Annotated in this window: 56 protein-coding genes and 1 pseudogene (1 of these 57 cut by a window edge); 29 read left to right on the top strand and 28 right to left on the bottom strand. The window is 63.8% G+C overall.

Annotated elements, in window-relative coordinates; genetic code table 11:
• The 3 genes in view from AB4Z51_RS26650 to AB4Z51_RS26640 are tightly spaced (at most 5 nt apart) and all read right to left on the bottom strand, a layout consistent with a single transcriptional unit that may run on beyond the window.
• On the bottom strand, positions 1-193 hold the 5' portion of the coding sequence (locus AB4Z51_RS26650; protein WP_224580600.1) for a DUF6510 family protein. It extends 74 nt beyond the left edge of the window; only the first 193 of its 267 coding nucleotides appear in the window; its start codon is at positions 191-193; the stop codon falls past the left edge of the window.
• A 5-nt stretch (positions 194-198) separates the two neighbouring features.
• Positions 199-960: a ferredoxin reductase gene (locus AB4Z51_RS26645; RefSeq protein WP_441498321.1), complete on the bottom strand. Its 762-nt coding sequence runs from the start codon at positions 958-960 to the stop codon at positions 199-201.
• Positions 947-1,564, bottom strand: coding sequence for a sulfite oxidase-like oxidoreductase (locus AB4Z51_RS26640; protein ID WP_441498320.1), 618 nt, complete (start codon positions 1,562-1,564; stop codon positions 947-949). Before AB4Z51_RS26640 ends, AB4Z51_RS26645 begins: the two co-directional genes overlap by 14 nt.
• 222 nt (positions 1,565-1,786) lie before the next feature.
• Here AB4Z51_RS26640 and AB4Z51_RS26635 point away from each other — a divergent pair, with 222 nt between their 5' ends.
• From AB4Z51_RS26635 to AB4Z51_RS26575, 13 genes are all read left to right on the top strand, one after another.
• Positions 1,787-3,325, top strand: coding sequence for an amidase (locus AB4Z51_RS26635; protein WP_441498319.1), 1,539 nt, complete (start codon positions 1,787-1,789; stop codon positions 3,323-3,325).
• Positions 3,326-3,571: 246 nt separating this feature from the next.
• The gene (locus tag AB4Z51_RS26630) at positions 3,572-4,180 is read left to right on the top strand and encodes a cytochrome P460 family protein (RefSeq protein WP_208088991.1); all 609 of its coding nucleotides are present in this window, start codon (positions 3,572-3,574) and stop codon (positions 4,178-4,180) included.
• A 24-nt stretch (positions 4,181-4,204) separates the two neighbouring features.
• Positions 4,205-4,786 (top strand): cytochrome P460 family protein, encoded by a 582-nt coding sequence (locus AB4Z51_RS26625; protein WP_441498318.1) that lies wholly within the window; start codon positions 4,205-4,207, stop codon positions 4,784-4,786.
• Between the two features lie 95 nt (positions 4,787-4,881).
• Positions 4,882-6,123: a beta-propeller fold lactonase family protein gene (locus AB4Z51_RS26620; protein ID WP_441498317.1), complete on the top strand. Its 1,242-nt coding sequence runs from the start codon at positions 4,882-4,884 to the stop codon at positions 6,121-6,123.
• Positions 6,124-6,234: 111 nt separating this feature from the next.
• The gene (locus tag AB4Z51_RS26615) at positions 6,235-7,146 is read left to right on the top strand and encodes an urease accessory protein UreD (RefSeq protein ID WP_441498316.1); all 912 of its coding nucleotides are present in this window, start codon (positions 6,235-6,237) and stop codon (positions 7,144-7,146) included.
• A 26-nt stretch (positions 7,147-7,172) separates the two neighbouring features.
• Positions 7,173-7,475, top strand: coding sequence for an urease subunit gamma (locus tag AB4Z51_RS26610; protein WP_028148889.1), 303 nt, complete (start codon positions 7,173-7,175; stop codon positions 7,473-7,475).
• Positions 7,476-7,514: 39 nt separating this feature from the next.
• Entirely contained in the window at positions 7,515-8,060 is a 546-nt protein-coding gene (locus tag AB4Z51_RS26605; protein ID WP_354244714.1) for a HupE/UreJ family protein, read from the top strand.
• A complete protein-coding gene (locus tag AB4Z51_RS26600; RefSeq protein ID WP_354244711.1) occupies positions 8,057-8,395 on the top strand; it encodes an urease subunit beta in 339 nt (112 codons plus the stop codon). Before AB4Z51_RS26605 ends, AB4Z51_RS26600 begins: the two co-directional genes overlap by 4 nt.
• 12 nt (positions 8,396-8,407) lie before the next feature.
• On the top strand, positions 8,408-10,111 hold the full coding sequence (ureC, locus tag AB4Z51_RS26595; protein ID WP_441498315.1) for an urease subunit alpha: 1,704 nt from the start codon (positions 8,408-8,410) through the stop codon (positions 10,109-10,111).
• Positions 10,112-10,248: 137 nt separating this feature from the next.
• Positions 10,249-10,833 (top strand): urease accessory protein UreF, encoded by a 585-nt coding sequence (locus AB4Z51_RS26590; RefSeq protein ID WP_441498314.1) that lies wholly within the window; start codon positions 10,249-10,251, stop codon positions 10,831-10,833.
• The gene (ureG, locus tag AB4Z51_RS26585; protein WP_208088984.1) at positions 10,830-11,519 is read left to right on the top strand and encodes an urease accessory protein UreG; all 690 of its coding nucleotides are present in this window, start codon (positions 10,830-10,832) and stop codon (positions 11,517-11,519) included. Before AB4Z51_RS26590 ends, ureG begins: the two co-directional genes overlap by 4 nt.
• Complete coding sequence (locus AB4Z51_RS26580; protein WP_441498313.1) at positions 11,516-11,827, top strand: chorismate mutase; 312 nt, start codon at positions 11,516-11,518, stop codon at positions 11,825-11,827. The genes ureG and AB4Z51_RS26580 overlap by 4 nt, the downstream gene beginning before the upstream one ends.
• A 75-nt stretch (positions 11,828-11,902) precedes the next feature.
• Entirely contained in the window at positions 11,903-12,340 is a 438-nt protein-coding gene (locus AB4Z51_RS26575; protein WP_441498312.1) for a VirK family protein, read from the top strand.
• Between the two features lie 10 nt (positions 12,341-12,350).
• Here the strand turns inward: AB4Z51_RS26575 and AB4Z51_RS26570 are convergent, their stop codons facing one another.
• From AB4Z51_RS26570 to AB4Z51_RS26550, 5 genes are all read right to left on the bottom strand, one after another.
• Positions 12,351-12,704: a hypothetical protein gene (locus tag AB4Z51_RS26570; protein ID WP_441498311.1), complete on the bottom strand. Its 354-nt coding sequence runs from the start codon at positions 12,702-12,704 to the stop codon at positions 12,351-12,353.
• Between the two features lie 188 nt (positions 12,705-12,892).
• Positions 12,893-13,672: a copper chaperone gene (locus AB4Z51_RS26565; RefSeq protein WP_441498310.1), complete on the bottom strand. Its 780-nt coding sequence runs from the start codon at positions 13,670-13,672 to the stop codon at positions 12,893-12,895.
• Between the two features lie 9 nt (positions 13,673-13,681).
• Positions 13,682-15,214 carry a tyrosinase family protein gene (locus AB4Z51_RS26560; protein WP_231143850.1) on the bottom strand — a complete coding sequence of 511 codons (1,533 nt, stop codon included), beginning with the start codon at positions 15,212-15,214 and terminating at the stop codon, positions 13,682-13,684.
• 354 nt (positions 15,215-15,568) lie between these two features.
• Positions 15,569-16,606: a thermonuclease family protein gene (locus tag AB4Z51_RS26555; protein ID WP_441498309.1), complete on the bottom strand. Its 1,038-nt coding sequence runs from the start codon at positions 16,604-16,606 to the stop codon at positions 15,569-15,571.
• 240 nt (positions 16,607-16,846) lie between these two features.
• The gene (locus AB4Z51_RS26550; protein ID WP_028148879.1) at positions 16,847-17,341 is read right to left on the bottom strand and encodes a hypothetical protein; all 495 of its coding nucleotides are present in this window, start codon (positions 17,339-17,341) and stop codon (positions 16,847-16,849) included.
• Positions 17,342-17,625: 284 nt separating this feature from the next.
• On the opposite strand from AB4Z51_RS26550, the gene AB4Z51_RS26545 reads away from it, so the two are divergent.
• From AB4Z51_RS26545 to AB4Z51_RS26535, 3 genes are all read left to right on the top strand, one after another.
• Positions 17,626-20,682, top strand: coding sequence for an ATP-binding protein (locus AB4Z51_RS26545; protein WP_441498331.1), 3,057 nt, complete (start codon positions 17,626-17,628; stop codon positions 20,680-20,682).
• Between the two features lie 347 nt (positions 20,683-21,029).
• Positions 21,030-22,250, top strand: a complete 1,221-nt coding sequence (locus AB4Z51_RS26540) for an OpgC domain-containing protein (RefSeq protein ID WP_441498308.1) — start codon at positions 21,030-21,032, stop codon at positions 22,248-22,250.
• Positions 22,251-22,291: 41 nt separating this feature from the next.
• Positions 22,292-22,780: a DUF2059 domain-containing protein gene (locus tag AB4Z51_RS26535; RefSeq protein ID WP_441498307.1), complete on the top strand. Its 489-nt coding sequence runs from the start codon at positions 22,292-22,294 to the stop codon at positions 22,778-22,780.
• 10 nt (positions 22,781-22,790) lie between these two features.
• Here AB4Z51_RS26535 and AB4Z51_RS26530 read toward each other — a convergent pair whose 3' ends face one another.
• The 6 genes from AB4Z51_RS26530 to AB4Z51_RS26505 all read right to left on the bottom strand — a co-directional run bounded on the left by AB4Z51_RS26530 (position 22,791) and on the right by AB4Z51_RS26505 (position 31,787).
• Entirely contained in the window at positions 22,791-24,287 is a 1,497-nt protein-coding gene (locus tag AB4Z51_RS26530) for a sugar ABC transporter ATP-binding protein (RefSeq protein WP_441498306.1), read from the bottom strand.
• Positions 24,284-25,381 carry a hypothetical protein gene (locus tag AB4Z51_RS26525; protein WP_441498330.1) on the bottom strand — a complete coding sequence of 366 codons (1,098 nt, stop codon included), beginning with the start codon at positions 25,379-25,381 and terminating at the stop codon, positions 24,284-24,286. The genes AB4Z51_RS26530 and AB4Z51_RS26525 overlap by 4 nt, the downstream gene beginning before the upstream one ends.
• Entirely contained in the window at positions 25,378-27,495 is a 2,118-nt protein-coding gene (locus AB4Z51_RS26520) for an ABC transporter permease subunit (RefSeq protein ID WP_441498305.1), read from the bottom strand. The genes AB4Z51_RS26525 and AB4Z51_RS26520 overlap by 4 nt, the downstream gene beginning before the upstream one ends.
• 83 nt (positions 27,496-27,578) lie before the next feature.
• On the bottom strand, positions 27,579-28,595 hold the full coding sequence (locus tag AB4Z51_RS26515) for a sugar ABC transporter substrate-binding protein (protein WP_441498304.1): 1,017 nt from the start codon (positions 28,593-28,595) through the stop codon (positions 27,579-27,581).
• Between the two features lie 41 nt (positions 28,596-28,636).
• A complete protein-coding gene (locus tag AB4Z51_RS26510) occupies positions 28,637-29,608 on the bottom strand; it encodes an ABC transporter permease (protein ID WP_441498303.1) in 972 nt (323 codons plus the stop codon).
• A gap of 40 nt (positions 29,609-29,648) precedes the next feature.
• Complete coding sequence (locus AB4Z51_RS26505) at positions 29,649-31,787, bottom strand: AMP-binding protein (RefSeq protein WP_441498302.1); 2,139 nt, start codon at positions 31,785-31,787, stop codon at positions 29,649-29,651.
• Between the two features lie 24 nt (positions 31,788-31,811).
• On the opposite strand from AB4Z51_RS26505, the gene AB4Z51_RS26500 reads away from it, so the two are divergent.
• Positions 31,812-32,756, top strand: a complete 945-nt coding sequence (locus AB4Z51_RS26500; protein ID WP_441498301.1) for a helix-turn-helix domain-containing protein — start codon at positions 31,812-31,814, stop codon at positions 32,754-32,756.
• Positions 32,757-32,801: 45 nt separating this feature from the next.
• Here the strand turns inward: AB4Z51_RS26500 and AB4Z51_RS26495 are convergent, their stop codons facing one another.
• Positions 32,802-34,007 (bottom strand): ABC transporter substrate-binding protein, encoded by a 1,206-nt coding sequence (locus AB4Z51_RS26495; RefSeq protein WP_441498300.1) that lies wholly within the window; start codon positions 34,005-34,007, stop codon positions 32,802-32,804.
• 165 nt (positions 34,008-34,172) lie between these two features.
• On the opposite strand from AB4Z51_RS26495, the gene AB4Z51_RS26490 reads away from it, so the two are divergent.
• The 3 genes from AB4Z51_RS26490 to AB4Z51_RS26480 all read left to right on the top strand — a co-directional run bounded on the left by AB4Z51_RS26490 (position 34,173) and on the right by AB4Z51_RS26480 (position 37,646).
• Positions 34,173-34,940, top strand: a complete 768-nt coding sequence (locus AB4Z51_RS26490) for a FadR/GntR family transcriptional regulator (RefSeq protein WP_085403530.1) — start codon at positions 34,173-34,175, stop codon at positions 34,938-34,940.
• Positions 34,941-35,008: 68 nt separating this feature from the next.
• Positions 35,009-36,622, top strand: a complete 1,614-nt coding sequence (locus AB4Z51_RS26485) for an acyl-CoA synthetase (RefSeq protein WP_441498299.1) — start codon at positions 35,009-35,011, stop codon at positions 36,620-36,622.
• A gap of 16 nt (positions 36,623-36,638) precedes the next feature.
• On the top strand, positions 36,639-37,646 hold the full coding sequence (locus AB4Z51_RS26480) for a zinc-dependent alcohol dehydrogenase family protein (protein ID WP_441498298.1): 1,008 nt from the start codon (positions 36,639-36,641) through the stop codon (positions 37,644-37,646).
• Here the strand turns inward: AB4Z51_RS26480 and AB4Z51_RS26475 are convergent.
• On the bottom strand, positions 37,643-39,034 hold the full coding sequence (locus AB4Z51_RS26475) for an AraC family transcriptional regulator (protein WP_441498297.1): 1,392 nt from the start codon (positions 39,032-39,034) through the stop codon (positions 37,643-37,645). The genes AB4Z51_RS26480 and AB4Z51_RS26475 overlap by 4 nt on opposite strands.
• A 155-nt stretch (positions 39,035-39,189) precedes the next feature.
• On the opposite strand from AB4Z51_RS26475, the gene AB4Z51_RS26470 reads away from it, so the two are divergent.
• From AB4Z51_RS26470 to AB4Z51_RS26460, 3 genes are all read left to right on the top strand, one after another.
• A complete protein-coding gene (locus AB4Z51_RS26470) occupies positions 39,190-39,993 on the top strand; it encodes an MBL fold metallo-hydrolase (RefSeq protein WP_441498296.1) in 804 nt (267 codons plus the stop codon).
• Positions 39,994-40,149: 156 nt separating this feature from the next.
• Positions 40,150-41,169, top strand: a complete 1,020-nt coding sequence (locus AB4Z51_RS26465) for an alpha/beta fold hydrolase (protein ID WP_441498295.1) — start codon at positions 40,150-40,152, stop codon at positions 41,167-41,169.
• Between the two features lie 15 nt (positions 41,170-41,184).
• The gene (locus tag AB4Z51_RS26460) at positions 41,185-42,132 is read left to right on the top strand and encodes a fatty acid desaturase (protein ID WP_441498329.1); all 948 of its coding nucleotides are present in this window, start codon (positions 41,185-41,187) and stop codon (positions 42,130-42,132) included.
• A gap of 56 nt (positions 42,133-42,188) precedes the next feature.
• Here the strand turns inward: AB4Z51_RS26460 and AB4Z51_RS26455 are convergent, their stop codons facing one another.
• Both AB4Z51_RS26455 and AB4Z51_RS26450 read right to left on the bottom strand, forming a co-directional pair.
• Positions 42,189-42,422 (bottom strand): hypothetical protein, encoded by a 234-nt coding sequence (locus AB4Z51_RS26455; RefSeq protein WP_014498305.1) that lies wholly within the window; start codon positions 42,420-42,422, stop codon positions 42,189-42,191.
• Between the two features lie 138 nt (positions 42,423-42,560).
• Positions 42,561-43,544, bottom strand: a complete 984-nt coding sequence (locus tag AB4Z51_RS26450; RefSeq protein WP_441498294.1) for a helix-turn-helix transcriptional regulator — start codon at positions 43,542-43,544, stop codon at positions 42,561-42,563.
• Positions 43,545-43,628: 84 nt separating this feature from the next.
• Here AB4Z51_RS26450 and AB4Z51_RS26445 point away from each other — a divergent pair, with 84 nt between their 5' ends.
• A complete protein-coding gene (locus AB4Z51_RS26445) occupies positions 43,629-44,273 on the top strand; it encodes a glutathione S-transferase family protein (RefSeq protein ID WP_441498293.1) in 645 nt (214 codons plus the stop codon).
• 17 nt (positions 44,274-44,290) lie between these two features.
• Positions 44,291-44,725: a DUF6157 family protein gene (locus AB4Z51_RS26440; RefSeq protein ID WP_441498292.1), complete on the top strand. Its 435-nt coding sequence runs from the start codon at positions 44,291-44,293 to the stop codon at positions 44,723-44,725.
• Here the strand turns inward: AB4Z51_RS26440 and AB4Z51_RS26435 are convergent, their stop codons facing one another.
• From AB4Z51_RS26435 to AB4Z51_RS26420, 4 genes are all read right to left on the bottom strand, one after another.
• Positions 44,726-45,511, bottom strand: coding sequence for an enoyl-CoA hydratase/isomerase family protein (locus tag AB4Z51_RS26435; protein ID WP_441498291.1), 786 nt, complete (start codon positions 45,509-45,511; stop codon positions 44,726-44,728). It abuts the gene before it with no gap.
• A gap of 12 nt (positions 45,512-45,523) precedes the next feature.
• Positions 45,524-46,633, bottom strand: a complete 1,110-nt coding sequence (locus tag AB4Z51_RS26430) for a cyclic nucleotide-gated ion channel (protein ID WP_208088965.1) — start codon at positions 46,631-46,633, stop codon at positions 45,524-45,526.
• A gap of 158 nt (positions 46,634-46,791) precedes the next feature.
• Entirely contained in the window at positions 46,792-47,010 is a 219-nt protein-coding gene (locus AB4Z51_RS26425) for a hypothetical protein (protein ID WP_071916752.1), read from the bottom strand.
• Positions 47,011-47,134: 124 nt separating this feature from the next.
• Positions 47,135-48,580: a TAXI family TRAP transporter solute-binding subunit gene (locus AB4Z51_RS26420; protein ID WP_441498290.1), complete on the bottom strand. Its 1,446-nt coding sequence runs from the start codon at positions 48,578-48,580 to the stop codon at positions 47,135-47,137.
• Between the two features lie 402 nt (positions 48,581-48,982).
• Here AB4Z51_RS26420 and AB4Z51_RS26415 point away from each other — a divergent pair, with 402 nt between their 5' ends.
• Positions 48,983-49,330, top strand: coding sequence for a DUF3307 domain-containing protein (locus AB4Z51_RS26415; RefSeq protein WP_259261208.1), 348 nt, complete (start codon positions 48,983-48,985; stop codon positions 49,328-49,330).
• Between the two features lie 293 nt (positions 49,331-49,623).
• Positions 49,624-50,037, top strand: a complete 414-nt coding sequence (locus AB4Z51_RS26410) for a hypothetical protein (protein WP_441498289.1) — start codon at positions 49,624-49,626, stop codon at positions 50,035-50,037.
• Here AB4Z51_RS26410 and AB4Z51_RS26405 read toward each other — a convergent pair.
• Both AB4Z51_RS26405 and AB4Z51_RS26400 read right to left on the bottom strand, forming a co-directional pair.
• The gene (locus AB4Z51_RS26405) at positions 50,034-50,357 is read right to left on the bottom strand and encodes a YkgJ family cysteine cluster protein (RefSeq protein ID WP_441498288.1); all 324 of its coding nucleotides are present in this window, start codon (positions 50,355-50,357) and stop codon (positions 50,034-50,036) included. The two genes, AB4Z51_RS26410 and AB4Z51_RS26405, sit on opposite strands and share 4 nt — an antisense overlap.
• Before the next feature lie 5 nt (positions 50,358-50,362).
• Entirely contained in the window at positions 50,363-51,061 is a 699-nt protein-coding gene (locus AB4Z51_RS26400) for a helix-turn-helix transcriptional regulator (protein WP_135214676.1), read from the bottom strand.
• A gap of 113 nt (positions 51,062-51,174) precedes the next feature.
• Here AB4Z51_RS26400 and AB4Z51_RS26395 point away from each other — a divergent pair, with 113 nt between their 5' ends.
• Positions 51,175-51,447 carry a hypothetical protein gene (locus AB4Z51_RS26395; RefSeq protein WP_354175980.1) on the top strand — a complete coding sequence of 91 codons (273 nt, stop codon included), beginning with the start codon at positions 51,175-51,177 and terminating at the stop codon, positions 51,445-51,447.
• 68 nt (positions 51,448-51,515) lie between these two features.
• Positions 51,516-52,244: a glutathione S-transferase family protein gene (locus tag AB4Z51_RS26390; protein ID WP_028157342.1), complete on the top strand. Its 729-nt coding sequence runs from the start codon at positions 51,516-51,518 to the stop codon at positions 52,242-52,244.
• A gap of 314 nt (positions 52,245-52,558) precedes the next feature.
• On the opposite strand, the gene AB4Z51_RS26385 is transcribed toward AB4Z51_RS26390, so the two are convergent.
• The 4 genes and pseudogenes from AB4Z51_RS26385 to AB4Z51_RS26370 all read right to left on the bottom strand — a co-directional run.
• Positions 52,559-53,710: an ABC transporter substrate-binding protein gene (locus AB4Z51_RS26385; protein ID WP_208088962.1), complete on the bottom strand. Its 1,152-nt coding sequence runs from the start codon at positions 53,708-53,710 to the stop codon at positions 52,559-52,561.
• Positions 53,711-53,800: 90 nt separating this feature from the next.
• Positions 53,801-54,220: an acyl-CoA thioesterase gene (locus AB4Z51_RS26380; protein ID WP_212245691.1), complete on the bottom strand. Its 420-nt coding sequence runs from the start codon at positions 54,218-54,220 to the stop codon at positions 53,801-53,803.
• 25 nt (positions 54,221-54,245) lie between these two features.
• The gene (locus AB4Z51_RS26375) at positions 54,246-55,007 is read right to left on the bottom strand and encodes a 3-hydroxyacyl-CoA dehydrogenase (protein WP_038933541.1); all 762 of its coding nucleotides are present in this window, start codon (positions 55,005-55,007) and stop codon (positions 54,246-54,248) included.
• A 25-nt stretch (positions 55,008-55,032) separates the two neighbouring features.
• A pseudogene (locus AB4Z51_RS26370) lies at positions 55,033-55,312 on the bottom strand (feruloyl-CoA synthase); the annotation flags it as partial.

Raw genomic sequence — 55,312 nt, 5'->3', positions numbered from 1 at the left:
CGCTTCCGCAATCGGCGCACTTGACGAGCGCTTCCACGGGCCCGCCGTCGACGGCGAGAGCGCCAAGGCAGGACACGGTGTTGCATGCCGCACACCGGATCTTCGTCAGGGTGATGTCAAAGGCAAAGGCTTCTTGAAGCAAGTGTGTGCCGGGGTCACCGCCAAGAATGAGGTCGGCGATGTTGTCTGCCATGGCGATCATGCTCCTGTTGGCCCGAAACGTTCGGTTCTTATGGCGAGAGGGTCGAAGCCGAGCTTCACGAGCATGCTCGCGATGCCTTCGACAAACCCCGTGGGACCGCAAATGAAGAACGTGGGATTCTGCTCGCGCGTAAAGCTGTTCGCTGCGAGCAGCGCCTCGTTGACCCGTCCCCGATGTCCGTTCCAGTCGCTCGGATGCTCGCGGGTGAGCGCATAGACCAGGCGCAGGTCGCGATCGCCGTCAGTCATCGTATCGAGTTCATCCCGGTACACGACGTCGGCAAGGCTGCGTGCCGAATAGATCAACGATGCCGCTATGGGTGCGAGCGACCTCCTGCGGTGGCGCAACATGGCCATCAGCGGCGTAATCCCGGTGCCGCCCGCGACCAGGCAAATCGGTCCACCGCGCGCTTGGCTCCAGATGAAATGCCGCCCAATGGGTCCCCGAAATTCGAGAGCGTCACCAACCCGCAATTCGTCGAGGAGATAGGGGGACACCTCGCCGTCCTCGACCCGCTCCACGGTGAGAGTGAGCAGTTTCTCTTCGRGAGGCGATGCGATCGAGTAGCTTCGTTCGGCCTGATAGCCGTCATCGGCGGTGAGACGGATGTCGACGTGCTGGCCGGGCCAGTGCCCGGACCAGTTGGCCGGCTGCAGGATGATGCTCTTCACCCGGCTTGTTTCAGCCACGATGGCCTGCACGCGACCGGTCTGCCACGCGATCCTGGGCTGCTGCAGAGGCGCATCAATCGCCGTCATAACGTTGCTCCCGCCAGGGATCGCCATAGTTGTGATAACCACGCGATTCCCAGAACCCGGGCTCGTCCTTGGGCATGAAGCGAAGCCTTCGCAGCCATTTTGCGCTCTTCCAGAAGTAAAGATGCGGCACCAGAAGTCGCGCGGGGCCACCGTGCGCCGGGGCAAGCGGCAGACCCTCATAGCGGGTCGCGATCATCGCCTTTCCCGCGACCAGGTCGGCCACCGGAAGGTTCGTGGTGTATCCGCCGTCGCAATGCGCCATGACATAGGGGTCCGGCGGCTCGCTCAGCCCGACCACCCTAAGAAGATCGTCGAAGCTGACGCCCTGCCAGACCGTGCTGAGCTTGGTCCATTTGGTGACGCAGTGAATGTCGACCGTGATCGTGGTCTGGGGCAGTGCCTCGAATTCGTCCCAGGTCCATTTCCCCAGCAACGACCCGCCGAGTTGAAGCGCAATCTTCCAGTCGGCGACACGGATATCCGGCGTGGGGCCGGCGGACAGCACCGGGAAGTCGGTCGTCAGATACTGACCCGGTGGCAGCCGGGCGGCTTCGGGTGTCTGTCGCTTGGATTTGAAGCCGCGAGAAACGGGAGGTCGGTCCATGGRAGCGTGCCCTTGTGCGGTGACCCGCAGGATGTCCCAACGCGCGTCGGCGTAACCTGCAGCCCACGTCAGCGCACATGAACCCTGAGCGATGCCTTGTCGATGGCCGTCGCGGCGAATGCATCAAGATTGCGAAAGACGAAGCAATCACGGCTGCGCAGGCAAGAACTGTTTCAATGTCAAATGCGGCTCCGTCCTGAAGTGGTTCAGAAGGAGGAGACGATGTCGAGCGTGAGCCAGCCCTTGCATTCCGACGAACTCGCTTACCTCACCGCGCACGAACTGGCGGCTCGCATCCGGCGGCGTGAGTTGTCGCCGGTTGACGTGGTCGATGCGTTCATCCGGCGCATCGAAGCGCGCAACCCGAGCCTGAACGCGCTGGTCTATCTCGATTTCGACGGCGCCCGCACGAGAGCGAAAGAGGCCGAGCGCGCATTGGTCGCCGGCGAGTCGTGGGGGCCGCTGCACGGCATCCCGTCGGCGCTCAAGGATCTGTTCGACTTCAAGCCGGGCTGGCCTGCGAGCCTGGGCGGCATCCGCGCGCTCAAGCATCACGTCGTGAACGGTTACTGCGTGTTCTGCGAACGCATGGAGAAGCGCGGCGGCGCCGTGTTCCTCGGCAAGACCAACAGCCCCCTCATGGGATTCCGAGGCACCTGCGACAACTACCTGTTTGGTCCCACGCGCAACCCGTTCAATCTTGCCAAGAACACGGGCGGCTCATCCGGAGGAAGCGCTGCGGCGGTCGCCGATGGACTGCTACCCATTGCAGAAGGTACGGACGCCGGCGGCTCGATACGAATCCCCGCCGCCTGGTGTGGGGTCTATGGCTACAAGGCGTCATTCGGACGCGTGCCGTTCCTCGTGCGTCCCAACGCGTTCGGCGTGGCCGACTCTCCGTTCCTGTTCGAAGGGCCCATCACGCGGACGGTCGAAGATGCCGCCATCGCGTTGAACGTACTCGCCGGCCCTGATCCGCGCGATCCCTTCAGCCTGATCGAGCCGCCCGTCGACTTCACCGCGGCGACCCGTCGTTCGATCCGTGGCCTCAAGATTGCCTATAGTCCGGATCTGGACGTCTTTCCGGTCGACGGAAAAGTCGCGGCGACGGTCCGCCGCGCGGTACAGGCGTTCGAGGAAGCCGGTGCTCACGTCGAGGAGGTGAAGCTCGGCATCGTTCGCTCGCAACGGGAACTGAGCGACGTCTGGTCGCGTCTCTACATGCTTCTGAACCTGCAGGCGATCGAGAACATGAAGCGCGACGGCATCGATCTGTTCGGCAATCATCGCGACGACTTTCCGCCTGAATACATGGATTGGGTCGAGAAGACCAATCGCATGTCGGGGCTCGATTTCTTCCGCGACCAGGCCGTCCGGTCGGAGGTTTACGATGCCTTCCAGAACGTCCTTGAAAGATTCGATCTGTTGGTCACGCCGACCGTCGCGTGCCCGCCGGTCGACAACGCCAGCGACGGCAACACGGCTGGACCGAAGTCGATCAATGGTGTCGAGATAGATCCTCTGATCGGATGGGCCCTGACCTACTTCGTCAACTTCACCGGTCATCCGGCAGCCTCGATTCCGGCGGGTCTGTCGGATGGACTTCCGGTCGGGATGCAAATCATAGGTCGGCGAAACGCCGACTTCGACGTGCTGGCCGCGAGCGCGGCTTTCGAGCGGCTTCGTCCCTGGCAGGACAACTACCGGATCTGCCGCGAGCGCCCCCTGAGAACAGCCCCGCTTTCAGACCTCACCCGCTGACCTTGCACCCTCTCGGTCGCTTCCATGGCCGTCCTGCCGCGATCGCGGCGCCGATTGGGGCCGCGCGTCTTGCTTCCGCAGCGTCAACCTCTTCACCGATCGCAGGTTCGGCACGGAATGCATCAAGATGGCCAAAGCGGAAGCAATCCCCAGCGCGCAGGATCTTCCGCGACTGGCTAAGTCATCTCTCGACAGGTCAATCGTGCCGGCGCCTCGCGCGTTCGGCCGCAGTCGCGGGAGAAGACAATGCGCGTGAGAGTCCAGGCAGCAGCGGCGGTCATCGTAGGCAGTGCGGTCGCAACGATCCTGTTCTTCGGATCGCTCAAGGATAGCAATGCCCAGAGCAATACGCGCTACCTGCCGGAATACACCGCGGACGGGCAGTTGCTCCTGCCGAAGAATTTCCACGAGTGGGTCTATGTCGGCTCGCCGCTGACGCCAAATGCCCTCAACGGCGGACAGGCGAACTTCCCGGAATTCCACAACGTCTATATCGAGCCGGGCTCGTACGCGATCTACAAGAAGACCGGCGAATTCCCCGAAGGGACGATCCTGTTCAAGGAGCTGCAGCTGACGTTGCCGCAGGAGAACGCCGACGGCTCGCGAACGGAAGCGTCGGGACGTGGTTACTTCCCAGGCAAGTGGAACGGCGCCGACGTGACCGTCAAGGACTCGAAGCGCTTCGCCGACACCAACGGGTGGGGCTATTTCAACTTCAATCATCACGAACCGAAGGCGCCGACGGCCAAGGTGAAGTCGAAGGACGAGTGCGCCTACTGCCATATCGCCAACGCCAAGAAGGATGAGGTCTGGACCCAGTTCTATCCGCTGCTGGACAACAAGGACGCGCGGTGACCGCGTAATCGGCGGAAGATCGGCATGAAAATCCTCAAAGCCGCTTGTGTCGCCGTCGTCGTGATCCTTGGGATCGCGGCCGCGGTCAGGCAGTCACAGCTGCGGGCGAACGCGGCGGATGGCGTTTCGACCGGCGCGAGCGTCGCCGACCGCGACGGGCATCTGCACGTGCCCGATGACTATCGTACGACCTATCAAGTCCTCGGAAGCTGGGCGATTGCGGCAGACGACAATCACGGCTCGAAGGAGCTTCACGTCGTGTACGCCTCGCCTGGAGTGATCGACGCCTATCGGAAGGACAAGCGCTTCCCGGACGGTGCGGTGCTGGTCAAGGAAGTGTTCAAGGCGGCAACCTCGGAAATGACGACCGGCACCGTCAGTCGCGCCGATGCTTTGAAGGGATGGTTCGTCATGGTGAAGGACACCGCGAACCGTCACCCGGAGAGCGCGCTATGGGGCGACGGCTGGGGATGGTCCTGGTTCGACGCGGGCGATCGCTCAAAAACGACGACGACGAATTACAGGGCCCAATGCCAGGCGTGCCATGTGCCCGTGCGGGCGTCCGACTGGGTTTACATCGATGGATACCCTCCGTTGAAGCCATAGCGATGGTGCAGGTCACCGAAAGTCATTCGATTTACCAAAGCCAATCATCAAAGGAGCGAGAGATGGCTAAAGAAGCGACGGCGAGYGAGATGGGAATGTCGAAGGGGCAGACTGGCCATCTCTATATCCAGACCAATGAGATCGACAACGCCATTATTCACTACACGCGGCAGGCGGACGGCAAGCTGGCCGAGGTCGCGCGTATCAAGACGGGCGGCGCCGGCTCCGGTGAATTCAAGCCGATCAGCGGCCAGGACAGCGCGCCCAACTCTTACGAGGGTGCGGGAAGCGTCATCATTACATCCGATCGGCGCTTTCTGTTTGCGACCAATGGCGGAGACAATTCCGTTTCGAGCTTCCGCCTGGAGAGCGACGGTCGTCTCACGCTGCTCGACGTGAAGTCGACCGGCAACCCGGTCGAGGGCAGGAGCGGCACGGCCAAATCGCTGGCTTTCGCTCCGTCGACGCGCACCCTCTTCGTGCTGCACGCGTTCGGACCGGATCATCTTCGGCTGATGTCGGTCGATGCCGAAGGCATGCTCAAGACGCGGCCCGAGCGATACACGGTGAATACGTACAGCAAGCGGAACCGTGTCTCCACCATGGTCGTGGTCTCGCCCAACGAGGAGCTTGTGCTTGTCGGCACCACTTTCGATGAGCCGATCGCGCTCACCGGCTTGTATCCCGACGGCTCGCCGATTCTCTGGGTCCAGCGCGCCGGCGGCGCGTTGCACTCCATCGCGTCGAATGCACCTGATCCGGACGGCCTCGCCGTGTTCGCCCTGCAAAAGGACGGCTCGCTCGGCACGGCCAGGTTCTACGATGCGAAGGGCGGTTCTCCGTTCTACATCGCGTTCCTGAATCAGCGTCCGAATACGTTCGTGATCGGCTATGCCGTCGGTGACGGATGCTCCATCTGCACCATCGAGAAGAACGGCTCGATCAAGATCGGCCCGCTCGTCAAGATCGACACCAGCGCGGGCCTGCCGTCCGAGCTGTGCTGGCTGGCCGTAGCTCCCGATGATCGCACGATTTACGCAACGAACTTCGGCTACAGCAACATCAGCAGCTACCGCATCAACGGTAGCGGCCTGGAGATTGCGTGCGATCCGGCGTGTCCGAAGGTCCCCGGCGACGGCACCGCGAGGGGATTGAACGGAACCGTGACGAGCGGTCCCAGCGATAGCTGGATCTCGCCGGACGGCGCCTATCTCTACCAGATCTACGGCAATGCCTCGAAGCTGGTCAGCTACAGCACCCAGCCGGACGGTTCGCTGAAGGAGATCGGCAGCGTCAAGATCCCGTACAACGGCTCCCAGGGTCTTGCGGGTTTCTGATCCCGGTTTCGCGACATGAAGTCCGGGCGTGGTCGGCATTGCCGTTCCACGCCCGGCCTCTCCCTCGCCGATATGCGAGACACACACGGTCAATCATGAGCCCCGAGACGGATGTTTGAAGCAATTCATGAGCGCTCTCGCGGGACATCCGCGGCTCATCCCGGCCATCCGGGCGAAGGGCAGAGCGCCACGGAAAAATTCGATCTGCAGCGCGCTGTCGGGGAAGCTCGCGTGGTGTTCTCCGGCGCCGCAAACGGCACGGAGATCATCGACGTCTATCAGAAGTTTCCGATGGCCGTTGCCTTCCCGAATGTCGACGATCGTCGGCGCAAGGAGGCGGTCCTCATCAATACCTCGGGCGGTGTCGCAGGCGGCGACGAGATCAGGATCGAGGTGGTCGCTCAAGGCAATGCGTCGGTCGCGGTGACCACGCAGGCCGCGGAGAAGGTCTATCGGGCGCTGGATCGGCCTGCCCGAATCCGGACGCGGTTAACGGCGGAGGGAAATGCCCGGCTTGCGTGGCTTCCGCAAGAGACGATCGTCTTTAACCAAGCACGCATCGCGCGGCAGACCGAGATCGATGTGTGTTCGGGCACCGAATTGATTGCCCTCGAATGGCTCGTTCTTGGCCGCATCGAGAGCGGCGAGGAGGTTCTTGCCGGACATATCCTGGACAGTTGGCGCGTCAGGGTCGACGGCCGTCTGGTGTGGGCGGATGGCTTCCTCGCCTCCGACCAGGCGCTCCTGCAGCTTCGGAAGACGGCGCTGCTCTCGAACTGGAAGGCGATCGCGACAATGATCTATTTCGGTCCGGGTCTCGAGGCCCGGCTCGAGAGATTGCGCGAGATCGGTGCGTCGCTGGAATGCGCGTGCGGCGTCACGATCGTGGGCGCGATCATCGTGGTCCGGGTCGCCGCGATTGCAAGCGTGGATCTCAGGCGAGGTCTGCGCCGCTTCCTCGATCAACTCGACCATGAGCTCGGATCCGGTCCCTTCGGAGTGCCGAAGATGTGGTCCTGTTAGCAGCGCGGCCAAGTGGGAGGAGCATCTTGAATCTGACGCCACGGGAACGAGACAAGCTGATGATAGCCCTCGCCGCGATCGTTGCGCGCGGCCGGCTCGCGCGAGGCGTCAAGCTGAATTATCCCGAAAGCATCGCATTGATTTCGGATGCCATCATGGAAGGCGCCCGCGACGGACGATCGGTCGCGGATCTGATGTCCGAAGGTGGCCGGCTGCTGCGCCGCGACCAGGTCATGGAGGGCATCCCGGAAATGATCCGCGAGATCCAGGTGGAGGCGACGTTTCCGGACGGGACCAAGCTTGTCCCGGTGCACAACCCGATCCGATAGGAGCTGATGATGCGTATCATCCCGATTTGCGTCGCCGCGTTGAGCCTGCTTGCGGCGCCGGCCTTCGCTCATCCCATTCCGGGCGCGGGCAGCTCGTTCGACGCCGGTCTCGTCCATCCGTTCAGCGGCGCGGATCATCTGATTGCGATCACCTTGGTGGGAACGTGGAGCGCGCTCGTGGGCGGATCCGCGAGAGCGGTGTGGCCGCTGACCTTTCTGATCGCGATGCTGGGCGGCTTCGTCGCGGCAAGCGCGGGACTTCAGATGGGCTTTGTGGAGGCGGCGATCAGCCTCTCGGTGGTGGCACTGGGAGCGTTCGTTGCGTTCGAATTCAGGATGCCCGTCATGCTGGGCGCGGCGGCCGTCGGCCTGTTCGCGTTCTTCCATGGTCACGCCCACGGAACTGAAGCCGCCTCGATGCTTGTTCCCTACCTGATCGGCTTCACGACGGCGACCGCCGCTCTTCTCCTGACCGGCATGGTCATCGGGTTCTCGGGAGGAAACGCGGCCAGACGAAGTTTGCTTCGCGCGGCGGGCGTATGCGCCGGCCTTGTCGGGCTGCTGCTGCTTGGAGGCGTGGCATGATTCCCGGTGAGGTCATTCCGGCCGACGGCGACATCGTCCTGAACGGGGACAGGACCGGACCATCGATTGCCGTAGCCAACACCGGCGATCGGCCGGTCCAGGTGGGCAGCCATTATCACTTCGCCGAAGTGAACGCCGCACTCGCGTTCGATCGATCCCTTGCCCGTGGGTGCCGCCTCGATATCCCGGCCGGGACGGCCGTGCGGTTCGAGCCGGGCCAGTCGCGCGAGGTCTCATTGATCCCGTTTGCCGGAGCGCGACGCATCTACGGCTTCAGCGGCGGCGTGATGGGACCTCTGGAATCAGGCACCGATGCGTCCGGCTCCAACGAATAAGGTGAGGAAGACATGTCCCACACGATGAGCCGCGCGGCCTATGCGCAGATGTTCGGCCCCACGGTCGGCGACAGGGTGCGCCTGGCGGACACCGATCTGTTCATCGAGCCCGAGAGGGACCTCACGATCTATGGCGAGGAGGTCAAGTTCGGCGGCGGCAAGGTTATCCGCGACGGCATGGGACAATCGCAGCTCACGCGTGCGCAGGGGGCGGTCGATACGGTCATTACCAACGCGCTGATCCTCGATCACTGGGGAATCGTCAAGGCCGACATCGCGATCAGGGACGGGCTCATTGCCGCCATCGGCAAGGCGGGCAACCCCGACATCCAGCCGGGCATCTCGATCATCATTGGGCCGGGGACGGAAATCATCGCGGGTGAGGGCAAGATCATCACCGCCGGCGGAATGGATACGCACATTCACTTCATCTGCCCGCAGCAGATCGACGAGGCGCTCTTCTCGGGCGTCACGACCATGATGGGTGGTGGGACCGGACCCGCCGCAGGGACGACGGCGACGACCTGTACGCCGGGGCCATGGCACATCCATCGGATGCTCGAGGCGCTGGATGGGTTCCCGATGAACTTCGGCATTTTCGGCAAGGGCAATGCGAGCCTACCTGCGGGCCTGGTCGAGCAGATCGAAGCCGGCGCGTGCGGCCTGAAGCTGCACGAGGACTGGGGCGCAACGCCCGCATCGATCGACTGCTGCCTCTCTGTCGCGGACGACATGGACGTGCAGGTCATGATCCACACCGATTCCCTGAACGAAGGCGGGTTCGTCGAGCGCACGATCGCCGCGTTCAAGGGCAGGACCATCCATGCGGCCCATACGGAAGGGGCCGGCGGCGGGCATGCGCCTGATATCATCAAGGTCTGCGGCGAGAGCAACGTCATTCCAGCCTCGACAAATCCCACGCGCCCCTACACCGCGAACACGCTCGACGAAGCACTCGACATGCTGATGGTGACCCACCATCTGGACCGCCGCATTCCGGAGGATGTCGCCTTCGCGGAAAGCCGCATACGAAAGGAGACGATCGCCGCAGAGGACATCCTGCACGATCTCGGCGCGTTCTCGATCGTGTCGTCGGATAGCCAGGCGATGGGGCGGGTCGGCGAGGTGATCACCCGGACGTGGCAGACCGCCGACAAGATGAAGAAGCAGTTCGGGCGGTTACCGGAGGAGACCGGGCAGAACGACAATTTCAGGGCGCGGCGCTACGTCGCGAAATACACGATCAATCCGGCCATCGTGCAGGGAATGTCACGCCATGTCGGTTCGGTCGAGGTCGGGAAGCTCGCGGACATCGTGGTCTGGGATCCGGCGTTCTTCGGGATCAAGCCCGACATGGTCTTGAAATCAGGAATGATCGTCGCCGCGATCATGGGCGACCCCAATGCATCGATACCGACGCCTCAGCCGGAATATTACCGGCCGATGTTCGGGGCCTTTGGTCGTTCTCCCGGCAGAAATTCCGTGACCTTCGTCAGTCAGGCCTCGCTCGAAACGACGAGACAATTGGGCCTGGCAAAGCAACTCCTGCCGGTCTCGAACACGCGATCGATCGGCAAGCATTCCATGATCCTCAACGACGCGCTGCCTCGCATGGAGGTCGATGCCGAAACCTACGAGGTGCGGGCCGACGGACGGCTGCTCACGTGTCCGCCGGTGAATGTGGTCCCGATGGCGCAGCGCTATTTCATGTACTGACGCGTTGCCGGCATGGTGGTGCGATGACAGACCAGAGTTATGGACAGCAGGCGCTGGCGTTTCTGAGGCTGCAGAGCTGGCTCTCGCCGTCGTTCCCGAACGGGGCCTACAGCTACTCGCACGGACTGGAGTGGGCCGTGGAGGCCGGCTATGTCTCCGATCGGCGCAGCCTGGTCGATTGGCTCGAGGCCGACCTTTGCTACGGCTCCGGCCGAAACGAAGCCATCTTCTTCAGCGAAGCCTACCGATGCGTGGCCGAGGGCGCCGAGGACCAACTCCCGGATCTGGCCGAACTCGCAGCCGCTTCCCGCGGCACATCCGAATTCGTGCTCGAATCCGCACAGCAATCGTCTGCGTGCCTTACGACCCTTCGCAGCGTCTGGCCGGATCGAATTCTGGACATGTTCTCCGACCCGAAATGCCCGCCGGTGCTGGCTGTCCTGCTCGGAGCGCGAGCCGCGCGCGAACGGATTGCCGTCGACATCGCGCTGCCGGCATTCCTGCACAGCTACATCGCCAATCTGGTGAGCGCGGGGGTGCGATTGGTGCCTCTCGGACAGACCGATGGTCAGCTCGCCATCGCGGCGCTCGAGCTGCCGATCCTGTCGCGCAGTGAAATCGCAAGCCGCGAGACGGTCGACGATCTCGGTTCGGCAGGCGTGATGGTTGAGCTCGCGTCCATCGCACACGAGCTCCAATATACGAGGTTGTTTCGGTCATGAAGACGATTGAACGCGAGAGCAGGTCTCTCCGCACACCCGGCATTGCGGCGACCAACGGGCCGCTGCGCGTCGGCATCGGCGGCCCTGTCGGTTCCGGAAAGACGGCGCTGGTCGAGGCGCTGTGCAAGCACCTGCGCGACTTCTACGAGATTTACGTCATCACCAACGACATCTACACCAAGGAGGATCAGCTCATTCTGACGCGTGCGCAGGCATTGGCGGCGGAGCGCATCATGGGGGTGGAGACGGGTGGCTGTCCGCATACGGCCATACGGGAGGACGCCTCGATGAACCTGGCGGCGATCCACGACATGAACCTGAAGTTTCCGGATGCGGAGCTTTGCTTCGTCGAGTCGGGCGGCGACAATCTCGCCGCCACCTTCAGCCCGGAGCTTGCGGACCTGACCGTCTACGTGATCGACGTCGCCGCAGGAGAGAAGATCCCGCGCAAGGGAGGGCCGGGGATCATGCGATCCGATCTGCTGGTCATCAACAAGATCGACCTGGCTCCCATGGTGGGCGCGAACCTGGAGATCATGGAAGCGGATGCGCGGCGGATGCGAGGCGCGCGACCGTTCATCTTCTCCAATCTGAAGAGCGGCCAAGGTGTCGATGAGATTGCGGGCTTCATTCTGCAGAAGGGCGGGTTGTCCGCCGCGGCGCTGTCTGGAGGTGCCGATCGATGACGGATGATGACCAGGAGTTTGCCGGCGATCTCGCCAGGCTGCGCCGCAGCATCGACAATCTGGATGCGGCGATGGTGCACCTGCTCGCGGAACGCTTTCGCTGTACTGATGCGATCGGAGAGCTCAAGGCCAGACATGGACTGGAATCCCGGGATCCCAGACGTGAAGCGGTGCAATTGAAGCGGCTTCGCATCCTCGCCGCACAGAGCGGGCTCGATCCGGATTTTACCCGGAAGCTGCATGCCCTGGTCGTTCGAGAGGTCATCATCAATCATGAAGCGGTGAAGTTCGAGTCGGGAGCCGGCTAGGGCGACCAATGTCATCGCACGCCTGCTCCGGCGAAACGAGGTCCAGCCGAGAGCCGCCATCCCTGGGAGCCACATTTGTCGAATGATCTGCGCAACTGCGCCGCCGCTCTGGCGATCGTAGCGAGCTTCTGGACGCACCCCGCGATCGCGGACGAACCCGGAAACGCCGACTATGCGGCGCTGAACAAGGCGATCGTCGGTGGCAAGGAATTTCGCATGCTCGTCGACCTTTCAGCCTGTCAAGTTTACGGCACGGGCGCGGCGGGACCTCCGGTCAAGGCGAGCATGCGGTTTGACGAATACATGATCCAGCCTGACGGGACGATCGCTTTCGCGACGACCCATTTCACGGTGAGACCGGACAAGGCGGTCAGGGAATTCCTGTCGTTCAGGGTGCACCCAAACGGCAGGATCGAGGCGCGCACGATGGTCCTGGACGCCGTCAATGACGCCGTTCTCAAGGATACGGCATTCGATTGCGAGATTGGAAAAGGCGCGACATTCCACTGGTGATGCGCGGTCGTTACGCGGACTGGTCGACCAGGCTGCCGGGCTGCTGGCCCTTCTTCTCCAGCTCCTTTTCGATGGCGTCCCGGATCTTCTGCTCCACCGCCGCTTTCTGGTCCGGGGTCATGTTGGCGAGGTCGGCCTCGCTGAGATTCATGCTCTTCAGAATGGCAGCCCGCATACGGTCGAAGGGATTCATCTTCGCGTATTTCAGGAATTCCTGCACGACGCTGCTGTCGCCCGATGCGCCATCTTCGCTTGCTTGCGAGGGCCCACCATTGTCGGTCACCGACGGCTTCGATGCACCGGCCGATGAGCCGGCTTTTGCAGGCTGGTAGCCGAAGATTGATGCTCCTGCCGTGACTTGCATGTTCGGCCCCTCGAGACGATCGCGAAGGGCAAGCAACGTGCGTGCCAGATGCTTTCGTTCGATTTCCCGATGTTTCCGGGCTCGCGCTCATCGGCAACTTGAAAAAATTGCCGGTGCGGCGGTGTCGCCGGCAAAGTTTGCCCGGTCGCCTGCGGGAATTGCGTCGTCGCGCCTGCCGTCGGCACCGATCAGGTTGCCTTCATTCCGGCGCTCTCCGAGCGTCGCCAAAGGCCGAGCCTGAACCATAGCAGCCTGGCAGCGGTCGATGGCCATCGCACCTCCCAGGCCGGGCGCCGCGGTTTGTCCAGGCGCTCGGCAATCAGGAATGCACTGGTCGCGGCCATCGCCGGCAAATGCGCGCCTTGCATCGCCAACGGAACGAGCATCAGCGCCCAGCAGGCTCCGCAACACCAGATGCCCTGGGTGACGCCATATCCGAGAGCAGCCAGGTCGGCCCTGATTCCATAAGCCGCCAGCGGCGGCTGGTCGTGGCAGTGGTTCAGGCAGATCTGTTTCCCCGGGGAGAATTGCCAGACCAGGACGAGCGATCCCGCCAATGCGATCGTGACGATCGATGATGATTGCATCAGTTGCAGCGCCAGCACGGCCAGCACGATGGGAATGCCACAGGCAGCCCAGATGGCGCAATATCCGATCATGAAGAGCGCCATCGATCGCATGCGTCGGCGCGGCAGGCTTCGCGCACGCACGTGCCCAAGAGCGCCCGCGAGCATCGGCATCATCATCGCCGCGACCATCAGCATCCATTCGCCGGCGAGTCTTGCCGGCGAATAGAACGTCATGGCAAGGGCGAGCTTATCGAGCGACAGTGCCGGCCACACATCGCTGTTGCAGAAGGCGACGAGCCTGCGTTGATCTGACAACGCCACGACCGCCGCCCACGCGGCGGCAGCCGCGACGGTGAGCGGAATACGGATTTGCAGACGCTCGTAGGCCGCGGGCGTCATGAGCTGCCGTCAATCGCCCTGTCGGACAATGCTGATGCGGCCGACACTCACGTCGGCCGACTGCTGCACCGGCGCGACGGCCTGGAGGCGAACGCCGACCTTTGCGGGATCGGCATTGCCCGAACCGGCGAACTCCGAATAGGGCTTGGTAATGTTCAGCGCGTACGACAAGCCGTCTCCCGCGTGCCCGGTATCGCTCTCCGTCGCCTTGGTGATGCCGAACAGCCCGATGCTCCCGACCTGCCGCTCGAAGGACGGCGCGCCGTCCTTCCCCGCAAACTGCAGATAGACCTGCAGCACGGTGGCGTCGGAATATCCGCGCACATTCTCCAGATTGAGAAAGACCTGCTCCGCGCGCGCCCCGGGCGCGGGGCCCGCAGCCAGCCTGGCGGCAACTTTCGTATGCGTACGCGCATCGAGTTGCACGGAGGTCTCGGCACCTTTCCCTGCGACGGGAAGCGATTGTGCATTGGCGCCAAGCACCTCAACTGTTGCTCCAGTCGATCTCGCCATCGCGACCGCTCCGGATGATGTCGCTGTCCTGCCGGCGACGGCCGCCAATGGCGCGCCTGCCGGCGAGAAATCGCTGTAAGTATAGCCCACCCCGGCAAAGTCCGACATCTGTTCCGGCGTGTACTCCCACGGCGAGCCGTCGGGGAGAGGAACGACAAATTTGTGCTGGCCGAGGCTGGCAGGTCCCTTCTTCCAACTGGCTTCTTCCGGATCCGTGTTTTGGGAATCGCTCTGCCTCCAGCTTTGCCACAGCCGATCGATATTCGCGTGGTGCAGCCAGAAGATGGGATCCAGACCGGCCGTCACCGGTGACGACATCAGTCCCGGCAATGGCCTTGTGCTCGCCTCCGGGAACATCTTCTCGCCGCCGACAAGGCCGTGAACCTGGTCGTGCGGTTGACTTTCGATGTCGCCATGCTTGGTGCCGCCGTGCTCGAAGCCGGTGTCGATGCCACCGAAGCCGCGGTCGCCGCCACTTGCCACACCGGTGAACTCGTGAACGTCCATCGCGTCCAGGTTCACGGCGTCGAGCGGGACGAAGACTTTGCCGGGCTGCGAGGGATCGCCGGGTCCCCACCGCTGTTCAATAAAGAGGGGATTGTTACCTGTGCCGTCCGGCCAGTCCGGGCTGCCGAATGCCGGCGGCAAGCCATCCTGACCGGGTTTGAAGTAGTTCCAGTAGGGCAGGGTCCAGTCAGGCGGCCCGCCGAGCGTCACGACGGTCGAACGAATGAGCTTCTCAAACCCGATCAGATAGCCGCGGTGCCACGGCAGAAAATACCAGCTGCCGTGCTGACATTGCTGCCAGAACTCGTCGAAGTCGGCCTGGGCAGGAACCTGCTCGGCAGGCGCCTTGTAGCCGTAGAACTCCCACAGGCCCTGATGATAGCCGTGCATGCCGGCCCAGAAGCGCCAGCTGGTTCGATCGTTGAGCGGCTTCGGCCTCAATGCGCCAACCGCGCGCGCGTACCAGAGAATCGGATCCGCCCAGTCGCCGCCAAGCTCCCACACGTTCTGTCGAACCAGCATGCCGCTCTCCTTGTCGCTTGACTGCGGCGCCGGCCCGCCGAGAGAACGGGCAGGCGGCTCCGCCGGATTGATCTTGCTCTCATCCACCGGCTCGCTCTGAGAGCCGGCATCTTGGGTCACTCGGACTTCTGCCGAGGACGCTCCGCAATGGCCGCGGTCAGGAAAATAGACGAAAAATCTATGGTTGTGTAGTAGCGAATTCTAACCGTTAGCGCGAGCGGTCTTTGATCAGCCAGGCTCGGCCGCCGGAAATGCCTGCAACGACAGGAGAATAGCGGCGCATGAACGTGCGAGCTCACGGCCGGCAGCAATCTGCGACAAAACGCCGTTGATCCCGGTCGGCCGCGCGCGTCCTCAGAACGTTGTGATCGGCTTGCCGTCCGCCCCCACGAGACTCGACGGCGCCTCGCCGAACACCAGCCCGTCCGGCTGAAACTTGATCGTCTTGCCGCCCTCGACGAAGTCGGCGAAATTGCGCGGCGTGGCCGAGTGCACGCCGTTGGTCAGGAAGTCGTCGATCTCGTAGCAGGTGTCGGGCTTGCCGCCGGAGCCTTCGCCCAGAAACTTCTGGAAGGTCTGGCTCGTCACCTTGGCCTTCTTGCGCGCCGACCAGTTGGTGTAGCGGCGATAGAGCTTCGGCAGGATCACGGGGCCCTTGTCGGTCGCGAGCACGTCGGTCTCGTTCTTCCTGGGTTCGCGCAGGTCGAAGTCGAAGGCGAGAATCGTCTTGGCGAGATGCTTCCAGACCGGCAGCTTCTGCGCGCGTGCGGGCTTCGCAAGCGCGAGGAAGGCCTTGATCTCGTCGTCGTTCATCGAAGAATAGAAGGTCGGATAGGCAAAGCCCTGCTCCACTAGCCAGTGGTTGATGTCGATTTTCTTGCCGGCGACCGTCACCTCGATGTCGCCGACCAGCCGGCCATAGGTGTCGAACACCTCGTTCGGCGCATCGACATGGGTGAACACGCGGCAGGCGAGCGTCGGCCCGCCGGCGCTGCTGAGGAAGTCATGCAGCGCCTTGCTCGTCGTCGCGCCAAGAAACTGCCGGTAGGGGTGTGTGACCTCGTGATAGGCCTGCCGCTTGGCGTCGCTCAGGCCCTTCTTCTCGGCGGCCGAGAGCGGCGAGGGCTGATAATGCAGCTCCGGCGCGTCGATGCCCTGAAGGCGAATGGTGAGCTTGCCGTTCTTGATCGGCGCCGTCGCGGTCCGGCCCTTGACCTTGGCGCCCTCGAAGACGTGGGTCGGCTGGAACGGCACCGAGTCGTTCTTGCGGAAGCGGATCGCGTCAGGGACGACATTCACCACGACCTTGGTGGTGTCGGCGTCCGACCGGCCCTCCGGCCAGAACTGGCTGACATCGATGGTGCCTACGACCTCCAGCAGTCCAACGGGCATCGGGCGCTCCTGTCAAACGAACGCGGCGGTCGCCTCATCGAGGCGAGTCGCGCGCGCACTGGCAGGTAGCGGATCATCTTCGTGCGACAGGCCCGTGACGGGGCGCGGCCGCGAGACAGTGCAACGCGGCCTTCGAGCGGAGCGGGCGGGGCATGATTGGTCCGTCGTGCAACGCATGCTGTGGCGACGACGGACCATGCTAGATTGGTGCGGAAGCCTCCGCGCTGCTCCCGCTCGGAATCAGGGTCGATACGGACAGACCATCGTCAGGTGGAGCAGCGTCGGCGCCTGGTCCTCGCCGTTGTCGTATTCCCACTCCAGCCGGATTTCGTGCCGGTCGGCATAGGCGTCGCTCGCCGCGTGGGTGATGATGTTCGTCTTCATCGGGATCGGCGGCTCGGAATTGAAGCACTTCCGCACGCAGGCATCGAGCAGCGCGCATCGCGTCAGCGGGATCACGCCGGGCTCGTCCTTGGACAGCGGGACCGTATTCAACTGCGTGGTGAGGTCGACGCGAGCCCGTCCCTTCTCCTTGTGCCAGTACGCCGCGCTCCCGTCCGGCCATTTGTCCGCCGGCGTCAGGATCAGATGGTACTGGCCGTACTCCAGGGTCGGCACGTGGATGTCCGGCGACGCCTTGAGGATGTCCACGCTCCTCTGCATGTTCTCCAGAGGGAAATAATTGTCGTTCATCAAATCTTTGAATGAAGCCCCGGTGTAAGTTCTCGACCCCATCGTCTTTTCCCTCAATATGTCCTTGGCTTTGTGAAAATACATACAGCTCCGCGACGCCGGTTAGTTTTGCCAACCCGGCTTCGCCGAATATATGCCCCATCTTTGCTGGGATTTGCATAGGCTACCACTCAGGACTGTGTTTCGTCCAGATCGCCAACCGCACCGTGCTCCGCTAACGGCGATGGGCAAGTCCGATTGCTAAGCGGTTCTTGATAGGTATTCTTACCACGAGTTGCTCGCGGGCGCTGGACGACAGCGACGCCGCGATCCTTGAAGGCGCAGGAATGCATTGCTTCGCGTGCCAGTCGGCGATTGATTCGGACGATAGCTGGTGCTCCAAGTGTGGGGCGGCGGTACGTCGGCGTGCTGATCCCGACAGCGAGCGGCGGTTTGTGACAATTCTCCGAGCCGACGTCATCGACTCCACAGGGCTTGTTGCCGAATTGGAGCCGGAGGAGGCCGTCTCACGCCTGGAGCCAGCGCTGGCGGCCATGAGGGGCGCGGTACGCCAGTTTGGCGGCATCGTCAGCAAGGAGTTGGGGGACGGCTTGGCCGCTGTCTTTGGTGCCCCGATCGCCGACGACAACCATGCTCCGCTGGCCTGCCATGCGGCCATCGAGCTTGTCCGGCGGGTCGGCAGTCTTGGCGATCCCGGACTTCAGGTTCGGGTCGGCCTCCATTCGGGGCACGTCGTCGCCTATATGGTCGCCAGCGAGTTTTCCAAGGTCTACGAGATCGGAGGAGCCGCTCAGCATCTTGCCGCGAGGCTGGAGGCCGCGGCCGAGGCCAATCGGATCTACGTGTCGGAGGCCTGCCAGAAACTCGCGGATGGACATGTCCGATTCGAAGCCTTGGGTCGCAAGGTGCTGCGCGGTTTCAACGAGCCGCTGCCGGTCTACCGTGTCGTCGGAGCGAGCGACCTTTCAAGCTGGCGGGTGCGACGAGCGCGGAGCGTTTCGCGGTTTGTCGATCGCACGACTGAGCGGGCCCTTTTGGCACGTGCCGCGGAGAGGTCCAGTGCAAGCCGGCAGACGGTCCTGCTGATCGGCGATGCAGGCATCGGAAAATCGCGGCTCGCGCATGAGTTCGCCCAGGAGCTCAAGGCCGATGGCTGGCGGCTGATTGACGCCGAGTGTAGTCCGAACCTTCAGGGCGTGCCGTTCAGCGCGCTCAAGCGCACCATACTTTCGATCTTCGAAGTTGCCGCCAGAGATTCGGATAGTCTGGTCGACATCCGAAAGGAGTTGCCGGCAATCCATCAGCTCGCGATCGATTCCATATTGGATATTCCGGTCGCGGATCATCGCTGGAGTGAGCTGGAGCCTTACGCGCGCGCGCGTGCCATTTCCGATGCAAGTTGCGCCATCGTGCAAAGCCTGGCCTTTCAACAGCGTACGGTTCTTCTCATCGAGGACCTGCACTGGATCGACCGAGCCAGCGATGCGGTTGTTGCTGCAATCGCGTCGTTACAGAGTCCCAACCTGATAGTTTTTCTCACGAGCAGGCCGAACGGCATGCCCGAGTGGATCGCACGCTGCCATGCGGAAGTGATTGCAATGCGCCCCCTGGATGACGATTCGGGATTGGCCATGTTGGCCGATATGCTCGGACCGTCGGCGATGAACACCGATTTGAAGAACCGGATCATCTCTCATACTGCCAACGTTCCTCTATTTCTCGAGGAAGTCTGCCGTGGACTGAAAGATAGTGGCACGCTTCGCGGTCAGTGGGGTGACCTTGCGCTCGTTCGACCTATTGACGAGCTCGGCATCCCTACCAGCATTCAGGGGGTGATTGCGGCGCGGCTCGATCGTGTCTCAAGGCAGGAGCGCTCGGTTCTCCAAATAGCGGCGGCGCTGGGGCCGCGCTCAAGCGTGATGATGCTGCGGAACGTCGCCGCGCTGCCCGAAGACATTCTCCAGGATTGCCTCGGAGCGCTCGACCGAGCCGAGATCCTCGTGAGGATCGATAGTGAACTTGAGGACTCGATCGAGTTCCAGCACGAGATGGTCCGCCAAGTGACCTACGAGTCGATGGTCGAAAAGGTGCGCGAGAACATACATGGGCGAATACTTGCGGCCTTCGAAAGCGACGAGACATGGAGCGACGGTCCTGACACGCTTTGCTATCACGCGATGCGCGCGAAGGATTGGCTGAAAGCGTTCGGGTACGGGAGAGGTGCCGCGCAGAAATGTCTTGTGCGCTCGGCGTATGCCGATGCGGTCGACTATTTCGGGATCGCGATGAGTTCGCTCGACAAGATGCCGATGACTCTCTCGCGGGAGGCAGATGCAATTGACCTCCGGATGGAGGCGCGAATGGCATTCATCTGGTCCGGTCAGGTTGCCGAGTGGATCGATCTCGGAAAAGAGGCCGAACGCCGGGCTAGTGGAATTGACGACATCGGAAGAAAGGTCGCCGCCATGACCGTCATGGCGGGTGGACAGAATTTCTACGGAACGCCAACTGAAGCGGTTGCGCTCGGCCAGGAGGTCGTTGGCCTCGCCGAGAAGTCAGGCAACCCGGGTTGGCGCAACCTTGCACAATACAATCTGGGACAGGCCTATTTTCTCGCCGGTCGATATCGCGAAGCGGAGCAGATGTTGGCGCAAGGCCGCGCTAATCTCATGGGACCCGAAGCGAGCGCGCCGTTTGCCACTCCCCCAAAATACACACTGCTCCTCTGCTGCATGATGAAGAGCTTCACCCACACCGTCATGGGCGAACTCGACGCCGCCGAGCAGTTCCAGCAACAAGCTTCGGCGATCGCGGAAGAGACCAACCGCCCCTACGACCGCGTCGCCGCCGCCTATAGCGGCGGCTGGCTGATGCTCGGCCGCAACGAGCCGGCCGCGGCCGCTGCCATTCTCGAAGACGGGTTCGTGCTGGCGCAGAAGCACGGCATCCGGCTGTTCGTGCCGGTGCTCGCCTGTCATCTCGGCATCGCCTATCTGGAGCAGGGGCTGTTCGACCGGGCGCGCGGCATGCTGGCCGAGGCGCGCGAGGAGGCGAAGGCGGTCGGCTATACCTCGGCGGTGCTGCGCAGCTCGATCTATCTTGCGCTCGCAACCTTCCGCCTCGGCGACGTCCAGGCCGCGCAGAACATGCTGCGCGAGGCGCGCAACACCGCTCGCCAGCAGGGGTTTTCCGGCCTCGAGGCCGAGGCCCTGCTCGGCGAGGCCGTGGTGACGCCGCCGACGGATGCGGCGAACAAGGCCGCGATCATCGTCGCCTTGCGCGCGGCCATCGCGATCGCCTCCGAGAGCGGCGCGCTGCCGCTCCAGCACAAGGCCGAGGCGATGCTGACCGAGATGCTTGCCCGGGGCGGCGAGCTGACCTGACCCTGCTCCCTCCCTGGCGTGCGATCGTACCGCCGGGCTGATTTTTTGCCCGACGGGCCGTTTGAGTTTCGCAGGCAAAGCAAGGACTTAAGAGACCGTCTCTACTGTGCATGGGGTTGTTTTCGACATCTTGCAGGGACGACCACCACCTCCCGCCGGCGCCGTTCAAGGTCTCATGACTTGCCGGACGCGGTCTGTGCGCCCCGATGACGAAGCCCCTTGCACGGACGCCAAGGTCGGCTACCGTCGGCACTAGCCGCAGGGCCAGGTGACTTTTGATCTACATTTTTTAGCATTCGATCTTTCGGCGCCGCGACGGCGCGACGCCCACCGGACGAGGCGGGGCCATGAGCACACGGGACCAGTCAGCTTTGTTGGCGCCGGTCGAGCGCGATTTGCGCCTCGATCTCTTCCGCGGCATCGGGTTGTGGATGATCTTCCTCGATCACATCCCGCACGACGTCGTGGCCTGGCTGACCTTGCGCAATTACGGCTTCAGCGACGCCGCCGAGTTCTTCGTCTTCATCTCCGGCTATCTGGTCGGCTGGATCTACGGGCCGATCGTCGCCGGCGGCTGGTTTCTCGCCGCGCTGAAGCGGCTGTGGCGGCGCGCGGGCGAGATGTACGTTGCCCACATCATGCTGTTCCTGCTGTTCACTGCGCAGATCGCGCGAACGGTCAGGAGGTTCGACAACCCGATGTATGCGGACGAGTTCAACGTTCACAATTTTCTCGACCATCCGGACATCCTGATAGGTCAGGCGCTCTCGCTGCGCTACAAGCCGGTCAATCTCGACGTGCTGCCGCTCTACATCACGCTGGTGCTCGCCGCGCCCTTCATCGTGTGGGGCCTGGTGCGCCGGCCGAACCTGACGCTGGCTGCCTCCGTGGTATTGTATGTGTTGGCGCGCCGGTTCGACTGGAACATCGCCTCCTATCCGCCGGGCACGACCTGGTACTTCAACCCGTTCTGCTGGCAGCTGATGTTCGTGTTCGCCGCCTGGTGTGGCGTCGGCCAGATCGACAAGATCGCAACATGGGTGTGGTCGAAGGCGGCGATGACGCTGGCCGCGGCCTGGCTCGCCTTCGCATTCCTGATCGTGATGACCTGGCACATCCCTGCGCTCGAGGCGCTGATCCCGAAATGGATGATCAAGGCGATCTACCCGATCGACAAGACCGACCTCGACATGCTGCGCTTCACGCACTTTCTGGCGGTGGCGATCTGGATGACCTATTTCATCCCGCGCCACTGGAAAGCGTTGCATTTGAAATGGCTGCACCCGGTCATCCTCTGCGGCCAGCATTCGCTGCCGATCTTTTGCCTCAGCGTGTTCCTGTCGTTCTCGGCGCATTGGATCCTGATGCAATACACCAGGGGCGTCTGGGAGCAACTCGCCGTTTCGTTCGCCGGCTTCGCCATCATGTTCGGGGCGGCGTGGCTGCTCGACCGCGCCGAGCGGGTGCCCAGCCTCTTCGTCAAGGTGACGGATGTCGACGACGAGCGGGAGGCCGCCGCCGAAGGCGCGCCGGTAACGATCATCGGCGCGGCTCCGGCTCGCCGCTGAGAACACATCGCGTCGCCGGGACGATTTTTCGGGAGAGATGCATGTCGAGATTCTTATTAACGATTGCCGGCGCCCTCCTGCTCCTCGTCTGCAACGCGTCGGCGCAAGCGCCGTCGCCCGAGGCGATGGATGCTGCGCGAAAACTCGTCGCCACGCTGAAGATCGCAGATCAGTATCGCGCGGCGCTCCCGCAGCTCCTGCTCAAGCTGAGACCCGTGGTCGCACAGGACCGGCCTGAGATCGAGCGCGATTATGACGCAATGACGGCGCCGGGCTCCGATATCTACGCGCCGTTCTTTGCCTCGCTGATCGACCAGATCGCCGCTCTCTATGCCCAAAACTTCACCGTCGACGAGCTGCGCCAGATCGAGGCGTTCTATGCCCAGCCTGCAGGCCGGAAGTTTATGGAAAAGTCCGATGCGCTGGCGCAGGCGAGCGCGCAGATCGGCCAGGACGTTAACCAGAAGGCCGCAGATGAACTAAAGCTGCGCCTCATCGAGGCGCTGCGCCAGAAAGCGCACAAGCCGTAGACCGTCATGCTCAGTGAATCGCGGCGTACATGATCCTTTCCTCCGTCGCCTCCAATGCGGAGAACTCCTCCACGACCTTGCCCTGGCGCGAAACCAGGATGCGGTCGGAGAGCGCCATGATCTCGGGCAGGTAGGATGAGATGACCACGACCGCCTTGCCCTCGTCGGCGAGCTGGTTGATCAACTCGTGGATCTCGACGATGGCGCCGACGTCGACGCCGCGCGTCGGTTCGTCGAAGATGATCAGGTCGGGCTCCTGAACCAGCGATTTGGCGATCACGACCTTCTGCTGATTGCCGCCGGAAAGCTCGACCACCTTGCCGTCGTTGCCGATCGCGCGAACCTTGAGCCGTTCGATCCAGGTCCTGCCGATCGCCTCGTTCTCTCGCCGCGACAGCAACATGCGGCCCTTGGGAAATTTCGACAGAAGGCCGAGATAGATGTTGCGTGCGATCGAGGACGTCTCGAAGAAGCCTTCGACCTTGCGGTCTTCAGTCACATAGGCGATGCCGGCCTGCACCGCCGGCGCCGGCACCCGGTAGCGCACCGGCTTGTCGTGCAGCAGGATCTCGCCGCCATGGAAGAAGTCGCGCTTCAGCACGCCGGAGACGATCTTGAACGTTTCGGTGCGGCCTGCGCCGACGAGGCCGAACACGCCGGTGATCTGCCCGGCGAACACCGACAGCGAATTGTTCTTCACCATCGGCGCCATCTTCAGGTTCTGCACGGTGAGCACGCGCGCGCCGGGCGACCGCACGTTGCTCTTTCGCGCACCGTAGAGCGTGTTGGAGAGGTCGCGCCCGACCATGGCCTGCACGATCGCCGCGCGGTCGAAGTTGGCGGCATCGTCGGTGACGACGTGCTTGCCGTCGCGCAGAACCGTGATGCGGTCGGCGAGCAGCAAAGCTTCTTCCAGGGCGTGCGAGATGAAGACGATCGAGACGCCGCGCTTCTTGAGATCGCGGACGAGGTCAAAGAAGTATTTCTTCTCTTCCGGCGTCAGCGACGCCGTCGGCTCGTCGAAGATGATGACCTTGGCGCGGTGCAAAACCGCGCGCGCGATCTCCACCATCTGCTTCTTGGCGGCGCCGAGGCCGCCGACGGTGGCGGTCGGCGTGACGTCGAAATTGAGTGATTGCAGGAACTGCTGCGCAGCGATGTAGATGCCGCGCAGGCGATTATAGAACTTCTCCTGCCCGAGAAACAGATTCTGCGCGACAGTCATGGTCGGCACCAGGCTGTTTTCCTGGAACACCATGGCGATGCCGAGATTGCGCGCCTCCAGCGGTGTCCGTGGTACGACGTCGGCGCCGTCGATCGTCATGGTCCCTGACGTCAGTGTCACCACGCCGGCCATCACCTTGGTCAGTGTCGATTTGCCGGCGCCGTTCTCGCCGACCAGCGCGTGGATCTCGCCGCGGCGGAGGTCGAAGTCGACCCCGTCGATGGCGGGCACGCCGGCGTAAAGTTTTGTGGCCTTGCGCAGCGAGAGTGCGATGTCGCTCATGAGCGGAACTCCTCGGCAAGACCGGACAGCGGCAGTCGCAGCACGCGGCCCGGTCCCTTGGCGATCAGGACGAGATCGCCGCCCATCTCGATCGCCGCAACGATACCGTGATTGGCGCCGTCGACCCGGCTGTGCAGTGAATAGAGCGGCTGGCCATCTGCATCGAGTCGGATGACGAGGCCATAGGAGCGCGGCGGCGCCCACGGCTTGATCACGCCCATGGTCTTGATGTGTGCACCCTGCATCGGCTCCTTGAACGAGAAGCCCGAGCGCAGGCGTGGGGCAACCCAATACGCCGGATCGATCTCCGCCATCATGCGGCGCCGGTAGGCCGGCTCGCGCAACACGAACTCGATGAGCTGGGTGCGCGCCGTGAAGGCGGTGAGCCAGTAGCCGCCGCCCGCCGCCTTCGACAGCCGCGAGGGGTAGACGGGAAGGTGAGCGAGCACGGTCCGCGGCGGTGCGCCCGGCGCAACAAGGACGAGCCGGTGGCGCCAGCTCTCGCTGACCAGCACGCTGTTGCCATGCACGCAGGCACCGAAGGCATGGCCGAGCCCCTGAGCCAGCGGTGTCACGGTCTTGCTGGCGGGATCCAGCCTGAACACGCGGCCGCTCCGGTTGAGCTCCATCAGGTCGCGTGCCCAGTCATCGACGCCGCATGTCGCCGAGCCGTCCGTCGCGATCAGCGCGTTGTCGCTCGCGAGCGTCAGTGCGTTGACGGCATTGAACGCGCCATCCGCAAACGTCACGCTTGGCTGCTCGGCCGAGGGGCTTGCGTAGAGCCGCACCTCGCGTCCCCCGAGCGCAACCGCAAGACCACCGCCGGGCAGGGCACACAGCGCGGAGATCGGGCGCTCGAAGCTGCGGACCTCCGAGGCCGTGCCGCCATCCAGGCGCAGCAAACGCTCACCGTCCGCGATGAAGAGGTTGCTTCCGTCGGTGGCGAGATCCTGCGGCGCCTCGCATGTCAGCGAGGTTTCGGCCGATTCCAGCTTCTGGTTGGGCTTCAACGCGCCGTCGAAGGACGGTACGGTGATGGTGGCGTCGCCGCGCCCGAGAAAGCGGTTTGCGAACTCCCTGACGGCGGCGATCACGATTGCTTCCCCCATCGCTTGTCGTACTGGACGAAGTTCGGATCGGCATTGTCGAGCTTGTAGCGGCCGATCCGGTTGTTCAGGATGCCGCCGAGATAGAGATAGCCGCGATGCTCACGCATCGATGTGATCATCGGATGGTTTTCGCCGCGCAGGTCCCAGAACGATTCGACGATCTTGCCCTGCTCGTTGAACTTGACCACGCAGCCGGTGTTGATGTTGGGGAACAGCCATTCGTCCACCGGCACGCGCTTGCCCATGCGGCGGCGGAAGCCGGGCATCTTCCAGGCGAGGTCGAGCGAGGGGCTGCGCATGCCGACCAGCGCCAGCCAGTAATTGCCGTCGGAGGCGAGGTTGATGTTATCGGGGTAGCCCGGCAGATTGTCCATGACGACCTCGACCTTGCCCTTCTTTGACCCTGCGAACCAATAGCGCTTGATCGAGCAGCCGAAGGTTTCGGCGAACAGAATCGACTGGCCGTCGCTGGCGACGCAGATGCCGTTGGGGAATTTGAGGCCGCGCAGTTCGGTGCGCGTCACGCCGGTCTTGGTGTCGTAGGAGATGATGCGGCCGTTGCCACGCGCCTCGAGGCCGTCGATCGGCCACTCGTCCATCTCGTAACGCACGGTGGCCTCGGAGAAGAAGATCAGCCCGTCGTCGGTGATGTCGAGGTCGTCGGCGAGCCGCAGGCGGCTGTCGTCGTTGACCGAGCGCATGCTGCGATTGGTCTCGTCGGTCGCCTTTTCCACCGTGCCGTCAGGCTTGATCCGGTAGAGCCCCATGCCGCCGATGCAGACGTAGAGATTGTCCTCGCGGTCGAAGGCCATGCCGAGTGGTTGGCCGCCGATATGGGCGAACACCTCCATCTTCTGATAGTCGGGCGCGAGGAAGCGCATGATGTCGCCGTGGCGCGAACCCGCATAGAGATTGTCGTGGCGATCGAGGATGACGTCCTCAGGTGCCTCGATGCGGCCGAGGCCAATCGACTCGACGTTGCGCAGCTTGTCGTTCTGCTCGAACGGGCCGCCTTGCCCGATCTCGGTCGGCGGCGGTGGCGGCAGCGCGTGATAGGTGGGGGCCACGTAGACCTTACTGATGATGCGCGTCCGATTCTTCTGCCAGCGGATGTCGACCATGGCAGCAACGAGCAGGATGCCGGCAAGCGCCATCCGGTTGACGCCGCCACGTGCATTCATGGTCGTCAGGCCATTGGTGATCAGGAGCACGATCAGCACCCCGACCGCCGATTTGGCGACCGAGCCCTTACCGCCGCCGAGCGTGATGCCGCCCAGTACCGTCGCGGTCAGAACGATCACCTCCAGGCCAACGCCGATGTCGCCACCGACGGTGCCGAGCCGGGACGCGAAGAACAGCGCACCGATGCTGGTGAGCACGCCGCTTGCGACGTAGCAGAGCGCGATGGTGCGGCGGACGGGGATTCCGGAATTGTACGCCGAGCGACGCGAGCCGCCGATCGCGGTGATGTGCCAGCCCGGTCGCAGCCGGGTCATGAAGATATGGCCGAAGATGGCGATGACGATATAGACGAGCGCCACGGTCGGAATGCCGAAGATGCTGCCGCTGCCGATGAAATCCCAGGACGGAATGTCGGGGAAGGCCGACGCGATCGCGTTGGAGTAGCGCTGGATCAGGAGATCGTAGGCCGAGCGGTAGATGATCAGGGTGATCAGCGTGGTGATGAAGGCCCGCAGTCGCAAATATCCGATCAGGATGCCGTTGACGGCGCCGAGCAGTGAGCCGCAGAGCAGGGTGGCGGCCACGACCGCCGGGACCGGCCAGCCCAGCACGTCGAGCAGATAGAGGGCACAGAAATCGGTCAGTGCGAAGATCGAACCGACTGAGAGATCGATGCCGCCGACGATGACCACCAGCGCCAGCCCGAGCGCGATGAAGCCGATCTCTCCAGCCTGGCGCGCGGTGTCGGCAAGGCTCGCTGGCGACAGGAAATTGTCGATGGACCGGCTGAGCGCGAGGCCGACGATCAGGAGGAGGATGACCGGGATAGCTGTCTCGGTCCATCGCTTGGACAGGATTTCACCGAGGAGATGATCGGGCCAGTAGCGGTAACGCAGGCTTGTCAGAGTGTCGCGCATCGGAATTCCGGGACCTTGCAAGTTTCGAGACCACGTCCCGGACGTGAGATCGTCCGGGACGCCAGGGTCTTGCGTCGCGACAATTATTTCTTGAGGTCGCTGAGATTCCAGCACGCCATCTGGCTATCGGCGTTCTCCTTGGTGATCGGAATCAGCGTGGTGTATTCCGAGCCCTTGACGGAGCCGGGCTTGATGCCCGACGACAGCAGCCACTTGATGGTGCCGGCCATCTGCGCGGCCTGGGTCGGCACGTCGTAGCTCATGTTGAGATCGAATGCGCCCGACTTCACCAGTTCGCAGGCGCCCTTGCGCTCGCCGCCGCCGGAAGTTGCCACGAACACCTTGCCGGTGAGGCCGGCCTCCTTGACCGCGGCCGCGGTGCCGATGTCCATGCCGTCCCAGAAGCCGACGATGCCGCAGAGATCGGGATTCTGCTTCAGCACCGTCTGCGTGATCGCCTTGGCCTTGGCAGCATCCCAATCGGCGGCCTGGCTGGACACCACCTTGATCTCAGGATGCTTGGCGAGCACGTTCTCGACGCCCTTGAGCGTATAGGCGCTCGCGGCCGCAGACAGCGCGCCCTGGATGATCGCGATCTTGTTGGACTTGCCCTCGCAGGCCTTGACCACGCCTTCAGTCTGGCGTTCGCCGATCTCGACCCAGTTCGCGCCGACGAAGGCGGAGCTACGATAGGCAGAGCCCATGTTGATCTGGATGACGTAGATGCCTTCGTTCTCGGCGCGCTGCAGCAGCTTGGCGTAGGTCTGCACGTCCGGATTATGAACCACCATCACCGCCGGCTTCTCCGAGATCAGCGAGGTGACGGCCTGCGCGCCGGCGTTGGTATTCCAGTTGGCGTCGCGGATCACGAACTTGACGCCGAACGGCTCGAGCTCCTTCTTCAGTCCGGCATACCAGCCCTCCGTGAGGTCGAAGTTCATGGCGACCGGCACATAGGCCACGGTCTTGCCGGCCAGTGCCTCCTTGAACGGCTTCTGGAACGGCTCATCCAGACCCTGCTGGGCGAGGRCCGGTGCGGTCATTGCCGCAAGACCCAGTGCGGCAACAATTGCCTTTGTCGGGTTGCCGAAATGCTTCATTGCTTCCTCCTTGGTTGTGGTTGTCGTTATTGTTGGATCGCTTAGATGTCGCCCTGTTGTGCCGTTTCCTCGTTGCGCGGATTCAGGAAGGAATCCGTGATGACGGCGAGCAGCAGCACCACGCCCTTGATGAGATTCTGCCCGGCGTAGGAGATGTCCATGATGGTCATGCCGTTGAGCATCGTGCCGATCACGAGTGTGCCGATCACGACGTTGAGCACGCCGCCGCGGCCGCCTGACAACCCGATGCCGCCGAGCACGACGACCAGGATGACGTCATAGATCAGCGTCGAGTTGAAGATGCGGGTCGGCATCGAGTTGACGGATGCCGCCATCACGAGGCCGGCAAAGCAGCCGATCAGGGCGGTGATCACATATTGCAGGACGATGATCGGGCGAGAGGGAATGCCGGTGACACGCGCGGCATAGGGGTTGTCACCGATCGCATAGATATAGGCGCCCCAGCGCGTCTGGCGCAGCAGGAACGCGACCACGATGCAGGCGATTGCGAACATCCAGATCGACGTCGGAATGCCGAGAATGGTGCCTTGTCCGAGCCGCTCGAAGCCGTCCATGCCCGGGCTCCATTGCACGACGTCGAGCTGGAACAGCGCGGTCTGCCCGAGCCCGGCCAGCAACAGGCCCGTTGCCAGCGTCGCAAACAGCGAAGGGACTTCGGCATAGGCGATCAGCCAGCCGTTGACGAGGCCAAAGGCAATCGTGAGCAGGACGGCGGTCAGCAGCGCGGCCGGTAGCGAATGACCGTTCTGCACCATCTGGAGCACCAGTCCCGGCGGCACCGCAAGGGCTGCGATCAGCGAGATGTCGATGCCGCGTCCGATCACGACGATTGCCATGGCAAGGCCGAGGATGCCGAGCACTGCCACGTTCTGGAGCAGCGTCAGCATGTTGTCCGCCGTCAGAAAGCCGCGCAGGGAGATCGAAAACACAAGGAACAGCAGCGCAAAGACTGCGAAGACGATCTCTTGCTGATTGAAACGAAAGCGCTTCATCCCCGTCTTGCCTTTCTTCGACCCGGCTGTTGCGCGACCGTCAGGACGATCGGTTCTCGATGCGATAGGTTTGTGGAAGCGTTGCAAGGCTTTCGACGAGCATCTTTGTTCGATCCAGATCACCAGAATGGACCGAGATGCTGACGACTGTGTTGAGCTTCTCGTCTTTCTCGACGAGGATATCTGCCGCGGTGTCGGGGCCGAAGATGCGATCGATCTCGGTCCTGACCTTTTCCCGGACGGCGAGATCGCGAAGCGTGGGCTTGAAGATCTTCCCGACGGCGGTAACCGGAAGAGCTTCGAGCAGGACGACGCGCTTTGGCCTCGCAGGAGGCTCATTGACGTTGTGTTCGAGATGCTCGCGCAATTGCGTCAGATCGATTGTCTGTCCGGGGGAGGGCACCACGAAGAGAACTGGAACCTCTCCCGCGTAGGCGTCGGGCATGCCGACGGCCGAGCTCATCTGGACACCGGGGAAGGCGTTCGCGACGTCCTCGATTGCGGCAGGGTCGATGTTGTGACCGCTTCGTACAATGAGGTCCTTCTCGCGCCCCGTCAGCACGAGGCGTTGATCCGGGGTGAGATAGCCGACGTCGCCGGTGACGATCCAGTGGTCGTCGGTGAGCACGCCGTTGTTGTGCTGGGGATCGACGTATCCGGGAAACACCTGCGGTCCCCTCACGAGGACAAGACCGCTGGTGAGAGGCGGACACTCTGTCTTTAGTTCGGCATCAGTCAGAGCGACGATTTTGGTCTTTGCGAACGGCGCCCTGAAGCCGACGCTGCCTTGCACGGGAGTACCACGGCCGGGATTGAAAGCGATCGCGGCCGCGGTTTCTGTCATCCCGTAGGTCTCGAACAAGGTAATCCCGGTCCGCGCCTGAAACCTGTCGCTGACAGCCTTGGGAGCCACGGCCCCGCCGGTGAGCGCCATGCGAACGGTGCTGACATCGGAGGACCCGATCGGCACCTCGGCAAGAGCGGCAATCGACGTCGGCACTCCGCTCACGATGGTCGCGCGAAACCGCTCCACCGTGTGCCAATAGTCGCGAATCGCATCGGGACTTCTGAGGCTGTACGGCGAGGGAATGATCACGTGGCCGCCGGCTGCGAGGATCGACAGGCCGAGCGTTATGGTGCCGCCGACGTGAAACAGCGGAAAACCGTTCACGGCGGCATCCAGCTCATCCAGTCCGTGGACCTGAGCAAAGCCCCAGGCCGCATGGATCTGGTTGCCATGTGTCAGCCGAACCAGCTTAGGTCGTCCGGTGGTCCCGCCGGTGTGGAAGAGGGCGCAGATCGCATTGCGATCGGTCGAAGGTGCGAAGTCCAGTGTGCCGCGCGCGCTCGCGGCCGTCTCATTGAAGTTTAGAAATCCTCCAGGCAGCGGACCGTTCGCGCCCATCACAAAAATGGTCTTCAGCGACGGGACGCGTTTCGCGACATTGGCGGCCTTGGCCCAGATCGCGCGATCGGCCGCTTCGGCCGGGATCACCAGCACCGTCGCGTTCTGCGCCTCGAGCAGGTCGACGATTGCGTCTTCGTTCAGGAGATAGTTGATCGAGCTGGCGACGCCCGCGACCTGGGCGCCGAGCAATGCGGGGAACAGTGGCGGCAGGATCGGACAGAGGAACGCGGCGGTCCCACCGCTCTCGCGGATCCCGTGCGACCGGAACAGATTGGCCGCGCGGATGATCTCCGCAAGCAATTGCCGGTGCGTCAGCGTCGCGTCGCCCGGCTCGCGCGAGCCTTTGGTCAGCACCGTTAGTGCGGGCCGATCGGGATGCAGGTGCGCCGTGGCTTCGAAGAGATCCAGCAGATTGCGGGAAGGGACCAGCGAATCGTAAGGCCGCTGCTCCAACGCCTCTATATCGGCGATGGTTTTGACCGGCTGCGTGAACCGCGTTGTGATTTGCGATGACAAGGCGCTGCTCACGGGCATCGCCATTCGGGCGGCACGGCAAGCTGTGCAGCAGTTGACTGGACCTGACGCAAGCGAACGTTTCCCGCCTATTTTGTGGACTGCTTTTTGTTCTTCATAGGCCACATGCCGGAGCGCGGCTTGCTCCGGAGCGCAAAGCTTTTGCTTCTCCGCGCAAACGGTCTTGCGTGTAGGCGGCGGCCCTCTAGAATCTCGACGCGTGGCCAGCTTGTGCGATGCACAAACGACGTTCATCATGGCGGCGCAACGGATGGGCGGACGATGAACCTGGTGTTTTCGACAGACGATCTGGAGCCGTCCAAACGCTACGCCGCGTGGCAAGGCGCGATCTGCGACGTCTACGTCCATGTCGACGTGAATGCCGAGGAGCGGTCCGACTATCACGGCTTCATTCGCGAGGCACGGTTCGGCGCGGTGACGATGACCGACGTCCTGCTGTCGGAGCAGCGCATCTCGCGCCGCGAGCGGCACATCGCGAAGCTCGACAAGGATTGCTACTACGTCGAATTCGTTCAGCAGGGCCGGGTCAACGTGCTCCAGGCCGGCCAGACCCTGCTGTCGAATCCCGGCGTGAGCGCGATCTTCTCGGCCTCCGAGGCTTATGATCTCGAATGCGTCGGCAAGGTACGATCGCTCTATCTCGAGATTCCGCGCGCGGAATTCTCGGCGCGCTTTAGCGAGGGGCGGCTGCCGGTCGTCACTGCGATGGCCACGAGCCGCGGCCTTGGCCGGATTGCCGCCGAGTTCTGTGCGACGCTCGCCGCGGAGGGCGCGCCGCTGGACGAGACCGCGAGAACGCGACTGGGCGGTGAGCTGATGGACGTGCTGGCGCTCGCGCTCGACATGGGCGAGCGGGACGAATTCTCCGAGGATGCGAGCGCTGCGCAGGCCCGCCTGCGCTCGGTCAAGGCCTGGATCGAGGCGCACCTCACCGATGCGGATCTGTCGCTGGAGAAGATTGCGAAGAGCAATGGCGTCTCGCTCAGGCATCTGCATTATCTCTTCCGGCTGACCGATGTCTCGGTGTCCGAATGGATTTTGGATCGCCGGCTGCAGCGCTGCTACGACGTGCTGACGCGGCCGGAACTGCGGTCGCTGTCGATCACCGAGGTCGCCTATCAGCTGGGCTTCAGCAGTTCGTCCTATTTCAGCACGGTGTTCCGCAGGAAGTTCGGCCACAGCCCGTCGGATTTGCGACGGCGCTAGAGAACCTGCACCGCGCGAGGCGATGCAGGTCCGTCGTTGTCGGCGTTACTTCACCAGCGGGCAGCCGCCGTCCTTCAGCGGCCGAAACGCCTGGTCGGCCGGCACTTCGGCGAGCAGCTTGTAATAGTCCCACGGGCCCTTGGATTCCTCGGGCTTCTTCACCTGGAACAGGAACATGCTGTGCACCATGCGGCCGTCCTCGCGCAGGATGCCGTTGTCGGTGAAGGCATCCTTCACCGGCAGCTCGCGCATCTTGGCCATCACGGTCTTGGTGTCCTTGGTGCCGGCGGCCTGCACGGCCTTGAGGTAGTGCAGCGTGGCGCTGTAGGTCGCGGCCTGGTTCATCGTCGGCATACGCTTGATGCGCTCCTGGAAACGCTTGCCGAAGGCGCGGGTCTTGTCATTGAGGTCCCAGTAGTAGGCCTCGGTGATGATCAGGCCCTGCGCGAGCTTGAGCCCCAGGCTGTGCACGTCGGAGATGAACATCACGATCGCAGCCAGGTTCTGGCCGCCGGCGACGATGCCGAACTCGCCGGCCTGCTTGATCGCGTTGATGGTGTCGCCGCCGCCGTTGGCGAGCCCGATGATCTTGGCCTTGGAGGCCTGGGCCTGAAGCAGGAAGGACGAGAAATCGGCCGTGTTGAGCGGATGCTTGACACTGCCGAGCACCTTGCCGCCGGCTGCCTTCACCACATCGCCGGTGTCGCGCTCGATCGAATGACCGAACACGTAGTCCGCAGTGAGGAAGAACCAGCTGTCGCCGCCGTTCTTGACGATGGCGCTGCCGACCGTGTGGGCGTTGGAATAGGTGTCGTAGGTCCAGTGCGCGGTGTAGGGCGAGCAGGATTTTCCGGTGATGTCGGAGCTTGCCGCATCGGTCACGATCATCACCTTCTCGTACTGCTTCGACAGCTCCATCACCGCGAGCGCGGTGGCGGAAGTGGGCAGGTCGATGATCATGTCGACGCCCTCGGTCTCCCACCATTTGCGGGCGATGGTAGAGGCGACGTCGGGCTTGTTCAGCACGTCGGCCGCGACCATGTCGATCGGCTTGCCGAACATCTGGCCGCCAAAATCCTCGATCGCCATCTTGGTGGCCTCGACATTCCCCTGGCCGCCGATGTCGGAATAGACCGAGGAGAAGTCGGAGAGCACGCCGATCTTGAGCGGCGCCTGCTGGGCGGAGGCGGGGACGATCAGGGCAGCCGACAGCAAGCCGGCCGCAGACACGAGTGCTGCGATAGGTCTCATGGATACGTTTCCTCTTGTACGGGACTATTCTGTCCCTTTGTCCGACAAAGTTAGAGGGAGGTTCCCCAGGAGTCAATTTGCTGCATCTGCGGCATGAATGACGCAGTTTGACGCGTCTTCGGGGCGATCCTATAGTTTGTCGGACAATCGCCATTGGGGGCTACCGTGCCGATTTCGCCGCTCTTCCGTCCGATCGATGTCGCGCCGGCCTATCAGAAAGTCGCCGACGCCATCGAGCGCGAGATCGTCAATGGGCGCATCAAGCCCGGCGATCCCATCGGCACCGAGCATGATCTGGTGCGCCAGTTCGGTGTCAACCGCTCGACCATTCGCGAAGGCATCCGCGTGCTTGAGGAGGGCGGCTTGATCAGCCGCGATTCCTCGCGCCGTCTGCACGCCTGCCTGCCGCGCTACACCAAGCTCGCAAGCCGCCTCAGCCGCGCACTGGTGCTGCACGAGGTGACGTTCCGCGAGCTCTACGAGGCCTCGATGACGCTGGAGGTGGCGAGCATCGAAGGCGCGGTGGAGCGCGCGACCGAAGAGAACCTCGCCGAGCTCACCAACAATCTCGTGCGCAGCGAGGCCGTGGTCGGCGATCCCGCCACGCTTGCCGAATGCGATGCCGAGTTCCACGTGCTGGTCGCCAAGGCCTCGCAGAACCGCGTGCTCCAGCTCGCACGCGAGCCGGCGGCGCAGCTGTTCTATCCGACCACAGAGATGATCGTGACCGGCGTTGCCGAAGGCGGCCCACGCCTCGTCGCCGCGCACCGCCATCTCATCGAGGCGATCCGCCGCCGCGACCGCGAGGCGGGCGTGCTCTGGACGCGCCGGCACTTGCAGGACTGGCGGCGCGGTTTCGAGAAAATCGCCTCGCTCGATCGGTCGGTCGAGCACATGTACATGGAGCACGCCCAGGCGGCCCGGCGCAGATAGGCGCCTGATGAAGACGCAAGATTTCAGCCAAGAAATCCAACAAATAAAGACATCACACGGAGGAACACATGACCGGCGACATCGCAGCCACCATCTCGAAAGCGCGCGAGCACTCCATCGGCGATCTCTTGCGCCGCTCGGCAGGCCGCGAGCCGAACAAGCTCGCAGTGAGCTGCGGCGATGTGAGCTGGACGTTTGCCGAGATGGACGCGATCTGCAACCGGCTCGGACGCGGCCTGCTCGGGCTCGGCGTCAGCAAGGGCGATCGCGTTGCCGTGCTCTCGCGCAATTCGCATGCGTTTGCGGCGTTGCGCTTCGCGCTGGCGCGGATCGGTGCGGTGCTGGTGCCGATCAATTTCATGCTCAACCCGGATGAGATCAATTTCATCCTGAAAAGCTCCGGCGCGAAGCTGCTTGCGACCGGCCCCGATTTCGTCGAGCCGGCAAAGGCCGCAAGCGCCAGGGATTGCGCGGTCGAGAAGATGATCTGGCTGCCGGGCGAGGATCCGGCCACGGCGTCCGCGGGCCTCACCACTTTCGACGATCTCCTCAGCCCCGATGGCTCGTTCCTGGAGGCCTCGGTCGACAGCCGCGATCTCGCCCAGATCGTCTACACCAGCGGCACGGAATCGCTGCCCAAGGGCGCGATGCTGACCCATGAAGCCGTGATGTGGCAGTACGTGAGCTGCATCATCGACGGCGGCATGAGCGCGGACGACAAGTTCCTGCACGCGCTGCCGCTCTATCACTGCGCCCAGCTCGACGTCTTCCTGGGGCCGCAGATCTATCTCGGTGCCTCCGGCGTGATCACGGGCAAGCCGACCGCCGACAATATCCTGGCGCTGATCCAGGCGCACAAGATCACGTCCTTCTTCGCGCCGCCGACGATCTGGATCGCGATGCTGCGCTCGCCGAATTTCGACAAGACCGATCTGTCGACCTTGCAGAAGGGCTATTATGGCGCTTCGATCATGCCGGTGGAAGTCTTGCTCGAACTCCAGCGTCGCCTGCCCGCCGTAAAATTCTGGAATTTCTACGGCCAGACCGAGATCGCGCCACTCGCGACCGTGCTGCGGCCCGAGGACCAGCTGCGCAAGGCCGGCTCGGCCGGCAAGCCCGTGCTCAATGTCGAGACGCGCGTGGTCAATACGGCGATGGAAGATGTGAAAGTCGGCGAGGTCGGGGAGATCGTGCACCGCTCGCCGCATCTGCTCTCCGGCTATTACAATGACCCCGTGAAGACCGCGGCGGCCTTCGCCGGCGGCTGGTTTCACTCCGGCGATCTCGCCACCGTTGATGAGGACGGCCACATCACCGTGGTCGACCGCGTCAAGGACATGATCAAGACCGGCGGCGAGAATGTCGCGAGTCGCGAGGTCGAGGAGATGGTCTACCGCATCCCTGCGGTCTCCGAGGTTGCGGTGGTCGGCCTGCCCGATCCGCGCTGGATCGAGGCGGTGACCGCGATCGTCGTGGTCAAGGCCGGCGAGACGCTGGATGAGGACGCCGTCATCAAGCACTGCGCCGGCCAGATGGCGCATTTCAAGGTGCCCAAGCGCGTGATCTTCGTCGACAGCCTGCCGAAGAACCCGAGCGGCAAGCTGCTCAAGCGCGAATTGCGCCAGCGCTTCGTCGGTGGCGAGACGCTCGACAAGGCGATCCAGAAGAACTTTGGGACGTAAGCACGGAGCGGTTGCCATGAAGGTCTGGCAGGTCGCGCGCGACTGGTCGATCGAGGGGCTGGAGCTGGCCGATCTGCCCGAGCCCACGCCTGGCCCCGGCCAGGTCACGGTGCGGATGAAGGCGGCATCGCTCAACTACCGTGATCTGCTCACGGTGCAGGGCAAGGGCGGCGTCACGAGATTGCCGCTGATCCCGTTCTCGGACGGTGCCGGCGAAGTCATCGCGGTCGGTGACGGCGTTGCCCGCATCGCGGTTGGCGATCGCGTCTGTCCGATGTTCTTCCTGTCCTGGATCGACGGGAAGGTGTCGGCGACAAGCCGCCGCTATGCGCTCGGCGGTACGCGGCCGGGCGTGTTGCAGGAGGTGATGCTGCTCGATGCCGAGGGCGTCAGCCGCATTCCATCGCACCTTTCATTCCTGGAAGCGGCGACGCTGCCCTGCGCCGGCCTCACGGCGTGGCGCGCGCTGTTCGAGGAGGCCAGGGTGAAACCTGGTGACACCGTGCTGGTGCAGGGTACCGGCGGTGTCTCGATCTTCGCGCTGCAATTCGCAAAGCTCGCCGGCGCGAGCGTGATCGTGACGTCGTCGAGCGACGAGAAGCTCGAACGTGCCAGGGCGCTCGGCGCCGACCACACCATCAACTATCGTTCGGTGCTGGAATGGGGCAAGGCCGCGGCCGACTGGACCGACGGCGGCGTCGATCACGTCGTCGAGGTCGGCGGCAAGGATACCTTTGCGCAGTCGCTCGAGGCTATCAGGGTCGGTGGCAACATTCTGGTGATCGGCGTGCTCACCGGCTTCTCGCAGCAGATCGCGATACCGAGCCTGTTCTCCAAGAACCTGCACGTCATCGGCCTGTCAGTCGGCAGCCGTCGGATGTTCGAGGGGATGACGGCCGCGATAGGCCGCAACGGCATGAAGCCAGTCATCGACCGTGCGTTCGGCTTCGATGCCGTGCCGGACGCGTTGCGGCTGATGCAGCAGGGCGGTCACTTCGGCAAGATCGTGGTTGAGTTTCCTTAGCCCATCTCGCCGGAGAGCTTCCTGACGTCGTCGGGCGTCCGTCCGAAGCGGCGGCGGAATGCGCGATGGAAGTAGGAGACGTCGTGAAAACCGGCGAGGTGCGCGATCTCGATGATCTTGCGCGTGCGCAGGTTTGGATTTCGAAGCAGCCGCTCGGCGCGCAGCAGCCGCTGCTCCAGCACGAAGCCGCTATAGGTGATGCCGGCCTGCTCGAACATCAACTGGATCGTGCGCGGGCTGATCCGGTGCGCGGCTGAAAGGACGCTGAGCGACAGCGCGGGGTTGTCGAGCTGGGCCAGGATGTCGGATTTGAGGGTTTCGAGGCGCGCGGCCGCAAGGCCGCGCATGCGAGCCTCCTCGGCGACATCGCCGCGCGCTCCGATCATCAGCACGGAGAGGTCGAACAAATGCTGCGAGACCGCATCGAGCTCCGCGGGCGCGAGCTTGTCGGCATAAGTGTGCGCGAGATCATAATATCGCAGGAACATCGAGGTGATCGGATTGGCGCCGGGGATCGACTGCGCGATCAGGTCCTCGGCATTCGGGCAGGCGCGCAGCAGCGCCTTGCGCGGCAGTAGCGCGGTCTGGAAGTTGCCGTGCGTCGTCTGGGTGATATGGGCGCCCTTGATCGAGGGGTCGCCGATCGTGACGTCGCCAGCGGCGACCTCCAGCGGACGTCGTCCCATGGTCCCGCTCAGCGCCGAATTCGGCGACATCGTGATCACTAATTCGTCGTTCGTCCCCAGCGATACGAAGGACATCGGCGTGCCGAACGAGGCCGAGAGTCGGAGGCGCGGAAGGATGGCCGGCGAAATGGTCCGGTGAACACGTCCTTCCCCGATCGGAACGAAATCGACGTCCGCGACCTGGCGGCAGAACTGCTCGCGCCATCTTTCATAGGCCTGGCCATTCGGGTCGCCATCGAATGAGAGTTGAGGCTGGATCATCGATCGGGAAGGGCAGATTAGTTGGCGATTTACGGCAGGTTGTATCGTCAGGCCGGTGCTCCGCAACCGCAAAAGCGCCGGATTGCGTGATAAGCCACTCGCGATGACGCCCTGTGACCGCGACCTGGTGCCGCAGCCCGGTGTGCCGGGATGAAGAAGCGCGAGCGCCAGCACGAGCAGCGCCCGGTGCTTGAGCAGCATGGTGAACGCATCCGGCGCGCTGTCGGGGGCATCCTCGTTGCAGCCGCGCGAGGCGCGATCGTCGATCGCCTTTCCGGGAATCATCAGCACGCAGGCAATCGCGATGGCGCCGAACGCGGCTGCCAGCACGAACACGGCGAYATAGCCGAACTTGTAGCCGAGATAGCCCGACAGCGGCGGGGAGGGGAGCGCGATGCCATCGAGCGTTGAATGACGGCCGGCGGAAATGGTCTTGCACAAGCAGGGCTGACAAGACGGGCTCACATGACCGGCCAACTGGCGCCGGGGCGGACCGGAAAGTAACATGTGCTAGCCGGGTTGGTTCCTCCGCACTTGCGATGGGAGGGCTACGGCGTCATCTCGTGGGTGTCCCCTCCTTCTTCTGGATCACGGCCATGCCTCTCTGGACCTGCGAAACCTGCGGCGCCCAATTTCCTGAAAGCGAAAAACCGCCCGCATCCTGTCCGATCTGCGAGGACGAGCGGCAGTTCGTGAACTGGAAGGGCCAAACCTTCCTCACACGCGAAGCGTTGGCGGAACGGCACCGCCTTGCCTGGCGGGATGATCTCGGCCTCACCGGCATCGGGTCCGAGCCGAGCTTCGCCATCGGCCAGCGCGCGCTGTTGGTGCCGCTCGGCGACGGCTGTCTGATGTGGGACTGCGTCCCGCTGGCGACGTCGGAAGCCATCGCGCATGTGCGCTCGCTGGGCGGGCTGAAGGCGATCGYGATCTCGCATCCACACTACTATGGCGCGCTTGCCGACTGGAGCGAGGCGTTCGGCGGCGTGCCGGTCTATCTGCATGCCGATGATCGCCAATGGGTGACGCGTCCGCATCCCTCGATCGTGCATTGGACCGGCGATCAGCAGCGCATCTCCGACGATGTGCTGCTGCTGCGCACCGGCGGTCATTTCGCGGGCGCCACCATGCTGCACCATGCGCGCGGTGCGGATGGCAAGGGCGCGCTGCTCACGGGCGACATCGCGCAGGTGACGATGGACCGCCGCTTCGTCAGCTTCATGTACTCCTATCCGAACTACATGCCGCTCAACGCCGCCGCGGTGCGGCGGATCGCAGCCGCTGTGGAGCCGCTCGCCTTTGACCGCATCTACGGCGCCTGGTGGGGCCGCAACATCGCCTCCGGCGCCAAGGCCGCATTCGCAGCGTCCGTGCAGCGATACATCGCGGCCATCGCCTGACGCGTGACGACCAAACCCCCTTGTTCTGATCTAATAACTGTACTATAAGTACAGATATTAAGCGCGACGCAACGATGCGTTTGCCGGTCCGGCACGAACAATGCATCGTTGTCTCGGCGGACGTATTCTGCGGCCGCGTGAGCGGGAGTTGGACGCATGACCGGGCAGCGCGACTACGAGATCTTTGAGGCCGGCGACGTCACGCTTCAGTCCGGCGCCGTCTTCCCCGCGATGAAGCTCGCCTACAAGACCTACGGCACCCTCAGCCCGGCCAGGGACAACGTTATCCTCTACCCGACCTCGTTCAGCGCCCAACACTACGACACGGAATGGCTGATCGGGCCCGATGGCGTGCTCGACCCAACGCGCTACTTCATCATCATCCCGAACCTGTTCGGCAACGGCCTGTCATCCTCGCCGTCGAATTCCGGCGAGGCGCCATTCCCGCAAATCACCTATCACGACGCCATCGCGATCCAGCACCGGCTGCTGACCGAGCGCTTCGGCATCTCAAAACTCGCGCTGGTCTATGGCTGGTCGATGGGCGGCATGCAGACCTATCATTGGGCGGCGCTGCATCCCGACATGGTCGCGCGGGCCGCGGTGGTCTGCGGCAGTGCGCGCTGCGCGCCCTATAATTACGTCTTCCTCGAAAGCGTGAAGGCTGCGCTGACCGGTGATCCCGCCTTCCGCGACGGCCGCTTCGTCGAGAAGCCCGTTGCCGGCTATCGCGCCATGGGGCGCGTCTATGCCGGCTGGGCGATGTCGCACGGCTTCTATCGCGACGAGCTCTGGCGCGAGGCGGGCTTCACCTCGCTCGAGGATTATCTGGTCCGCAACTGGGACGCGACCTTTGCCCGGCGTGATGCCAACGATCTCCTCGCGCAGGCCGGGATCTGGCAGCGCGGTGACATCAGTCGTTGCGCTTCATTCGATGGCGACCTCGATCGGGCGCTGGCCGCGATCAAGGCGCATATGCTGCTGATGCCGGGCGCGACCGACCGCTATTTCGACGTCCGCGACAACGAGGACGAGCTCGGCGGGCTGGTCAACGCAAAATCGGCGGTGCTGCATCCGATCCCGTCGCTGCACGGCCATCGCGCCGGCAACCCCGTCAACAATCCGCGCGACCAGGCCTTCCTCAAGGCCGAGGTCGCAGAGCTTCTCAGCAAATAGGACGAGCCTTCGATGATGACTGACGCGACCGTTTCAGAGCCCGGCCATCGCCTGAAGCCGCTGAGCCCGGCGATGCTGCGCGAATTGTCGGTGCGCTCCAATCTCAGGGGGGCCGCGAAAAGTCTCAGCCATTACGGCCTGGTCGTGCTGGTCGGCGCGCTGGTCTGGAAGGTCTCTTCAGCCTGGGGCGTGTTATGGGCGCTGCCGCTGATGGCGGTGCAGGGCTATTTCGTCGCCTTCCTGTTCATGGCGCTGCACGAGACCGCGCACAAGACCGCGTTCAGAAGCCGTGGCCTCAACCTTGCGGTCGGCTATCCCTCGGCCTTCATCATCGGACAACCTTACGAATATTACTGCCTGTTTCACTGGGACCATCACCGCTACACCCAGGATCCGGACAAGGATCCGGAGCTGATTGTCGGCGTGAAGCCGACATCCGACACGCAGCTCGCGCTCGCCTATAGCGGCCTGCTTCAGGTCGCCGGCCGCCTCCGGTTGATGCTCGGCCACGCCGTCACCGGCAAGGTGACCGTGCCCTGGATTCCCGAAAACAAGCGCGCCGTCATCGTGCGCGAGGCGCGCGCCTATGCTGGGCTCTATGCGCTGCTGCTCGCGCTCTCGCTGTGGTTTTCCTCGGCGTTGCTGCTCTGGGTCTGGATTGTCCCGCTGATCATCGGGCAGTCCTTCCTGCGGCCCTATCTCTATGCCGAGCACACCGGCTGCGACCGCACCCGCAGCGCCTTCCAGAACACCCGCACGACCTACACCAGCGCGATCGTCAAATGGTTCGCGTGGAATATGCCCTACCACGTCGAGCACCACGCCTATCCCTCGATCCCGTTTCACGCGCTGCCGAAGCTGAACGAGATCGTCGACGACGAGATCGTCCATCGCGGCCGCGGCTATATCAGGACGACGCGCGAGACCTGGGCCTGGTTTCGCCGGCATCGGCAGATTGGTTAACCCAATGCAAAACTCCGGCCGCACTGCGACCGGAGCTTTGTCGAGGGCATCAGATATCAGTAGATCCCGTAGGCGCAGACATTCACGACGCGAACGCGCAGGCCATGGCGGGTCCGGACGACGCGCTCCTGGTAGCAGTTGCTGACGCCGGTGTTGACGTAGACGCCGCCAAAGCCCCAGCCGGGACCCCAGTGATGATGGAAGCCGTGGGCCGAAGCCGCGGTGGGCGCGAGAGCGGCAGCACCGAGCGAACCAGCGGCGATCAGACCAAGAGCAAGCTTACGAAACATTTTCATTCTCCAGTGTGGCGCTAAGGCCGTTGTTGTGTCCCTGCTTCTCCGTCGGGCTGAGACGCGAACGCGTTCAGGGCGCGAGGCAGGAATCGTGTTTCAGGAATGTTTCGTGAGCTTCGGTGAAATGCGCCGCTGTCAGGCTTTTCGCGCCGCTGCGCGATAGCGCGCAGCCATCGCCTGCGTCATCTCCGCCATCTTCTCGCGGAGATCGGCGGGCTCCAGCACTTCGGCTTCGGACCCCAGCCGCAACAATTCGGATGCCGCGTGCCATGACGTTTTGCCGGTCGGCACGCGCGCGATGCGCCAGCCGTCGGCATCCGTGGTCTCTTCAATCTGTGTGCGCGCCTTGACGTAAGGCTGGCTCAGCGCGTCGAGCAGTTTGACGCCGAACGGCGACAGCCGCACGATCGCGATATTAGGATGCATCTCGGCTTCGAGGCGAAGCGTCGCGGCCTGCCAATAGGCGGCGAGATCGAACGCGGCGGGACGATCGAAGCGATCGTCGAGCGCGGTGCAGTCCAGCACGCGCGCGATGCGATAGGTGCGCGTGCTGCCGTCGACGTGACCGGCGAGATACCAGCTGCCGCCCTTCAGCACGAGCCCGAGCGGTGCGACGCGGCGCTGCTTCTCCGCGCGCCAGCTCTGGTAGCGGATCCTGATCAGCGTCCCGCGCAGAGCGGCGCCGGCAATGGTGCGCAGATGTTTGGGCTCTTCCGTCTCGCCGAACCAGCCGGGCGCGTCCAGGTGAAAACGCTCCTGCATCCGCCCGGCGTCTTCGCGAAGGTTGGCAGGGAGTGCCGCCATCAGCTTGTTCTGCGCGGCGATCATCGCCGCGTCCAGCCCGAGCGCCGCGGCCGGCCCCGGTAGTCCTGCAAGGAACAGAGCCTCCGCCTCGTTCTGCGACAGGCCGTTCAAACGCACGCGATAACCGTCGAGCAGGCGATAGCCGCCCTCCGCGCCGCGGTCGGCATAAACGGGGACGCCGGACGCCGCGAGCGCGTCGATGTCGCGATAGATCGTGCGCACCGAGACCTCGCAGGCTTCCGCAAGCTCGGGCGCAGTGACCTGCCCCCTGGCCTGGAGGGTGGTGAGGATCGACAGCATTCTGCTCGCGCGCATGATCCCTTAAACCATACCTGACACAGGATGTCAGGTATGGTCCGCTACAAGCGCCATCGCCAGCCGGCCAGATGGAGACCTGTTATGACCGATCACAACCGCATCACCCTGTATTATTCGCCGCAAAGCCGCGCCACCGGCACGCGGGTGCTGCTGGAGGAGCTGGGCGCGCCCTACGATCTCCATGTCCTCAACATGAAGGCCGGCGAGCAGCGCCAGGGCGCCTATCTCGCCATCAATCCGCTGGGCAAGGTGCCGGCGGTCCGCCACGGCGGGGCGCTGGTGACCGAGCAGGTCGCGATCACCATCTATCTCGCCGATCTGTTTCCGCAGGCGGGGCTGACGCCCGCGCTGAACGACCCGCTGCGCGGTCCCTACCTGCGCTGGATCGCCTATTACGGCGCATCGTTCGAGCCGGCCCTGATCGACAAGTTCATGCAGCGCGAGCCGGCACCGATCATGCAGTCACCCTATGCCGATTACGACACCATGCTGGGCGCGCTCGAGGCGCAACTGTCGAAGGGTCCGTATCTGCTCGGCGAGCGCATGACGGCGGCGGATGTGTTGTGGGGCGTCGCGTTCAGCTGGACCATGATGTTTGGCATCGTGCCGAAGAAAGACGTATTCGTTCGTTATGCCGAACGGATGACGTCCCGGCCTGCGTTCCAGCGGATCAATGCCGCCGACGATGAGATGGCGGCGCGGCATGCCGCGGCTGCAGGTGGTTGAATGATCCAGGGTTGCAGATGACAAAGTCGATGCACACGACCAACTGCTTCAACACCTTCATTCGGGTCGCTGAAGACTGTCCCGCGCATACCGGCGAGGAGCCGCCGCTGCGCGCGGGAAAGCCGACGGTGGCGTGCCTGCAATACGAGATGATCGCCAAGGCACCCTACAAGCACACGTCCGACGACGTGATCTTCGCGACGTCTGCGCCGGGACGTGAGCTCGATGTGAAGGCGACGAAGACGGAGAAGCATGCGGCCCGTGAAGCGTTTTTCTCCCGGGGCCAGGCGTGCATGAGGGCGTCGAGCCTGGGCAAGCGCTTCGGCTGGGGCGTTCATGCCGACAGTGAGGGCCGGATCGCGATTTACGCCGTCGACAGCAAACGCTACCAGGCGCTCGTCCGCGATCCCAAGCTCACGCAGGTGCGCGCGATGCGGTCGCAGCGGGCGTGATCAGAATTTTGGCGGCCGTTTTTCCGCGAACGCCTTGATACCCTCCTTGATCTCGTCGCCGCGCATGCTGTCGCGGTGGCGCTCATCGGCGGCCGCTTCGTCCAATTCGCCACGGGCGAATTCGTTGATGGCGCGCTTCATGCCGGCCATCGCCTGCGGCGCGTTGCCGGCGAGAACCGTGGCGAGCTTGTCGACCTTCTCGTCCAGGAGTTCCACCGGCACCATGGCGGTGAGATAGCCGATCCGCAGCATCTCCGGCGCGCTGATCTTCTGCGCGGTGAGGAACAGCTTCTTCGCATTGTCGACGCCGAGCCGCGTCACGTAACGCTTGATGCCGCTTCTGTAGTAGTGCAGCCCGAGCCGCGCCGCCGGCATGAACATCTCGGCGGTATCGACGCCGATGCGGAAATCACAGGCGAGCGCGAGATCGGTCGAGCCGCCATAGACGCCGCCATTGAGCCGGCAGATCGTCGGCACGCCGAGATCCTCCAGCCGGTTGACGACGACCTCGAACGCCGAGCCCGCGCTCTGCTGCTCGTTGGCGCTGACCGCGCGCTCGGCAACCGAGTTGAGGTCATAGCCCGCCGAGAAGGCCCGCCCCGTGCCGGTCAGCACTAGCACGCGGATATCAGGATCGGCCTCGATCCGGTCGAAAAGTCTGACCAGCTCGCCGAGATCCTCGGCCTGGAGCCGGTTGAGATGTTTGGGCCGGTTGAGGCGGATGGTGGCGCGTGCGCCGTCACGTTCGRGCACGGGGCCTGAGGCTGCGTCGGCTGTGTCCGACATTCTTGTCTCCTTTTATTTGTTTTCGAGTGTGCGGCGCTTGGCTTCCGCATCGATGGTCTCGGCGAGATCGGGATGCCGCGCCATCAGCACGCGGAAGTCGACGAGGTCGAGCACCAGCAGCCGCGACACCTTCGTGGTCGAGACATTGGCACCGCGCTTGTTGTTGCCGAGCAGCGCCATCTCGCCGAAGAACGCGCCCTCGCCGAGCTGGACCTTCTTGCCGGGCAGGTCGACCTCGACCTCGCCGGCGGCGATGAAATACATGCAGTCGCCCTGCGTGCCCTTGCGGATGATCATGGTCCGCGCGGGCAGCTCCATGGTGCGCAGCATGTGGGTGACGTCGGCGATGGCGGCAGGCCCGAGCGCTGCGAAGAACGGCACCTTGCTGACGGATTCCCAGGTCTTGAGGAAGTTGTCGCGGCGGGTCTCGGCGGCAAAGCCGGTCGCCAGGATACCGGTCCACAGTCCGAACACGCCGAGGCCGGAGATCATCACCATCGCCGCCACGATGCGCCCGAGCGGCGTCACCGGCACGACGTCGCCATAGCCCGTCGTTGTCAGCGTGACGACAGCCCACCACAGCGCGGCGGGGACGCTGCCGAAAGTCTGCGGCTGCACGTCCCGCTCCAGGAAATATTCGGCGACGGAAGCGAGGAACACCACCATCAGGAATATCACGAGCACGCTGACCAGCGGGCCCGATTCCAGCACCAGCACCCGGCGCAGCTGCCGCAGGCCCGGAATGCCCGGCACCACCTTCAACACCCAGAGCACGCTGAGCAGCCACGCCGTCTTCGGCTCGATGCCGATCAGGAGCGCGGCCGGCACGGCCAGCGCGCCCAGAGCATCGACCACTCCGGCCGAGGAGGTCATGTAGAGCGACAGTCGCCCCGTCTGTGCCATGTGGCGCAGCCGGACCACCCATTCGAACACGAAATAGACGAGGCAGGCCCACAGCAGGGCGTCGACCCAGCGGTGCGCCGTCTCATAGGCCGGGTTGACCGTCAGCAGCACCATGCTGAGCACGCCGAGCCCGACCGCCACATAGGCCGCCTTGGTCATGTTGCGGCCGGCCGTGGCGGCCACGAACTGGGCCAGTGCGGGGATCAGCGGCTTGGACATGCGGGAAGGCGGGCTCGATCGTGTCTCTTGCGGTCCCGGCTGGGACGCCGCCGCCAAAGTGCCCGCCCGGGCAGGAGCCGTCAACGACGGGCAGGGGGCTGCCCGCAGCATCGTCCGACAGGCATGCGGCAAGCCCGGTGCCGTGGGGATCCGGGGCGCTACCTGAAATGTGGCGGCTCGTCGTAGCCGCGGCGGCTGCTGAAAAAAAGCAGCATCATCAGGCCGATGCCGACGACGATGGCGAAACCCGCGCCCAGCGCCAACGCCACATAGCCTTCCGTCGGGATCGGCTCGCCCTCGATCGTCATTGCGGAATAGGCGAAATATCCAGCCGCCACCAGCATGCCCAGAAGGATGATGACGAGGAGTGTACGCATCGCGCGTGCTCCGGTTGTATCCGGGAGCAAACGGTTGTGGATGGGGGGCGGTTCCCGGATTCGGCCGGAGGATTCGCGGGAAATGCCGGCAAGGCGCCGCTGCGAGACCCGTCAAATCGATAGGTCAGGCACTCTGAGCTGTCTTCACCACGACGATCTTGCTCTCGTCCTGCTGGGGAGGGGCCGTATCCTGGGCGACCTTGTCGGCCTCGCCGCAGTGGCGTTTGAGATAGTCGCGGCGCATGCCGATCTCGTCGCGGACGAACTCGTAGCCGAGCTTGAAGGTGTCGAGCCCGTCGGTACTGATCGTGCCGTCCCTGAGACCTATGACCGCGCCGCGCAGAATGCCCTCCAGCTCGTCCTGGAGACATTCGAGCTGGTCCAGCGAATGCGCGTGCTCGATGCGTTCGCCGATGTCGAGGACGGCGGTGGAAAGCTCGCCAGCCTTCTCAGGCGCGATCCGGGTGATCTTGGCGTAGATCGCTGCGAAGATCGAGCCGATCACGCTGAGCGCGGCGGCGCCCAGATACATCAGGTCGCTGTACTTATCCATGAACGACTTGGTGTCGTCGTTGATGTAGTCGGCCGCCCCCTGATGCGCCATCACGTAGGCATCCTTCTCGACGGAGGCCGGCTCGATTCGGCTGGCGAAGCCGTTGTCGAGCCCGAGCGCGGACTTGTTCTCATAGACGACGCGCGCGAGCTCGCCCGCCGTGCTCGCCGACATCCTTGATTGCGCGACCAGCAGCCATTCGAGCCCGATCGTGTCGAGGTCGTCGTCGGGAATTTCCGGCGACGCAGACAGCGTGCCCGCAGTCAGCGTTTCGCTGGAAATGCCGGGAATCTTGCGCGCGAGCGCCTTGGCCTCGTCGATCGCGTTCAGCGTGAAGCCGCCGCGCTTGGCGACCTGCTCATAGGCCTTGTCCCGCACCGCCCTGGAGGCATGGACGATGGCGATCACCGCACCAAAGCCGCTCGCCGGCGCGAACAGCTTGTCGAGCGTTGCACCCTGCGGCGCCATCTGGATCTTCGCGGCGTCCGGACCGTCGGGGATGTCGAGGATACTACGGACGAAGGCGAGCGAGGATTCGTTCTCGGCGAGGACGGCAACCTTCTTCTTCTTCAGCTCGGCGAGCGATTTGATCTTCTTGCTGCCGGGACCGAGCAGGAGCACCAGATCGTGCTCGAGGATCGCGAGCGTGCGCGCCCGCAGCGGCACCTTGGCGTCGGTGCGAAGGACGGCGAGGTCGGCCTGCTTGCGGTCGAACTGTGCGAGCGCCTTGGCATTGTCTGCGTTGTTGACGATCTTGATCCGAAAGCGCGAGGCGTTGTTCTTCAGCAAAGTGGCGAGCTTGGCGGCGAACAGCGCCTCGTCGCTGTTGGGGGTGCCGACGGCAAAGGTCAGCGTCTCCGAATTGTGCAGCATGGCGCGGCCGCCCCAGACGGTGGCGAGCGACAGCAGCAGGGTCAGCACGACGTAGAGAAAGACCTGCTGCTGATTGGTCTTGATCACCTTGGGGCGCCGCGGCGGCGGTTCGGTCGGTGACGAGGTTGGGCCTTCAGTACTCATGGCAGCACTCCGGCCCTATTCCTGAGTGGCGGACGGCTCGCGGATGCGATCGCGGCGGGCGCCCTGCAATTCCTAAACGTCTGAAAAAAGAACGATATTCTCTGCCGACAATGATAGCGCGCCGATGCCGGAATGCAAAATTCGAGCCGGAGGTAACCTTACTCGATCTGGCCGCGGCGATTGGTCATCCTATCACCAGTTAGCCACAGTTGGCGATTTTCCAGTTCCCCCCGGCTGCATTCCGTCGCGGGAGATGTCATAAATCACACGTCCCGGCGATTTGACCGGTCCAAAAAGAAGTTGCGCTAACGCTCCGATCTTTCTTGTCACGTCAATGAGGGCGTCAGCTTGTCGTTTCCACCCATGTCATCGGCGGTTCCGGTCGAAGCGCTCATTGGCTGGATGTTGCTGCTCACCTTCAAGCACATCATCGCCGATTTCGTGCTCCAGACCGCCTGGATGGCGCACGGCAAGGACCAGAAGCACGGCTGGGCTTTGCCGCTTCTGGTGCATTGCCTGATTCACTTCGCGGTTGCGCTGCCGCTGATCCTGTTGGTGGCGCCGCGATTCTGGTTCGTCGCGTTCATCGACTTCGCGATCCACATCACCATCGACCGCGCCAAGGGGTTCGTCTCCGCCAATTTCGGTGTCGACCTGGCGCATCCCTGGTTCTGGACCCTGATCGGCGTCGACCAGGCCCTGCATCATTTGACCGGTTTCGGCCTTTCCATCTTCATGGCGGCGAACTGAGGCCGGCGGCTCGCCGGAGTGGCTGCCGAGCCTGCATAGTTCGAGACGGCGCTTCGCRCCTCCTCACCATGAGGGGTTAGGATCTTTCAGCAGAAACAGACCTCATCCTGAGGAGCCCGCCAATGGCGGGCGTCTCGAAGGATGGCCGCAGGCGGTCGCCAACCCCGTTTTCAACCCACCAGGGCGCCTCCGATTCGCGACGAGGGCGCAAGGACCCCGGGTGACTACCGGGCGGCGTGGTTAACCTTTCATTAGAGAATTGCGCTGCATCTTCGGCAACGAGGAGAACCGCAATGTTTTCAAGCCGCGACGCATATGAAAGCGATTTCTGCCCGGTCGGCGACGAGCTCCTTGGCGAGATGTATCGCGCCAGCGAGAGTGGCCTGCCGAGGCTGGTTGAGAGTGTTTCCCCTGACGCGCGCGCCAGGCTGGCGCTGTTCTGCTATCGCCGCAGCCATCTGCATTCGCTGGCGGTCGCGATCGCAGCCAGCTGCAACGAGCGTGACCTGATCGACAACGGCGGCCGCGTTGGCTCGACGCTCTACGCGCTGTCGCGCGAAAGCGCGGTCAAATCGTCGCCGTCACTGTCGGGGGGCCGCAAGCCGATCACGCTGTCGACCAAGCCGCTCTCGGTGCTTGCACCGCTTGAGGACGGGTTCGACGACGAGGTCAGCGAAGCCGTTCCAGCTGTAGCCGTTCCAGCCTAAGCGGCCTCGATTACCGGCAGTCCGAATTTCCGCCGCGCCATCGCGCATTCGGCGTCTCCCGGCATGCAGGTGCGGCACACCTCCGGCCGCACCTCGTAAATGCCGCAGGACGTCTGCTTTCCGATCTCCCCCCGCAACGCCGAACAGCGATCGCCCTCGCAGCGCATGCCGGATTGGCGCGTGTTGACGAGCGTCTCCGGGATTGCGGCAAGCTCCTCGTCGCTCTCGATCGAGAAGCGCGGCCAGTTCTCCGAATAGCCACAGCAGGCGCCGCAGCTCTGGCACCAGCTCGACAGGTCGACGGGGGAATTCTCTTCCATCGCGCTCACGTGTCCTTTGGCGGGCCCCAGACCAGGCTCTGCCGCCATCTCGCGCGCAGCACGTCGCGCCGCTCCGGATATTTATCGTCGAGATAGTTCGCATCCACGACGCGATCGGTGCGGAAGCTGCGGAAGTCGCCGCGCAGCTCGCACCAGGCCGCAAGCAGGCGCACGGCTTCGAGATAGCCGACCGAGATCGGCCAGATCATGCGCTCGCTGGGGCGGCCCTGCTCGTCGCGATAGCGCAGCATGATCTTCTTGCCTTCGTGGATCTGGGTGCGCGTGCGCGCCATGTCGAGGCGGTCCGGCTCCCTGTTCCAGCTCGGCCGCGCGCGGCTTGCCGGCTCCAGCACGAAGGGACGCAAGCGCTCAGGCACGGTGTCGGCGATCTTGGCCATCAAATCTTCGGCCGCGCGTGCCAGCGCGGAATCGGCATGGCCCGCGACCCATTGCGCGCCCAGCACCGCCGCCTCGATCTCGTCGGGTGTCAGCATCAAGGGCGGCAGGTCGAAACCCTTCTCCAGGATGTAGCCCATGCCGGCTTCGCCGCGGATCGGCACCCGCTGGCCGATCAAGGTTGCGATGTCGCGATAGATGGTGCGCTTCGAGGTCTCGAGCTCGGCCGCGATCGCGTCCGCGGTCAGCGGCTTACGCGTGCGCCTCAGCACCTGGATGATCTGAAACAGCCGGTCGGCGCGTCTCATGGCAATTCTCTTATCGGGGGACGGATCAGAAAATGGCGCGCTGCTGCTGACAGGATGTTGGCAGCAGGGGGTGTCTATACCGGGACAACACATCGACTGAAGAGGATTTGTCCATGATCATTCCAACCCATTTTGGCCCGGCGATTCCGATGTTGCGGGCACAGGTCTGGTCCGCCTGGGCGCTCGGCCGCCTCGTTTCGCTCGATCTCATGGCCGTCCACCTCCGATTTGCTCTCGCAAGCGTGATGGCACGCTTGCTGACCCAGGCTGCGGACGCGCTGGCCCGCCATGTCGTTCGTAGTGTCATGGCCCGCGCCTGGCGGGGGGCCCGTTTCGCAGAAGATATCACGGCTGCTGCCACCATGGTGGCAGCAGCCGGTCACTAGGTTCCCTCAAAGTTTCGCAAGTCCAAATTTCGCAAGCCCAAATTTCGCAAGTCCAGGAGAGAGTTCGCATGATCACGCTTTATGGCTTTGGCGCCGGCTTCGGCCTCCCGGAAATCAGCCCCTTTGTCACCAAGACCGAGGTCCAGCTCAAGATGGCGGGACTGCCCTACCGGAAGGAGCGCGCGATGCCGCCGGCCTCGCCCAAGGGGCAGCTGCCGTTCATCGACGACGGCGGCGAGGCGGTGGCCGATTCCACCTTCATTCGCGCCCATATCGAGCGCCGCTATGGCTTCGATTTCGACGCCGGGCTGTCGCTGGCCGAGCGTGCGCAGGCCTGGGCGTTCGAGCGCATGATCGAGCATCACGTCTACTGGGCGCTGGTCGGGGCGCGCTGGGTCGATCCGGTCAACTTCGCCAAGGGGCCCGCGCATTTCTTCGACGGCGCGCCGGAGCACAATCGCGAAAAATTGCGCGAGGATGCGCAATTCCGTGTCGCCGAGAACTATCTGCTCTCCGGCCTCGGCCGCCACGCGCCGGATGACGACGTCGATCTCGCGGTGCGTTCGCTGTTTGCGCTCTCGGTCCAGCTCGGCGACAAGGCCTATCTGATGGGCAACAAGCCCTGCGGTGTCGATGCCACCGCCTTCGGCGCGCTCGCCGGAATCCTGACGCCCTTCTTCGAATCCGGCCTGCGTCAGCGCGCCGAGGGATTTGCAAACCTCACCGCCTATGTCGACCGCATGATGGACGATTATTATCCGGAGTTCGCCTGGACCCCGCTGCGGCAGGCGGCCTGAGGCTTGATGGGATGAGACCCGACTAGCGCCCCGACAGAGGTGCGTTCCCTCCCCCCTTGCGGGGGAGGGCTAGGGAGAGGGGTAGCCCAGGACAAGGTGCCGGTTGTTGTTCTTGCATCGAGGGCGGGGGCGCGACGGAAAGAATCCCCGTGCGGCACCCCTCTCCCTGCCCCTCCCCCGCAAGGGGGGAGGGAACGGAGAGAGCGCCGCTGTTGGCTGAACTGGATTCGACTTCACGCTCGCCAATCTCAAACCCAAAACAAAAGAGCCGGCCATCAGGCCGGCTCTCGTCGTCTCAGAACTTTCGCCGCGCCTTACCTCACGAGCGTGTACTTGCCGTTCTTCACCGTGAGCAGGATGCGCGAGCGCTCGTCGAGGCCGTAGCGGTCCTTTTCGGTGAAGTTGTAGACGCCCTGGCTCGCCGCCAGCTCCTTCTCGGACAGCAGCGCCTGGCGGATCGCTTCGCGGAATTCCGGCGTGCCGGGCTTTGCGGTTTTCAGCGCCGTCGGAATGATGCGCTTGAGGATCTCGAACGCATCATAGGAATGACCGGCGAACTGGCTGCGGCTGTTCGGGCCGTACTTGGCCTCATAGGCGGTGTTGAGCGCGAGGCCCGGCTTCTTGGTGGCGGCCTCGTCGGGCTGGTCCTCGGGGTCCATGACGGGACCGGAGGCCATCAGCACGCCTTCCGCTGCTTTGCCGGCGATGCGGATGAAGTCCATGCTGGCGGCGCCATGGGTCTGGTAGATCAGGCCCTGATAGCCGCGCTCGCGCAGCTCGGTCTGCGGCAGCGCGGCCGCGGTACCGGAAGCCCCGACCAGGATCGCGTCGGGGTTGGCGGCGACGAGCTTCAGCACCTGTCCGGTCACTGACGTATCAGGGCGGGCAAAGCGCTCCTCATCGGCGATGGTGATGCCCATCGGCACCGCCTGGGCCTTCAGGTCGTTGAACCAGAGGTCGCCATAGGAGTCGGAATAGCCGATATAGCCGACGGTCTTCACGCCCTTCGACTTCATGTGGTCGTACAGCACCTTGCCCACGATCGGGATCGGCTGCGGCATCGCCACCGACCACTTCATGCGCTCAGGCGTGATCGGGAACGGCGCCAGGCCGAAATGCGGAATGCCGGCCTCGTTGGCGACGTTGGAGACGGCGATGGTCGGCGGCGTCAGCGCCGAGCCCATGATGATGTCGGCCTTGGATTCGGTCACGAAGCGGCGGGCGTTGGTGGTCGCCGTGGTGGGATCGCCGCCGTCGTCGAGCACGATCACCTTCAGCGGCACGCCGCCGATCTCCTTCGGCACGAATTCCAGCGCGTTGCGCTCGGGAATGCCGAGAGCTGCGCCCGGGCCGGTCGTGGTGGTGGTGATGCCGATGGTGATTTCGCTGGTCTGGGCCAGCGCAGGCAGAGCCGGCAGGGCAAGCGTCGCAGCAGTGATGGCGGCGGTCAGGTAAAAGCGTTTCATCTATTCCTCCCTTGACGTGTTTCTTTGAAAGCAGAAATCGGGGGGTAATTCAGCCCCCTCTTTTGGTGATGCGGCGATTTAGCTCCAGACCTAACTTCCCGTGAATTTGGCTACCATTTCCGCCGGAAACGGTGCCGATTTCAGCTTGTCGGGGTTAACGGGATCGCGGCCGACCAGGACGCGGGTCTCAAAACCCTCGATCGCCAGCGCCTCGCCCTTGTAGACGTTGTGCTTCACCTCGAAGCTCGAGCGCTTGATGCTCTCGATCTTCGTTTCGATGGTGATCCAGTCGCCATAGGTCGAAGGGATGTAGAACTTGGACCGCGTATCGACCATGGGGATGCCCACCAGGCCGTATTTGCGGACCAAATCCTGCTTTGAGAATCCGGCGACCTCGAACAGGGTCGACGTCGAATCGTCGAACATCGCGAAATAGCGCGGGTAATAAACGATGTTGGCGGGGTCGCAGTCGCCCCACTGGATCTGGACGTCGCGCCGGTTCACGAACATGCGATGGCCCTGCTTTCGTTGCGCCTTACTTCGGCGCCATGCGCAGCGAGCCGTCGAGGCGCACCACTTCGCCGTTCAGGTACGAATTCTCGACCATGTGCAGCGCGAGCGCGGCGAACTCGTCGGCGTGGCCGAGCCGGCGCGGGAACGGGATCGCGGCGGCGAGCGAGTCCTGGGCTTCCTGCGGCAGGTTGGCGAGCAGCGGCGTCAGGAACAGGCCGGGCGCGATGGTCAGCACGCGGACGCCGAACTGCGCGAGCTCGCGCGCGATCGGCAGCGTCATGCCGACGATGCCGCCCTTGGAGGCCGAATAGGCCGACTGGCCGATCTGGCCGTCATAGGCGGCAACGGACGCCGTATTGATGATGACGCCGCGCTCGCCGGTCGCCTGCGGCTCGAGCTTGGACATCTCGGTTGCGGCGAGGCGCAGCATGTTGAAGGTGCCGATGAGGTTGACCTTGATCACCTTGTCGAAATCGGCGAGCGCCATCGGCCCGTCGCGGCCGACCACGCGCTTGGCGACGCCGATGCCGGCGCAGTTCACCAGCACGCGCGCGGGTCCATGCGCCTTGGTCGCCTGCGTGATCGCAGCTTCAGCCGAGGCGGCATCGGAGACGTCGCAGGTCACGGCGACGCCCTTGAGCTCGGCGGCGACGGTCTCCGCGAGCTTGGCATTGAGGTCGAACACCGCGACCTTGGCGCCCTGCGCCGCCAGCTTTCGCGCGGTCGCCGCGCCCAGTCCCGATGCACCGCCGGTAACGATGACTGCCTGATCCTTCAACAACATGGCGTTCTCCTTTGGCGATGGTTTCTTAGCCGACYGATATCACACGGTCCGATGGATTGGCAGCGTAGAGCTCCTCGATCAGCGCGTCGCGATGTTCCAGCACCGCGCGCTGGTTGATCGAGCCCTTGTCGGTGAGTTCACCCTTGTCGATCGAAAGCGGCGTATCCAGCAGGATCGCGCGCGTGATCCGCGTCGAGGAACCGGTGGCCGAAGCCAGAAAGCGCGTCAGGCGCTCGCGGAAGGCCTCACGCACCAGCCGGTCGCGGGCGGTGACGGTGAGATCGTCGGCCGGCAGCGTCGGGTGT

The sequence above is a fragment of the Bradyrhizobium sp. 2TAF36 genome (genome assembly GCF_052114925.1).
Lineage (GTDB): Bacteria > Pseudomonadota > Alphaproteobacteria > Rhizobiales > Xanthobacteraceae > Bradyrhizobium > Bradyrhizobium barranii.
Note: the sequence above shows the minus strand (reverse complement) of the source record. Positions and strands in the feature narration are given on the sequence as shown.

Excerpts from the sequence above, each read along its gene's own strand:
- AB4Z51_RS26460 (WP_441498329.1), top strand. The coding sequence starts at position 41,185 with ATGACTGACGCGACCGTTTCAGAGCCCGGCCATCGCCTGAAGCCGCTG.
- AB4Z51_RS26565 (WP_441498310.1), bottom strand. The coding sequence starts at position 13,672 with ATGACGCCCGCGGCCTACGAGCGTCTGCAAATCCGTATTCCGCTCACC.
- AB4Z51_RS26580 (WP_441498313.1), top strand. The coding sequence starts at position 11,516 with ATGACGGATGATGACCAGGAGTTTGCCGGCGATCTCGCCAGGCTGCGC.
- AB4Z51_RS26625 (WP_441498318.1), top strand. The coding sequence starts at position 4,205 with ATGAAAATCCTCAAAGCCGCTTGTGTCGCCGTCGTCGTGATCCTTGGG.
- AB4Z51_RS26405 (WP_441498288.1), bottom strand. The coding sequence starts at position 50,357 with ATGGAAGAGAATTCCCCCGTCGACCTGTCGAGCTGGTGCCAGAGCTGC.
- AB4Z51_RS26410 (WP_441498289.1), top strand. The coding sequence starts at position 49,624 with ATGTTTTCAAGCCGCGACGCATATGAAAGCGATTTCTGCCCGGTCGGC.
- AB4Z51_RS26445 (WP_441498293.1), top strand. The coding sequence starts at position 43,629 with ATGACCGATCACAACCGCATCACCCTGTATTATTCGCCGCAAAGCCGC.
- ureC (WP_441498315.1), top strand. The coding sequence starts at position 8,408 with ATGTCCCACACGATGAGCCGCGCGGCCTATGCGCAGATGTTCGGCCCC.
- AB4Z51_RS26440 (WP_441498292.1), top strand. The coding sequence starts at position 44,291 with ATGACAAAGTCGATGCACACGACCAACTGCTTCAACACCTTCATTCGG.
- AB4Z51_RS26545 (WP_441498331.1), top strand. The coding sequence starts at position 17,626 with ATGCATTGCTTCGCGTGCCAGTCGGCGATTGATTCGGACGATAGCTGG.
- ureG (WP_208088984.1), top strand. The coding sequence starts at position 10,830 with ATGAAGACGATTGAACGCGAGAGCAGGTCTCTCCGCACACCCGGCATT.
- AB4Z51_RS26375 (WP_038933541.1), bottom strand. The coding sequence starts at position 55,007 with ATGTTGTTGAAGGATCAGGCAGTCATCGTTACCGGCGGTGCATCGGGA.
- AB4Z51_RS26495 (WP_441498300.1), bottom strand. The coding sequence starts at position 34,007 with ATGAGACCTATCGCAGCACTCGTGTCTGCGGCCGGCTTGCTGTCGGCT.
- AB4Z51_RS26430 (WP_208088965.1), bottom strand. The coding sequence starts at position 46,633 with ATGTCCAAGCCGCTGATCCCCGCACTGGCCCAGTTCGTGGCCGCCACG.
- AB4Z51_RS26415 (WP_259261208.1), top strand. The coding sequence starts at position 48,983 with ATGTTGCTGCTCACCTTCAAGCACATCATCGCCGATTTCGTGCTCCAG.
- AB4Z51_RS26570 (WP_441498311.1), bottom strand. The coding sequence starts at position 12,704 with ATGCAAGTCACGGCAGGAGCATCAATCTTCGGCTACCAGCCTGCAAAA.
- AB4Z51_RS26485 (WP_441498299.1), top strand. The coding sequence starts at position 35,009 with ATGACCGGCGACATCGCAGCCACCATCTCGAAAGCGCGCGAGCACTCC.
- AB4Z51_RS26550 (WP_028148879.1), bottom strand. The coding sequence starts at position 17,341 with ATGGGGTCGAGAACTTACACCGGGGCTTCATTCAAAGATTTGATGAAC.
- AB4Z51_RS26385 (WP_208088962.1), bottom strand. The coding sequence starts at position 53,710 with ATGAAACGCTTTTACCTGACCGCCGCCATCACTGCTGCGACGCTTGCC.
- AB4Z51_RS26615 (WP_441498316.1), top strand. The coding sequence starts at position 6,235 with ATGTTTGAAGCAATTCATGAGCGCTCTCGCGGGACATCCGCGGCTCAT.
- AB4Z51_RS26380 (WP_212245691.1), bottom strand. The coding sequence starts at position 54,220 with ATGTTCGTGAACCGGCGCGACGTCCAGATCCAGTGGGGCGACTGCGAC.
- AB4Z51_RS26620 (WP_441498317.1), top strand. The coding sequence starts at position 4,882 with ATGTCGAAGGGGCAGACTGGCCATCTCTATATCCAGACCAATGAGATC.
- AB4Z51_RS26395 (WP_354175980.1), top strand. The coding sequence starts at position 51,175 with ATGATCATTCCAACCCATTTTGGCCCGGCGATTCCGATGTTGCGGGCA.
- AB4Z51_RS26510 (WP_441498303.1), bottom strand. The coding sequence starts at position 29,608 with ATGAAGCGCTTTCGTTTCAATCAGCAAGAGATCGTCTTCGCAGTCTTT.
- AB4Z51_RS26465 (WP_441498295.1), top strand. The coding sequence starts at position 40,150 with ATGACCGGGCAGCGCGACTACGAGATCTTTGAGGCCGGCGACGTCACG.
- AB4Z51_RS26390 (WP_028157342.1), top strand. The coding sequence starts at position 51,516 with ATGATCACGCTTTATGGCTTTGGCGCCGGCTTCGGCCTCCCGGAAATC.
- AB4Z51_RS26640 (WP_441498320.1), bottom strand. The coding sequence starts at position 1,564 with ATGGACCGACCTCCCGTTTCTCGCGGCTTCAAATCCAAGCGACAGACA.
- AB4Z51_RS26455 (WP_014498305.1), bottom strand. The coding sequence starts at position 42,422 with ATGTTTCGTAAGCTTGCTCTTGGTCTGATCGCCGCTGGTTCGCTCGGT.
- AB4Z51_RS26535 (WP_441498307.1), top strand. The coding sequence starts at position 22,292 with ATGTCGAGATTCTTATTAACGATTGCCGGCGCCCTCCTGCTCCTCGTC.
- AB4Z51_RS26400 (WP_135214676.1), bottom strand. The coding sequence starts at position 51,061 with ATGAGACGCGCCGACCGGCTGTTTCAGATCATCCAGGTGCTGAGGCGC.
- AB4Z51_RS26505 (WP_441498302.1), bottom strand. The coding sequence starts at position 31,787 with ATGATGAACGTCGTTTGTGCATCGCACAAGCTGGCCACGCGTCGAGAT.
- AB4Z51_RS26540 (WP_441498308.1), top strand. The coding sequence starts at position 21,030 with ATGAGCACACGGGACCAGTCAGCTTTGTTGGCGCCGGTCGAGCGCGAT.
- AB4Z51_RS26630 (WP_208088991.1), top strand. The coding sequence starts at position 3,572 with ATGCGCGTGAGAGTCCAGGCAGCAGCGGCGGTCATCGTAGGCAGTGCG.
- AB4Z51_RS26530 (WP_441498306.1), bottom strand. The coding sequence starts at position 24,287 with ATGAGCGACATCGCACTCTCGCTGCGCAAGGCCACAAAACTTTACGCC.
- AB4Z51_RS26500 (WP_441498301.1), top strand. The coding sequence starts at position 31,812 with ATGAACCTGGTGTTTTCGACAGACGATCTGGAGCCGTCCAAACGCTAC.
- AB4Z51_RS26600 (WP_354244711.1), top strand. The coding sequence starts at position 8,057 with ATGATTCCCGGTGAGGTCATTCCGGCCGACGGCGACATCGTCCTGAAC.
- AB4Z51_RS26425 (WP_071916752.1), bottom strand. The coding sequence starts at position 47,010 with ATGCGTACACTCCTCGTCATCATCCTTCTGGGCATGCTGGTGGCGGCT.
- AB4Z51_RS26560 (WP_231143850.1), bottom strand. The coding sequence starts at position 15,214 with ATGCTGGTTCGACAGAACGTGTGGGAGCTTGGCGGCGACTGGGCGGAT.
- AB4Z51_RS26480 (WP_441498298.1), top strand. The coding sequence starts at position 36,639 with ATGAAGGTCTGGCAGGTCGCGCGCGACTGGTCGATCGAGGGGCTGGAG.
- AB4Z51_RS26450 (WP_441498294.1), bottom strand. The coding sequence starts at position 43,544 with ATGCGCGCGAGCAGAATGCTGTCGATCCTCACCACCCTCCAGGCCAGG.
- AB4Z51_RS26520 (WP_441498305.1), bottom strand. The coding sequence starts at position 27,495 with ATGCGCGACACTCTGACAAGCCTGCGTTACCGCTACTGGCCCGATCAT.
- AB4Z51_RS26635 (WP_441498319.1), top strand. The coding sequence starts at position 1,787 with ATGTCGAGCGTGAGCCAGCCCTTGCATTCCGACGAACTCGCTTACCTC.
- AB4Z51_RS26555 (WP_441498309.1), bottom strand. The coding sequence starts at position 16,606 with ATGCCCGTTGGACTGCTGGAGGTCGTAGGCACCATCGATGTCAGCCAG.
- AB4Z51_RS26420 (WP_441498290.1), bottom strand. The coding sequence starts at position 48,580 with ATGAGTACTGAAGGCCCAACCTCGTCACCGACCGAACCGCCGCCGCGG.